This is a genomic window from Clostridium sp. CM028, assembly GCF_030585565.1.
In the GTDB taxonomy this organism is placed as follows: Bacteria; Bacillota; Clostridia; order Clostridiales; family Clostridiaceae; genus Clostridium_AD; species Clostridium_AD estertheticum_B.
Window position 1 is genome coordinate 1,153,429 of record NZ_CP077766.1, and the last position, 57,671, is coordinate 1,211,099.

The 57,671-nt window shown below is 32.0% G+C and carries 48 protein-coding genes, 2 tRNA genes, 1 pseudogene and 1 riboswitch (2 of these 52 only partly in view); of the genes and pseudogenes, 4 read left to right on the forward strand and 47 right to left on the reverse strand.

The window, feature by feature from the left end:
* The 4 genes from KTC94_RS05520 to KTC94_RS05535 form a co-directional block, all read right to left on the reverse strand.
* Positions 1–1,131 carry the 5' portion of a phospholipase C gene (locus KTC94_RS05520; RefSeq protein WP_216303824.1) on the reverse strand. Its footprint begins 63 nt before the window's first position, so the window shows 1,131 of its 1,194 coding nt (coding positions 1–1,131); the start codon lies at positions 1,129–1,131; the stop codon falls past the left edge of the window.
* Positions 1,132–1,367: 236 nt separating this feature from the next.
* Complete coding sequence (locus KTC94_RS05525; protein WP_253198247.1) at positions 1,368–1,964, reverse strand: sensor histidine kinase; 597 nt, start codon at positions 1,962–1,964, stop codon at positions 1,368–1,370.
* 708 nt (positions 1,965–2,672) lie between these two features.
* The gene (locus KTC94_RS05530) at positions 2,673–3,395 is read right to left on the reverse strand and encodes a LytTR family DNA-binding domain-containing protein (RefSeq protein ID WP_216303822.1); all 723 of its coding nucleotides are present in this window, start codon (positions 3,393–3,395) and stop codon (positions 2,673–2,675) included.
* Positions 3,396–3,476: 81 nt separating this feature from the next.
* Positions 3,477–3,848, reverse strand: coding sequence for a GGDEF domain-containing protein (locus KTC94_RS05535; RefSeq protein ID WP_220320253.1), 372 nt, complete (start codon positions 3,846–3,848; stop codon positions 3,477–3,479).
* A 273-nt stretch (positions 3,849–4,121) separates the two neighbouring features.
* Here KTC94_RS05535 and KTC94_RS05540 point away from each other — a divergent pair, with 273 nt between their 5' ends.
* Positions 4,122–6,512, forward strand: coding sequence for a sensor histidine kinase (locus tag KTC94_RS05540; RefSeq protein ID WP_220320228.1), 2,391 nt, complete (start codon positions 4,122–4,124; stop codon positions 6,510–6,512).
* A 110-nt stretch (positions 6,513–6,622) separates the two neighbouring features.
* Here the strand turns inward: KTC94_RS05540 and KTC94_RS05545 are convergent, their stop codons facing one another.
* The 17 genes from KTC94_RS05545 to KTC94_RS05625 form a co-directional block, all read right to left on the reverse strand.
* Positions 6,623–7,552, reverse strand: a complete 930-nt coding sequence (locus tag KTC94_RS05545) for a glycyl-radical enzyme activating protein (RefSeq protein ID WP_220320229.1) — start codon at positions 7,550–7,552, stop codon at positions 6,623–6,625.
* A gap of 15 nt (positions 7,553–7,567) precedes the next feature.
* Positions 7,568–9,973: a glycyl radical protein gene (locus KTC94_RS05550; protein ID WP_165414188.1), complete on the reverse strand. Its 2,406-nt coding sequence runs from the start codon at positions 9,971–9,973 to the stop codon at positions 7,568–7,570.
* A gap of 211 nt (positions 9,974–10,184) precedes the next feature.
* A complete protein-coding gene (locus tag KTC94_RS05555; RefSeq protein WP_165414189.1) occupies positions 10,185–11,342 on the reverse strand; it encodes an iron-containing alcohol dehydrogenase in 1,158 nt (385 codons plus the stop codon).
* A gap of 270 nt (positions 11,343–11,612) precedes the next feature.
* Entirely contained in the window at positions 11,613–12,644 is a 1,032-nt protein-coding gene (locus KTC94_RS05560; protein ID WP_216303831.1) for a PocR ligand-binding domain-containing protein, read from the reverse strand.
* Between the two features lie 452 nt (positions 12,645–13,096).
* Positions 13,097–13,525, reverse strand: a complete 429-nt coding sequence (locus KTC94_RS05565) for a hypothetical protein (protein WP_220320230.1) — start codon at positions 13,523–13,525, stop codon at positions 13,097–13,099.
* Between the two features lie 71 nt (positions 13,526–13,596).
* On the reverse strand, positions 13,597–14,337 hold the full coding sequence (locus KTC94_RS05570) for a hypothetical protein (RefSeq protein ID WP_220320231.1): 741 nt from the start codon (positions 14,335–14,337) through the stop codon (positions 13,597–13,599).
* A gap of 438 nt (positions 14,338–14,775) precedes the next feature.
* Positions 14,776–15,591, reverse strand: coding sequence for an alpha/beta fold hydrolase (locus tag KTC94_RS05575; protein ID WP_216303816.1), 816 nt, complete (start codon positions 15,589–15,591; stop codon positions 14,776–14,778).
* A gap of 104 nt (positions 15,592–15,695) precedes the next feature.
* Positions 15,696–16,853 (reverse strand): glycine/sarcosine/betaine reductase complex component C subunit alpha, encoded by a 1,158-nt coding sequence (gene grdD / locus KTC94_RS05580; protein ID WP_216303815.1) that lies wholly within the window; start codon positions 16,851–16,853, stop codon positions 15,696–15,698.
* A 26-nt stretch (positions 16,854–16,879) separates the two neighbouring features.
* A complete protein-coding gene (gene grdC, locus KTC94_RS05585) occupies positions 16,880–18,415 on the reverse strand; it encodes a glycine/sarcosine/betaine reductase complex component C subunit beta (RefSeq protein WP_220320232.1) in 1,536 nt (511 codons plus the stop codon).
* 76 nt (positions 18,416–18,491) lie between these two features.
* Positions 18,492–19,796: a glycine reductase complex selenoprotein B gene (gene grdB / locus KTC94_RS05590; RefSeq protein WP_220320233.1), complete on the reverse strand. Its 1,305-nt coding sequence runs from the start codon at positions 19,794–19,796 to the stop codon at positions 18,492–18,494.
* 50 nt (positions 19,797–19,846) lie between these two features.
* Complete coding sequence (gene grdA / locus KTC94_RS05595; RefSeq protein ID WP_165413475.1) at positions 19,847–20,311, reverse strand: glycine/sarcosine/betaine reductase complex selenoprotein A; 465 nt, start codon at positions 20,309–20,311, stop codon at positions 19,847–19,849.
* Between the two features lie 25 nt (positions 20,312–20,336).
* Entirely contained in the window at positions 20,337–21,623 is a 1,287-nt protein-coding gene (locus tag KTC94_RS05600) for a glycine/sarcosine/betaine reductase component B subunit (protein ID WP_220320234.1), read from the reverse strand.
* Between the two features lie 32 nt (positions 21,624–21,655).
* Entirely contained in the window at positions 21,656–21,988 is a 333-nt protein-coding gene (locus KTC94_RS05605; protein ID WP_216303811.1) for a co-chaperone YbbN, read from the reverse strand.
* 18 nt (positions 21,989–22,006) lie between these two features.
* A complete protein-coding gene (trxB, locus tag KTC94_RS05610; protein WP_216303810.1) occupies positions 22,007–22,927 on the reverse strand; it encodes a thioredoxin-disulfide reductase in 921 nt (306 codons plus the stop codon).
* A gap of 31 nt (positions 22,928–22,958) precedes the next feature.
* Positions 22,959–23,336, reverse strand: a complete 378-nt coding sequence (locus KTC94_RS05615; RefSeq protein WP_187351433.1) for a GrdX family protein — start codon at positions 23,334–23,336, stop codon at positions 22,959–22,961.
* 82 nt (positions 23,337–23,418) lie between these two features.
* Positions 23,419–23,487: riboswitch (glycine riboswitch) on the reverse strand.
* A gap of 239 nt (positions 23,488–23,726) precedes the next feature.
* On the reverse strand, positions 23,727–24,872 hold the full coding sequence (locus KTC94_RS05620; RefSeq protein WP_216303809.1) for a double-cubane-cluster-containing anaerobic reductase: 1,146 nt from the start codon (positions 24,870–24,872) through the stop codon (positions 23,727–23,729).
* Positions 24,873–24,889: 17 nt separating this feature from the next.
* Complete coding sequence (locus KTC94_RS05625) at positions 24,890–25,669, reverse strand: acyl-CoA dehydratase activase (protein ID WP_216303808.1); 780 nt, start codon at positions 25,667–25,669, stop codon at positions 24,890–24,892.
* Positions 25,670–26,222: 553 nt separating this feature from the next.
* On the opposite strand from KTC94_RS05625, the gene KTC94_RS05630 reads away from it, so the two are divergent.
* Genes KTC94_RS05630 through KTC94_RS05640 form a run of 3 tightly spaced genes read left to right on the forward strand, consistent with a single transcriptional unit; the run spans position 26,223 to position 27,815 of the window.
* Positions 26,223–26,483: a hypothetical protein gene (locus KTC94_RS05630; RefSeq protein ID WP_216303807.1), complete on the forward strand. Its 261-nt coding sequence runs from the start codon at positions 26,223–26,225 to the stop codon at positions 26,481–26,483.
* A 55-nt stretch (positions 26,484–26,538) separates the two neighbouring features.
* Complete coding sequence (locus KTC94_RS05635; protein ID WP_258876440.1) at positions 26,539–27,660, forward strand: FAD-dependent oxidoreductase; 1,122 nt, start codon at positions 26,539–26,541, stop codon at positions 27,658–27,660.
* Positions 27,661–27,692: 32 nt separating this feature from the next.
* Positions 27,693–27,815, forward strand: a complete 123-nt coding sequence (locus KTC94_RS05640) for a hypothetical protein (RefSeq protein ID WP_258280721.1) — start codon at positions 27,693–27,695, stop codon at positions 27,813–27,815.
* A gap of 171 nt (positions 27,816–27,986) precedes the next feature.
* Here KTC94_RS05640 and KTC94_RS05645 read toward each other — a convergent pair whose 3' ends face one another.
* The 26 genes and pseudogenes from KTC94_RS05645 to hcp form a co-directional block, all read right to left on the reverse strand.
* The gene (locus KTC94_RS05645) at positions 27,987–28,493 is read right to left on the reverse strand and encodes a GNAT family N-acetyltransferase (protein WP_220286625.1); all 507 of its coding nucleotides are present in this window, start codon (positions 28,491–28,493) and stop codon (positions 27,987–27,989) included.
* A gap of 461 nt (positions 28,494–28,954) precedes the next feature.
* Complete coding sequence (gene bla / locus KTC94_RS05650) at positions 28,955–29,887, reverse strand: class A beta-lactamase (RefSeq protein ID WP_216303805.1); 933 nt, start codon at positions 29,885–29,887, stop codon at positions 28,955–28,957.
* A 36-nt stretch (positions 29,888–29,923) separates the two neighbouring features.
* Entirely contained in the window at positions 29,924–31,702 is a 1,779-nt protein-coding gene (locus KTC94_RS05655) for a BlaR1 family beta-lactam sensor/signal transducer (protein WP_220320236.1), read from the reverse strand.
* Positions 31,703–31,709: 7 nt separating this feature from the next.
* Complete coding sequence (locus KTC94_RS05660; RefSeq protein WP_216303803.1) at positions 31,710–32,087, reverse strand: BlaI/MecI/CopY family transcriptional regulator; 378 nt, start codon at positions 32,085–32,087, stop codon at positions 31,710–31,712.
* A 91-nt stretch (positions 32,088–32,178) separates the two neighbouring features.
* Entirely contained in the window at positions 32,179–34,251 is a 2,073-nt protein-coding gene (locus KTC94_RS05665) for a penicillin-binding transpeptidase domain-containing protein (protein ID WP_220320237.1), read from the reverse strand.
* Positions 34,252–35,142: 891 nt separating this feature from the next.
* Positions 35,143–35,219 (reverse strand) — tRNA-OTHER (locus tag KTC94_RS05670).
* A gap of 383 nt (positions 35,220–35,602) precedes the next feature.
* Positions 35,603–36,646, reverse strand: a complete 1,044-nt coding sequence (locus tag KTC94_RS05675) for a PTS sugar transporter subunit IIC (RefSeq protein ID WP_216303800.1) — start codon at positions 36,644–36,646, stop codon at positions 35,603–35,605.
* Between the two features lie 27 nt (positions 36,647–36,673).
* Complete coding sequence (gene sdaAA / locus KTC94_RS05680; protein WP_216303799.1) at positions 36,674–37,552, reverse strand: L-serine ammonia-lyase, iron-sulfur-dependent, subunit alpha; 879 nt, start codon at positions 37,550–37,552, stop codon at positions 36,674–36,676.
* On the reverse strand, positions 37,533–38,234 hold the full coding sequence (gene sdaAB / locus KTC94_RS05685) for an L-serine ammonia-lyase, iron-sulfur-dependent subunit beta (protein ID WP_216303798.1): 702 nt from the start codon (positions 38,232–38,234) through the stop codon (positions 37,533–37,535). Before sdaAB ends, sdaAA begins: the two co-directional genes overlap by 20 nt.
* 842 nt (positions 38,235–39,076) lie before the next feature.
* Positions 39,077–39,173: transfer RNA gene (locus KTC94_RS05690), tRNA-Sec, on the reverse strand.
* Between the two features lie 82 nt (positions 39,174–39,255).
* On the reverse strand, positions 39,256–41,163 hold the full coding sequence (gene selB / locus KTC94_RS05695) for a selenocysteine-specific translation elongation factor (protein ID WP_220320238.1): 1,908 nt from the start codon (positions 41,161–41,163) through the stop codon (positions 39,256–39,258).
* A 25-nt stretch (positions 41,164–41,188) separates the two neighbouring features.
* Positions 41,189–42,580 (reverse strand): L-seryl-tRNA(Sec) selenium transferase, encoded by a 1,392-nt coding sequence (gene selA / locus KTC94_RS05700; protein WP_220320239.1) that lies wholly within the window; start codon positions 42,578–42,580, stop codon positions 41,189–41,191.
* Between the two features lie 20 nt (positions 42,581–42,600).
* Positions 42,601–43,608, reverse strand: coding sequence for a selenide, water dikinase SelD (gene selD / locus KTC94_RS05705; RefSeq protein WP_258876006.1), 1,008 nt, complete (start codon positions 43,606–43,608; stop codon positions 42,601–42,603).
* Positions 43,609–44,165: 557 nt separating this feature from the next.
* The gene (locus KTC94_RS05710) at positions 44,166–45,590 is read right to left on the reverse strand and encodes a YfcC family protein (RefSeq protein WP_216303509.1); all 1,425 of its coding nucleotides are present in this window, start codon (positions 45,588–45,590) and stop codon (positions 44,166–44,168) included.
* A gap of 498 nt (positions 45,591–46,088) precedes the next feature.
* Positions 46,089–46,523: a hypothetical protein gene (locus KTC94_RS05715; RefSeq protein ID WP_216303510.1), complete on the reverse strand. Its 435-nt coding sequence runs from the start codon at positions 46,521–46,523 to the stop codon at positions 46,089–46,091.
* Between the two features lie 196 nt (positions 46,524–46,719).
* Complete coding sequence (locus KTC94_RS05720; protein WP_220320240.1) at positions 46,720–47,556, reverse strand: YjjW family glycine radical enzyme activase; 837 nt, start codon at positions 47,554–47,556, stop codon at positions 46,720–46,722.
* Positions 47,549–49,042, reverse strand: a complete 1,494-nt coding sequence (locus KTC94_RS05725; protein WP_220320241.1) for a YjjI family glycine radical enzyme — start codon at positions 49,040–49,042, stop codon at positions 47,549–47,551. Before KTC94_RS05725 ends, KTC94_RS05720 begins: the two co-directional genes overlap by 8 nt.
* A 330-nt stretch (positions 49,043–49,372) precedes the next feature.
* A complete protein-coding gene (locus KTC94_RS05730; protein ID WP_216303513.1) occupies positions 49,373–49,561 on the reverse strand; it encodes a ferredoxin in 189 nt (62 codons plus the stop codon).
* 67 nt (positions 49,562–49,628) lie between these two features.
* Positions 49,629–49,790: a rubredoxin gene (rd, locus tag KTC94_RS05735; RefSeq protein WP_165414173.1), complete on the reverse strand. Its 162-nt coding sequence runs from the start codon at positions 49,788–49,790 to the stop codon at positions 49,629–49,631.
* Between the two features lie 67 nt (positions 49,791–49,857).
* Positions 49,858–51,066 carry an NAD(P)/FAD-dependent oxidoreductase gene (locus KTC94_RS05740; protein WP_220286618.1) on the reverse strand — a complete coding sequence of 403 codons (1,209 nt, stop codon included), beginning with the start codon at positions 51,064–51,066 and terminating at the stop codon, positions 49,858–49,860.
* Positions 51,067–51,247: 181 nt separating this feature from the next.
* Entirely contained in the window at positions 51,248–53,809 is a 2,562-nt protein-coding gene (locus tag KTC94_RS05745; RefSeq protein ID WP_220320242.1) for a RyR domain-containing protein, read from the reverse strand.
* A 36-nt stretch (positions 53,810–53,845) separates the two neighbouring features.
* Complete coding sequence (ric, locus tag KTC94_RS05750) at positions 53,846–54,571, reverse strand: iron-sulfur cluster repair di-iron protein (RefSeq protein ID WP_220320243.1); 726 nt, start codon at positions 54,569–54,571, stop codon at positions 53,846–53,848.
* Between the two features lie 20 nt (positions 54,572–54,591).
* On the reverse strand, positions 54,592–55,824 hold the full coding sequence (locus KTC94_RS05755; RefSeq protein ID WP_220320244.1) for an FprA family A-type flavoprotein: 1,233 nt from the start codon (positions 55,822–55,824) through the stop codon (positions 54,592–54,594).
* Positions 55,825–56,089: 265 nt separating this feature from the next.
* Positions 56,090–56,278, reverse strand: a pseudogene (locus KTC94_RS05760) (anaerobic nitric oxide reductase flavorubredoxin); the annotation flags it as partial.
* Positions 56,279–56,356: 78 nt separating this feature from the next.
* On the reverse strand, positions 56,357–56,575 hold the full coding sequence (locus KTC94_RS05765) for a DUF1450 domain-containing protein (protein ID WP_220320245.1): 219 nt from the start codon (positions 56,573–56,575) through the stop codon (positions 56,357–56,359).
* Between the two features lie 377 nt (positions 56,576–56,952).
* A protein-coding gene (hcp, locus tag KTC94_RS05770; protein ID WP_216303519.1) for a hydroxylamine reductase crosses the window boundary here: on the reverse strand, positions 56,953–57,671 show its 3' end. 928 nt of this gene lie beyond the right edge of the window; only the last 719 of its 1,647 coding nucleotides appear in the window; its start codon lies beyond the right edge, outside the window; its stop codon occupies positions 56,953–56,955.

A 57,671-nucleotide genomic window follows, 5' to 3' on the forward strand; every position in this document is an offset into this window, starting at 1 on the left:
ATCTTGTCTTACCTCTCCGCAAATGATTACCTTTATATTTTCAGGCTTCCAATCATCTCCCGGAGCGGTATATATAGCTTTTCTTAACCATGTATTTGTAATAGTATCTGCATTAATAGTTTTAGGTAAAGTCAAATTATAGCTGTCTGTTTGATTTCTTTTAAAATCATTCCCCGGATTGTCCAAGGGCAATTCAAATTTCTGCCCATCCTGTGTTTCAATGCCAAAGTAAACATAATCGTCTGTACTTGCATAATCAAAGTCTGCTGTTTTAATAACAACTTGTAATTGATTAAAGTTAAGTGATGCTGCTGGTACAGTATTCGCCGCTTCATTTATAAACCTATATAGGAACATTGCTATACTTTTTTGAGAATTTGGTAGTGCTTCTCCTAGCGAATAATCCCAATCTGCATATGAGTTAGACATAGTAGATTTGGAAAAATATAATGATTTTGAAAGCTTTCCCCAGTAAGTATTGTTTTTTGTAATCCAATTTGAAAAATCAGCCGTTGTAATAACGTTTGCATATACTGGCTCCTTAGTTGTTCCATTCATTGTATTAAGAAGGTATTTCCCTATGTTATTATCAGCATATGTCTCATATTTGACATGTCCTGCGCTATCTACCGCCGTTATATTCGCAGCATGATAAGGGCAGTTGATATCTTCTAAGTAGTGAATAGCTTGTCCAAGTAGATTTGAAGCATTTTGGTAATTCCCCTTTTTCCATTCATTTAAAGCCAATGCTGAAAATTTTCTACTTTGACTGTCTGCTGTTTCTGTAACCGTATAACTAGTATACCATGGCGCCGTATGAGTAAAATTATATCCTGTATCTGGATCCCAGAAGTGGTCTTGATACAAATCATATCCATTTGGATCAAAATCTGGGTAAGTAGACCCAACTTTCAAGTCATTAATATATTGATTTAAAAGTTCTACATTTTCTTTTACTTTCTGTGGTTCACCTGGATCTAAGTCGTTATTTAACATTTCCATTGCTTGATCCGTAATCACTGCATGAGTTCCTGTTCCATCCTTATTACCATTCCAACCGTAAGCTGTACCTGTCATAAAAAATGTTGCAACTGTAAAGATTAATATAATCAAAGGTTTTGTTTTCTTCATAATTACATTTCCCCCTTTTCTACTTTCATTATTTTTATAAGTAAATCTACTAAATTATCTTTGATTTACATATTTTCTTTTGGAAAGTTTAATAAATTGTTTGATTCGAAATTAAATATTGCCTCTTTTATTACAATTATACATATTTATGTAAAGGTTTAAATAGAGTTTGCATGATTGGTTGTTGAAATGTCATAATCGAATATTTCTTTGTAAATTTATGGGTAATCTGTCTGTCATTTTATTAATAGGGCAATATTCAGTATAAATAAATTTTCTTCTTCTTCTATTTGTATTAAACCATCATATTTGTTTACTATGTAATTTATATTTTCAAGTCCGAACCCATGGTTTTCCTTATCGGGATGTGTTGTTTTATGTTCCCCTGTCCCCTCCTGTGTTGCTTTGTTTGTGCTATTGGTAATTTTAATGATTAGATGTACTTTTTCTATATACATTTTGATTCGAATAAACTTATTTCCATTTGCTATATTTTCACAAGCTTCTATGGCATTATCTAGTGCATTTCCTAAAAGTATAGAGATATTCACAGGATCTATTTTAATACTTTTAGGTAAATTTATATCTATATACAATTCAATTTTTCTTTCTTTTGCGATAGATAACTTGAAATTTAACAGCGCTGCAATAATAGGAATATCTATATTTAGAATAGTATTAATTTCTGATGTTTGATTTGCTAGTTTTTCAGAATATTCTTTTGCGACATTTATTTCTCCTGTCTTTAAAAGCCCGTAGATACAACTGATATGGTTGTTAAAGTCATGTCTCTGTGCTCTTAATGTATGAATTAACTCTTGTATATTGTTCATATAAAAGATCTGCTTTTTATATTCTATTTCTTGTAGAGACCATTCTACCTCTTTTTTTGAATAGATTAAAATTTGCTGGATAATTTTCATGATAACAAAACTGAAAAGTATTATACAGAGGGTAATGAATCCTATAAAAAAATTAGTTTTAAAAAAAGATTTCCCCTCATATATATTAAAAAAAATAGAATTGAAAAATATATTTATCATTAAAACAATAGTAATTTGGTAAATAAGAATTTTTCTAATATAAGAAGTACTCACTTTAAATTGTATAAAAAATAACATGACTATTCGGGTGGTCACTGCACTGATTACTCTATAAATGTTTTTTTGCACAAGAAGACCTGGAGAAACGTGAAATACCATACTTGTAATAATAACACCGAGAAAATCAAAGGTTGCCAGACATCCCATAAACAGAATCATTACAAAAAATAGATTTCTTAAGTTGCAATTAAGGGTTATAAAATAAATTACAATAGTAACACATAAAATAAGGATAACCCCTAAAAAGTTTGCATGCCCTAACCCTTTATTTATAAGTTGAAGAAGGATGCTTTGAAATAGAATAATGAAAACAACCGTATACTTATTTTTAATTTTTTTTTGAAGAACTAGAGTAAGAAAAAAATACAATATGTAATATTCTAGTAGATTAATTGAGAATTCATAAGCTCCCCATAAAAAGCACATGCATCCCACCTCCTAACGGAATAAATTATGACAGGAAATTCTCCTAACTTCATTCACGCATGCTCTGCTTACAGGAACATATAGATTTATTTTCTCCACACAAATTTGTTGATTTTTGTAAAATGAAATCTTCTTATTATTTACAATAAATCCTTGATGACATTGGGTAAAACAGGTCATATCTAAATGATCCTTTAAGTTCTTAAAACTTTCATTAAATTCTAAATTTTTTCCCTTGCACACAGCAATGATTTTCCTCAAATGTTTTTCAAAATAGTAGATGGAATCGTATTTAATGTTGTAGATACCTTCTTTAGTTTTGATAGTTAGGTCTTTTTCCTCTTCTGCATAAGGATAGGTACTTTTCAGCTTTTCGGATATTTCTTGAAATAAATTTTTAAATCTCTCCTCCGTAATCGGTTTGATAATGTAGTCAAAAGCCTTTATGCCAAAAGCATGCAATGCATAATCTTTAAATCCTGTAATAAATATAATGATTGCATTTTTATTAAGTTCTCTAATTTTTTTTCCTATTTCCAGTCCATTCATTCCTTTCATTTGGATATCTAAAAAGCAAATGTGTGCAGGCTTGTATTGTATTTGGGAAAGTAATTGTTCACCACTGTTAGAACAAATGATATGAAATTTTTTTTCTTTGTTGAATGATTCCATATATTTTTCAATAACTCTTACTTGAACAGGTTCATCATCACAGATTGCAATTGTATATTTCATAAAAATCAACTCCTTTTATACGTTACCATACAATGTAACATCGTACTTGTTATTAGGTTTCCCGCTGGTTCCTATTGAATATCAAACATTTCTTTTAGCAATATAAAGCGGGGTATCACCTTTTTCTATGAATTCATTTATTGAAACATTTTTGCTGGGAATTACAAAAGAGATCCCAATTGATAGCGTAACTCTACTTGAAATTTTCGAGAATTTATGTGAAATATTTATCTCTACCATTTTATTTCTTTTGTTTTCCCCAAATCTAATTGCATGCTCAATTGAACACTTTGGTAACACAATTACAAATTCATCACCACCATACCTTGCAGCAAAATAATGTCCATCACTCAATTTTTTCAAAGTTTTAGCAACACTAACTAAACATTTATCCCCTTCTAAATGGCCAAAGTTATCGTTATATTCTTTATTCAGGCCTCCAAAATATTCTATTTAGCATAATTCAACATACATTCGCAATTATCCTGCGGAATTTGTATAAAAAATAAAAATAATTATCTCAAGTGTATTTGCAAAGGAAGACCGCCTGAACTTGCTAAAAGAGTGTTCCTAAAATTGTGTAAAACACAGAAAAAAAAGGAAATTTATATTTTATGTAGAATACATATACATAACTTGTAATATAAAGTAGAAGAATATATAAAAAGTAATTAACATTGAAGTAATCAATGTATATAATTTTTTTCAGGAGGATTTAATTCTTATATGACAATTAATAAATATACAAAATATTATATTTTCTTAATATCTTTTATAATCTTTTTTCTTTTTCTTCAAACTTCTGTTCATGCCGAAAATACAGTTCAGAAAAATGTACTGATTTTAAATTCATATGGTAATGATAGTAGTATTGCCGCTGGAAATCAATCCATAAATTGGACTGGACAAATTACATCTGCAATAAATTCAGAGTTTGTAAATAGTAAAAAAAATATAGATGTTAAAATTCAATACTTGGACTCAGGTTATAATTTTGAAGAAGAGTATTCGCAGATAGTTTATAAATTATTTAAATATAAATTTAGAAGCACAAAATTTGATGTTGTAATTACTTTAGATGATAATGCATTTGAATTCTTACAGAAATATGGAGATACCTTGTTTCCTAAAACTCCAGTTGTATTTTGTGGAGTCTATAACTTTAATAAGTCTATGATTAACGCCAATCCTCTTTTTACAGGGCTTTCAAAGAGTCCGGATATTCAAAGTACCATTGATGTTGGTTTAAAGCTTCATCCAAGTACTAAGCAAATATTTATAATTACAAATAAAAACCCAAGGGGAATAATTACTAAAAATCTTATAGAAGGTTTAATACCTTTATATAAAGACAAAGTTAAATTTTTATTTTCTGATGAGGAAAATGTTACAAAACTTAAAGAAAGAGTAAAAAGCTTACCTAAAGATACTATTATTTATTTTGATTCTAATGGAACAACTAAAAATAATAAGGGTAAGGATATTTCAATTGGGGAAACTGTAAATGTACTTTTCAAAGATACATTTATACCCATATATTCTACAGGTTATATCCAGACTAACAAAGAAAGTGTTGGAGGCGTGGTTACATATGGTAATGACTTAGGAAACGAAGTAGGTAAACTAGCCTTGAAAATATTGAATGGTGAAAAAGTTTCTGATATACCTGTTACTGAGGATTCATCTCATAGATACGTATTTAATTATGATAAATTAAAACAATTTACTATTGATATGAAAGATTTGCCTAAAGGATCAGAGATAGTTAATGAACCTCATAAATCTTATAATATGTCTAAAAAACAAATTTTATATGCCTCATCTATTGTTATATTTATAATTATAGGAGCAACGATTTTTGTCATTATTAATATAAACAAACGTAGGCGTGCTGAAAGATTATTATCTGAAAGTGAAAATTTGTTAAATACATTAATAAATTCTACTACTAATATAATTTATTTTAAAAGTGCTAAAGGTAAGTTTCTTGATATAAATAATGTACTTTTAACATTACTAAATATCGATGAAAAAGATTGTAAGGATAAAAATATCGGGGAATTAACTAATATATCAACTCGGGCAAAATATGTATTAGAAAATTGGTCAAATAAGGATGAGGAAGCATTGAAAACAGGCACTGTATATAGAAGTGAGGAAGTAGTGCAAGATGAAAGAGAGAACATTAATAAAATTTATGATACATTGAGAATACCTCTATTTAGTGATGATGGAACTTATAAAGGGTTGATTTTGTTAGGGTTTAATATAACAGATTTTAAGAATAATCAGCAAAATGAAAAGATGATTATAGAACTTATGAATTATGATAAATTGAAAACAAACTTTTTTTCAAATATTTCTCATGAACTCAGAACACCTCTAAATTTAATTTTTAGTGCTCTTCAGGTTATAGAATTAAAAAATAGTGAAATTAAGCAAGAAGATAAAAACATAGAAAAATATACAGATATAATGAAACAAAATTGCTATAGGTTACTTAGAATTATTGGTAATCTTATAGATATAACAAAGATTGATGCAGGTCATTTTTTTATACAAATGCAAAACAATGACATAGTAAATGTAGTAGAAAATATTGTATCATCAATTGTTGATTATGTAGAAAACAAAAATATTTCTATTGTTTTTGATACAGAAATAGAAGAAAGATTTATGGCTTTTGATGCAGATGCAATGGAAAGAATAATACTGAATTTGTTATCAAATGCTATAAAATTTACTCTTAGTGGTGGGAAAATAGAAGTTAATATATATAATAAGCTAAATAGTGTAGTTATATCTGTTAAAGATACAGGAATAGGAATACCTATTGAAAAACAATCTTCTATATTTGAAAAATTTGTTCAAGTAGACAAGTCTCTATCTAGAAACAGAGAAGGAAGTGGAATAGGGCTTTCATTAGTTAAGGAGTTAGTAGTTATACATAATGGAACTATTGAATTAGAAAGTACTCTAGATAATGGCAGTGAATTTAGAGTAGAGATTCCTGTAAAATTGCTCCCTAAAGATGAAAAATTTAATGAAAATAGTATTTATACAAAAGAAACTAAAGTAGAACGGATTAAAATAGAGTTATCTGATATATATGATTAAAAACAAAAAACAATGGATAGGCATTAAATGCCTATCCATCATAATCAACAATTACTTCTTTTATTCTTTGCAATATAATATGCTGAATGCTTGAAATACTGTAAGCATCTTCAGCCTCCAATAGAACATTCCAATCCATATTCCTCTACTATTTTTTTAAAGCTATTCATAGTATCCTCATCTGGCGTTTTAATTTCCTGTCCCATTATATAATCTAATCCTAGGTTCTCATACTTATTGGCCCCAAGCTTATGATATGGTAATAAATCTAAGTGCTTTACTATCCCTAAACTTTTTGCAAACTTAGCAATATCAGATATGCTGTTTTTATCACAATTAAATTGTGGAATAACAGGTACTCTTATAATAAGCTCTGTGCCAAAAGCAGCAATTTTTTTAGCATTTCTTATTATTATTTCATTACTTACATAAACATGTTTTTTATGTTTTTCATCATCTAAATGTTTTATATCTAAAAGCACTAAATCAACTAAAGGAATTATCTTATCTATTGTCTCTTCACTAGCATAGCCTGTAGTTTCTATTGCAGTATGCCATCCCATTGACTTGCAAGCTTTTAAAAGTTCAATTGCAAATTCTGGTTGCATAAGCATTTCTCCTCCAGATAATGTAACTCCACCTCCAGAACGTCTGAACTGAATAGTTTCTTTCTTTAGTTCAGTCATTACCTTCTCTACAGTAGTTTCTTCCCCAGATTTCACAATACCTCCTGGATAACAATTTTCAGCGCAAAGTCCACAACTTGTGCATTTTTCTCTATCTATTCTTCCAGGTCTTAGCATATCAATTGCGCCTGCTGGACAATTTTTTTCGCATTTTTTACACTCAATACAATTTTTTTCATTATACATAATTTGAACTAATGGATCCTGTGATTCTGGATTACTACACCAATCACATTTTAAAGGACAACCTTTAAAAAACACTATTGTCCTAATCCCAGGTCCATCATGAATAGAAAAGCGTTGCATATTAAAAATTTTGCCTTTTTGCTTATAATTAATTCTTCTTATCGGCATCTGCTTTTCCTCCTTTTAGAAAGTTTGTTCAGTTCTCTTTATAATATCATCTTGAATTGCTTTATCTAATGTTATAAATTGCGCACTATAACCGGCAACACGTACTACTAAATCTCTATATTTGCTTGGATTCTTTTGTGCTTCAACAAGAGTTTCCTTATCTATTATATTGAATTGTACATGCATACCCTTTTGATCGAAAAAGCTTCTAACAAGTGACGCTAAATTATTTAATCCAGTACTTCCTTGAATTGAACCTGGATGGAATTTTTGATTTAATAAAGTACCATTAGATGCAATAAAATGATCTAATTTAGCTACTGAATTTATAGCGGCAGTTGGTCCATTACTATCTGCGCCTCTAACTGGAGATACACCATCTGCTAATGCTTCATGTGCTTTCCTACCATCTGGAGTTGCTCCTATAAGATCACCAAATAGGATGTTAATTGCTGCTGGATATAATCCCGCATGGAAATTACCGCCTCTTGGATTTTTATGTTTTGCAACTTCTTTGCAGTAAATATATGCTCCTTGACTTGCTAATTCATCAACCTCATCAATATCATTACCAAACTTAGGTGCTCTATGAATTAACATTTGTCTTAAGTCCTCAAAATCTATCTTTGAAGTTGAATCTTCTTGACCAAAGTTAGTATCTAAAGCTTCTTTTAAATCTTTTAAAGTTATCATTTTAGTATCAAATACAAGCTTTTTAATAGCTGCAAAAGAATCTCCTACATTCGCAACACCAACACCTTGTGGTCCTGTAAAGTTATAATGTGCTCCGCCTTCTTGAAGTGATTTACCATCTGTTATACAGTCATCAACCATACAAGATAGGAAAGGTAATGGAGCTCTTTCTGCATGAGCAATATCAATAGAATTGTCTGCCACTGATAATTGATAAACAAAGTATTCCATTTGTTTCGTATAAGCTTCAATAATTTCTTCAATAGACTTGAACTGTGTAAATTCTCCAGTCTTAGGTCCAATTTGTTTTCCATTACTCATACCATTATTTATAGTGACTTCTAATAGTCTTGCTAGATTAAAGAAACCTGAATCATGCCATCCCTCTGTTTTACCTGGTTTTTGTGGTTCAACGCAACCAATAATTCCATATTCTCTAGCATCTTCAATTGTTAATCCATTACTAACTAATGCAGTAATTACAACTTCATCATTATAAAATGCTGGCATACCAAGGCCTAATCTGCTTAACTCACAACATCTTAATAAGAATTCATCTGGAGTTTTGTTCCATATTCTTACTGAGAATGAAGGTGCTGCTAATCTTACATGAGCTGTAGCGTCTATGCACATGTATGATAAATCATTTGTAGAATCTTTGCCTTCTCTAGTTTGTCCACCTACACATAGGTTTTGAAACAGTGGATATCCACCAAATGCTCTTGTTGATACTTCATCCCGAACTTTGTTAATATCATTCAATTTAACCCATACACAATCAATAAGTTCTTGAATTGCATCTATGTCAAAATTTCCTGAATTTAATTCTATTTCATAATATGGATACATATATTGATCAAATCTTGTTGGAGAAATAGAATGTCCATTTGATTCTATATTTATAACTGCATGTACAAACCAGAATGATTGGCAAGCTTCATAAAAATTAGTTGCTCCATTTTCAGGTACTGTTTCACAGTTTTTAGCTATTTGTAATAATTCTTTAGCGCGCACGTCATTAGATTCTTTTGAAGCCATTTCTCTAGCAAGCTTTGCATATCTATGTGCATAATTTATTATGGCTTTGCAAGAACATATGATAGATTCCCAAAATAGTTTTTGCTTAATATATTCAGGATTTTCTTTATCAGCAGATGCAATTGCACATTCAACTTCTTCAATAATTCCTTTATATCCTTTAGCTAAAACCTTAGCGTAATCTACAGATACATGTCCTACTCCATTAAGATAATAGTTTGCAACTGTAAATACATTTTCATTAATTGCATCAATAGTTTCTGGATACATATATGAAGTAGCAAGTTCATTAGTAGTTTTGCCTTCCCAATAATTGAAGACTTCTGTAAGTTGTCCTTTTGCCTTTTCAGTAATTTGGAATGAATCACCTTTTCTCTTTCCTATGGTTTCAAATTCATCTTTAATCCATTTATTTGAGAATTCAGGAAAAATTTGAGCTGATCTTGCTTCCTGAGTAAGACTTCCAACTACTAGCTCTTCATCTCTTATAATAATAGGAATTTCATTTAATATCTTTTCAAGTGCTCTAGCCCTACGAACTACTGCAGGTTGTCCTTCTGTCTCTTTAAATGATTCTGTTATTAATAACGCTCTATCAACTTCAATACATGGAACTGCTAAAAGTATTTGTTCCTTTAATGCTACTATCCTCTTTGTTGGTTTACTAAATCCATCTTGTAGAATATACATATTAAAACTTCCTCTCTTAATATAATTTTTTTATTTAACTACTGTTTACAATTTATTAAAACATCTTCTAAAACGTAAGATTTTGTTAAATTTATAACTATCAAAGACATATATAATTTATAATATGTCCTCGATGATTGCATCAAGGACATATTATAATTGTTTTAATTTATATTAAATTATCTTCTTCGAAAATGTCGTTAAAGAGAATTTATAATGCTGACTTAAATAATTCAACAATATCTTTCTTGTTTCCTTTTCTTGGGTTACTGAATGCATTACCATCTTTTAATGCCCATTCAGCCATATATTCGAGGTCTTCTTCTTTAACTCCTTGTGATCTTAAGTTAGTTGGAATTCCAACATCATTTGCAAGTCTAAACATAGCATCGATAGATTTCTGAGCTGCATCTAGTACTGAAAGTCCTTGTATATTTTCACCCATGAATTCTGCTATATCAGCAAATTTCTGTGGATTTGAAATAACGTTCCATTTTTCAACGAATGGAAGTAATATAGCGTTAGCTACTCCATGAGGCATATCATAAAGTCCACCTAATTGGTGAGCCATTGCATGTACATAACCTAAGTTAGCATTATTGAATGCCATACCAGCAAGCAGTGAAGCATAACACATATTTTCTCTAGCCACTAAGTTTTCTCCTAGTGCATAAGCTTGTCGTAAGTTGTTTGATATTAATTTAATAGCTTGGATAGCAGCAGCATCTGTAACAGGATTAGCATCCTTTGAAACGTATGCTTCTATAGCATGAGTCAAAGCATCCATACCAGTTGCAGCTGTAAGTCCTGCAGGTTTTCCAACCATTGTTAGTGGGTCATTGATTGAAACTGATGGTAAGTTTCTCCAACTAACTATAACAAATTTAATATTAGTTTTAGTATTTGTAATAACGCAGTGACGAGTAACTTCACTAGCTGTTCCAGCTGTTGTATTAACAGCAATGATTGGAGGAAGTGGATTTGCAAGAGTTTCTATACCTGCATAGTCAACTAATTCTCCTGGATGAGTTGCCAATATACCGATTCCCTTACCGCAGTCATGTGAGCTTCCGCCACCAACTGTAATAATCATGTCACATTTTTCATCTTTAAATATTTTTACGCCTGCAATTGCGTTTCTATCCTTAGGATTTGGTTCAACATCATCATAGAATACAAAACTAATTCCTGCTTCCTTTAATGAAAGTTCAACTTGTGCTACTGCACCGCCCGGAAGACTACGAAGAAACTTATCAGTCACTATTAACGCTTTTTTTCCACCTAAAATTTTAGCTCTTTCGCCTACTACTTTTACAGCTCCTGCTCCCATAAAATTAACCGCTGGTGCTAAATAATCATACATTCTCATATATTATTCCTCCTTAGTTCTTTTAAACATTGTAATTTGTTGAATTGTAACCTGAACTCTATTTTAAGGTGATATTAACATTTTCTTCACTGTTAACACAGCCCTTGTTAATTTACTAACTATCTAAAGTATAAGCTTGTATAAATAAATTTTCATTGAAAAATATTGCATTCTTGTAGAAAAACATTGCTCACTTTATGTAAATTTCCACAGTAATTTGTCGCATTTAGTGTTTTACATGAAAAAAATAGCACTAGTTTTAGCCTAGTGCTATTTTTCTACATTATATTCATCTCTATAAACCGCCGGGGTTACCCCTTCAATCCTTTTAAATACTTTTATAAAGTAACCACAATCCTCAAACCCTAAATCCAATGCTAAATTGCTTATTGGGACATCAGACGCCTCAAGCAACTCTTTAGCTTTTTTTATTCTCACTTTATTTATATAACTCGAGAAATTATCTCCAATACATTTTTTAAAAAGCTTACTAAAATAACTAGGACTAATGTTACACAAGGATGCCATACCATTAAGGGTAATTGCGTACCTATAATTCTTTTGTATATAATCTAATGCTGGTTTTAAAATAATATCGCATTTATTCTCACATTTTATATTATTTTTATCTTCACTAAAATCTAAGTTAACATTATTCTTTAAATTTTCTTCCACTGTTTTCACTTTATTAGCCTTTTTAAATTGTAAATTTGTCGTCTTAAATGAACCCACAGTTAAAATTTTATCATTATGTTTATTTGAAGTTATTTTTAATAAGGCTTCTTCTACAATATAGTTACTAATATGAAAAATCATGTTAGCGACAGATTTAACCTTGTCCAAAGTCATCATAGGTAACTTTTCATATAAAACTTTAAGTTCGCCTTCTTTTTCTAATTCCATATTAAAATATTTATTGTTAACTATTTGTTCTAAATCTTCCTTTTCTTCATCTTTAATAATAACTTGCCCTGCCATTACCGCACCAAAGTATTGCCCATCTATTACAATAGGAATTGCAAGGTCTATTACACCTACATGACATATATATAGATATGGTTGTTGTAATCTAGCAGCCTCGAGTCCTCCTCTAGCGTCACATTTCTCACAAAGGTGACCCACGTCTAGATGCAATCTTACAAATTTACAAAATTCACTACACTTACTATGTGTAGTAATCCTTTTACCTTTATAATCAACCGTCACCATAGCAATGCCGGTTACCTCCGCTATATTATCCTGGATTTTTTGAAAATTATCTACATTAATAATATTATCTAGATGCAAGAAACCATTCCGCAAAATACTTCCTCCATTCATTTATAAAGGTATTATAATTAAATCATCTCTAAATTTCACATTATACGTTTTGGATCTTAGAAAAAGTCGAAATAGAAATATTTTGTGCTTTTTTTACGACTATTTTTCTATATAAGTATATTACCATCAAAAACAAAAAAATAGAAGCTAATTTTTATTAATTATCTATATCAGTGTGTATTTCTACTATAACATCACCACACTATTCACCGTTCTTAACGCAGTTTTTTAATATTAGTTATTTTAATGAAAATCCCTCCCCAAATTTAATATAATAAAAAACCCATAAAGAACATAACTAAAAGTATGCCCTTATTGGGTTTCATTTACTCTAAAATAATATAATCCATTATATAAACTTATATATATCACATGATAGAAAGTACCTTGTATTAGAACTTACATTTAAAGAAAATTGTGATACACCAATTTTTTTATGTTAGTTTAATTTTAATATGACCTTTAGACTTTTTTCCTGTAATTTCAATCTTTACATTTTTACTATCACCATTTGAAATTGTTATAGTTTTATTCATAGTTCCATTTTTTTCAAATAATATTTTTTTATCGTTATAAATCTTAATTTTTAATTCCCCATTCTCAGCAGTAGAATCAATTTTCATAGCATAAGTAGATTTTTCAGAAGTTATCTCTTTTAAATCTGTTCCATCAAATATTTGAAATTTAATATCATAAATGTTATTTTGAGTATTATCAGTCCAAATTTTTGTGTCGCCATTCCAACTTACTTGACTTATCTTAAAGTTATTCTTTTGATTATTATTTACATACTTATAAGCTCCAATGATACAAACTAAACAAATTAGTATACATCCAATTATAATTTTTTTCTTTCTTCCCATTGTTATCAACCTCCTTTTTTTACGTTAATATTTCTTGAAAATATTTAAGTTCCACGCCCATACGTGTTATATCATTTTATTAATTTTAAGAGATTTCGCTCTTCTAATTCACCTTTTATTATATTAGAAATAGCATTATTATTTCCTATACTATTAATATATTTAATAAACTTTCTATTTGCATTAGATAGGTTGATATTGAATATTTCAAAAAAACTCACTTTAAAATCCTCTTCTTTTAGTGAGCAATAGAATAGCTTGAATTTGTCGATACCAAAAAGTGAAATAAGATAATCTACAAATGCCCCAGCAATAGGATAAGTTATTAAATTACTATACTTATAAAAATTTTCATCAATTACTAAATCTTCTATATTTGCATACAAATCATTATCAATAAAAAATTTTACCCAACTGTAATTAGGTATACCCAAGGAAACTTTGTCAAAACACATTGCCAGTCCCTCTCTTATAAATGTTTGAGGAGGCATTGATATATTATATGAAATTATATGTGCATCTTCATGAAATCCTACACACTTAACTTTTTTATTATATACAGCATATATTTCATTTGGTTTACGGGCAAATCCATTGCATGGTTCATTGTCTCCATACAATTTGCCAACTTCTATAGAAGACTCACATAAGTAGTATTTAATTTTAGTTCCCATTTTAATAGTTAAACAGTTACAAATAAAATCATAACAAGTTTCCTGTATGTCAATTATTTCTTCTATGTCCTTTTCTGCAATAGAACCAACATGATAATTAAATATATAATTATCACTTTCTATTTTAATCCATTCCATAATTTATCCCCCTCATGCAACACAATTTTACCTTTTTACAAACTTGGAAACCTTTATAATCAAGTTAGAGTCCTTTAACATCTTAATTAAATTATAATCACCACTTACATAATCTTTAATTTGTCCTTTTCTATGAGGAACCATAAGAAAGGGTAATGCCTTCAATTTAAACCACTTTATTATTAGGTATGGATTCAATCTTCCATATGTTTCAAATGCACTTGTAGATATTAATATTATTAACTATAGTTTCTACATATGTATCTACACTCCTTCTAAATTCTGATTTTTTTCTAATAGATATACTTCCTTATTTCACCCATAAAGTTTTAAAGGAAATGTGTATTATAAGAAAGAAGTATCTTAGTTAATTAAGATACTTCTTATCGTATTAAAAAGCCTATCCATCATACTCAACCATTGCCTCTTTTAAATTTCTTACTCCTCAATAAATAAAGCCAATTCTTTGTTAAATCTATCTTTCTCATCATAGAATAATGCGTGGCCACTGAATTCAAATGGTACAAGTTTAGAATTTTTAATGCCTTGTCTTTGTGCCTGTCCTAATGGGAAGAGACAGACTTTGTCATGAATACCATGAAGAATTAAAGTTGGAACACTTATTTTAGAAAGATCAAAAAATAAACGTTCCTCGCCTAACCAACTGGTTGAAGTTGCCGCAGTGGCCCAACCTGCTGCTTGTAGTCCTAATTGAAAAATCCAATCTGAAAATGCCTGGGTTATATGCTGAAAGAAAAATATGTCTCCAAATCCCCTTAACATTTTAGGTCGATCATTATATGTTTCCTTAATCATATCTTTGACAACTTCCGCTTGCAATCCATAAGGGAAATATGGGCGCTGGATAAGGCTGGGTGCTGCTGCTGCAAAAAGAGCTAGTTTGGATACCCCGTATTCATTGTGCCTGGACATGTATCTAATAGCAATTGCTCCTCCTGTTGAATGTCCCGCTAGTGTAAAATTCTTTAATTTAAGTGCATCTACTACCCCTCGAACATCGTCTGATAACCTATCATAGTCATAGCCCTCGAACGGCTTATCGGATTCACCGAATCCCCTCTGATCTATACCGATACACCTGTAGCCCATCTTTGGAAGTTCATTAAACTGATATTCAAACAACTTATGGCTTCCGGGCCAACCGTGAAGAAACACTATTGTCTTTTCACCCTTAGGGTTAATATCTTCTACATAGATTTTTACATTTTCTTCTACTCTAATATAATATCCCACTAAATACCTCCAATAATAATCTTACATTCATATATTATTCTATTGGAGACAATTATGTTAATTAATTATTTGCTACACCTCTTTCTTCTCTATAACCAATATTTTTATTTATAACCACATTTTACAAGTATCTTTGTGCTATTCTCAGAATTTTTCTCGTTTATCATTAATACAGGTCCAGTACAACCCATTCCACTTTCGCAGTATATGCCTTCCTTCCAAAGAGCAGCACATGCATCATCGAGTTCTAAAATGTCTATACCCGGTATAGCAAAAGTAACTACTTCCTTTGAAGGCATCGCAACTTTTTCTTCTGATGATTTTCCACTTTTGCTTAGTATCCCATCAATTAACTTTTTAATTCCAGCTTTTTCTGCGGCTTTATATTCATTCCCCGCTACTATCATAAGGTTATTTTGTGCACACTCAAAGCAATATTTAAGTGCTTCACAAATAAGAGGTGCACCAGATGCCCTTGATATTATGTTAATAATCTTATCATAGTTTTCTCCAACTCCTGGACCATATCCATAACCTGAAGTTTCATAATCTCCACCAGTTGTATAAGATGAAAGCATTTTAATAAGAAGGTTTCCAGTAAGTGAATCGCAAATTAGTACATCTGGAGTTCCTGCAAGTACATCATTCCCTCTCATCATTGGTCCACCATCTGCTCTTAATGAATCGGCGAATTCAAAATTATAACCAGACTTTTTTAATTCACCTAAGTTTCTTTCAACTTCTCTTGCTCCATCAATATTTAAAATTCCTACTTTAGGATTTTTTATTCCTGTAGCTTTTGCAACTGCAATTCCACCTATAGCATTTTTAATCATGGCTTCTACCCTATTAGTTGAAGTCGCCCCTGTAGTTGTAGCTATTATCATGTCGCGTCCTTTTGCCGGAGTAACTGCCATCCCCACTGTAGAAACTCCTATTGGAAAATTAAAATGTTGGGTAACACAACCTTGGATTTTCCCTTCCTCCAAAAGTTTTAACATTTTATTGTGCCCGTCCTCTGCAGAAGCTACTTCAACTACTTCAAATTCACAGTCAACCTTTTCACCTATCAGTACAATATCAAAGCTGCCATACTTTTTTGATGCTAGTATGCATGCTTTTAACATTTCAGAAATACCATGCTCCGAGCCATATGTTGTTAGGCCTATTTTAATTCTCTTTTTAAAGCTTCCACTTTTAATACCATCTGCTATTTCATTAAAAGCCTCAGCTATAGCCTTTTTTGTTTTTATGTTTCCCATAAAATCACTCTCCCTACAATCATCAATTATTCGTTCATTAGCATTTCCGCAAATTTTTTCATGCTGCCGGCTATCATAAGCTTTAGTTCTTCATTTGAAACTTCAGCTCCATCATCTTGCTTTCCGGAATTCTTTTGCACAAGTACTGAAACTCCATCAAATAAATTAGTCATTCTTCCAAGGAACAAGCTTCCTTTGCCAATTAACATAAAATTATTCATTCTTCCTTCCAATATTGCACTAATTCCATGTCCAACTATTGGTACTGCTGATGGAATATGTCCTTGTGTTGGAGCAAATCCGGGATAGCCATGCTTTTTCACAAAGCTTGGAAGTTCTTTTCTGTCTAATTGTCCGTTTTTAACAGCAAGAGCACCGATCATTTTATAGTTTTGAGTTGGTACATCTCCGGCTCCAGCAGGCTCCGTTATATCGGGAGTTTGAAGCTCTGGAGCGTATTTATCAACATCAGTTATTTTCATTCCAGCATTAGTTAACGGTTTTAATACTAAAGCTTCAAGTACAGCTTGAGGTGCTGAGCCATCTCCAATTGTATGTTTTCCAATGATATCTGTTCTTATTTCAGGGCTTATGCCATCATTTTCTGTTATAAGTAGTGCGAATCCTCCAAGGCAATCCTCAAGGATTGGAAGTCCTTTTTTTACATGGTCTCGTCCATTCATTCCAAGCTTTGAAGTACATCCGCCTGCAAAAACTATAACATTTTTGAAAATTCCTGATTTTACTAGAGCAGAAGCATTTATTATTGCATGAACAGGTGCAGCGCAAAAACCTCTCATGTCAATACCAGTTGCTCCTTTAATACCAGCAATTTCGCCACATGCTTTGGCAAGATTGCCTCCCCCTCTTTGATTCATATCTCCTACTGCTTCTTCAGAGCATTCAATTAAGTAATCAACTTCGCTTACATCAATTCCGGTAATCTTAACTAACTGCATTAATGCAAGAACACCTGAAGCCTTAACAGCAAGGTTTTCAAGCATAACATGTGCTGAAAGATTTATATCTACATCATGGGCTTTTTTTACACACCCAATTAGATCATCACAAAGATACAACCCCTCTGCATCTTGAGTATCGACTAATTCTTTTATGTTGACTATATCCTCGCCGATGCCAAGTGCTTCAACTTTTACATTAAGCAATTCATGATTCGCAAATTTTTCTATAACCCTTTGCGTAAAACCTTTTTCTAAGACTACTAAATCGAATACATCTGAAACCTTAAGCAATCCGTAAAATTCATCCTGAGGCATTATTTCTCCGAATTTTCCTGTTTTTTGAGCACCTTCAATTTTTGAATTGTTCCAAGGTCTTTTAATTTCTAAAAGCTGCTCTGGAATTATGTTACCTATATAAGTTTGATTAGGAGGATATGCTACTACATCCTCAAAAGTTCTTAAATGATTTTTTGCCTCTTTTAAGAATTCTGAATCCGGATTGTTTTTTCTCTCAACTGCAGCTGTTGTTCCGCAATGCATTACCATATCTGGAGTGTTAATAAGAATATAAGATGCTTTTTTTACTACTGGAAAGCTCATTATTTCATTCCTCCTTTATTTAAATTAACAAAAGTGAAGATAAACACCTTCACTTTTGCATTTTTTAATAATAGTTTTATTCTTCAAAAACCTTTTGCCCATCAACTTGGGTTTCTAATGCTTTAAGTGCTTTAGCTACCAGTTTATATCTAAGCTTCATTTCAGCTTCCTTCTCTAAACTAGGGTTTCCTAGTGGATGTGGGATAGCTATTGTCGGTACTATTCTATTTGCTCCAACTGTAAGTGAAATTGGAACTACTGTGCACATGTGGACTACTGGAAGTCCTCCACGCTCTATTTCTTTAACGAGTGTTGCACCGCAACGTGTACAAGTTCCTCATGTTGACGTTAATATAACAGCATCCACACCATCAGCTAACAATTCCTTTACAATTTGTGCTCCAAATTTCTTTGAATTGGCAACGGATGTACCATTTCCAACCGTAGAATAAAAATATCTGTGAAGCGAACCTATTTTTTCTTCTTTTTCCATTTGTCTTAATACATCTACTGGAAGAACCCTATCACAATCAGAATTGGCATAAGTTGGATCAAATCCACCATGTGCAGTTTCATATGTCGCCTCTGTTAAATCGTCAACACCGAAAATGTCATATTTACCAAACTTTGAAGCGCTTGAGGATTCAATATGGTCAGGGTTACCTTTTGGAACTATTCCACCTGATGTAACTAATGCAATTTTAGCTTTGGTTATGTCTTTTATAGCTGCATTTGGCTCTACCCTATCAAATACAGGCATTACAAACTCAGTTGCAAATTCCTCTCCTTTAAGCTTCTTAACGAGCATATTAACTGCTCTTTTTGAACCTCTAACTGTATCAAAATAATTCTTTCTTATTCCTCTTTCAATATAACCTTCCTCTGCAGGTGATCCTATTTCTTCACCGTGAACAAGTTTTAAACCAAGCTTTACCATAGCGGGAAGTGCTTGCCTCATACCAACCGCACTATTTCTAGTCTCAATAATATATGCGTCCTTTTTATATATGTCAGCACCAGGATTTTCAATATACATTGCTGTAAGCACAGGAACATTTAATTTTTCTTTAACTTCTTTTGCAACAGCGCCACATGCCATTCCGTATCTTCCTGCATTGAAAGCTGGGCCTGCAATTACTAAATCAGGGTTGTAACTTTTTATCATTTCAATTACTTCAGCTTTTGCTTCCTCTAGGTTTTCATTAAAATATGAATCTCCGCAAATAACAGTAGCAACTATTTCAGCTTCACCTTTAAAAATTTTGTTTAGCCCCATTCCAGGACCAACGAAACCTTCTCTTACTTCTGGTTTATAATTTGCCTCTTCTTCTCCGCCTATACCAGCATAAAACTGATTTATATAATGAACTACCTTAATCAATTGGGTTTCCCCCTTTTCTCATATTTTGAATTTACTTTTTAAACTTAAAATTAATATTTTGAAAACTCATCTCTTATTGTCTTTACTTCCTTAATTATATCGTCAACGTCTAGAACCATTTCCATCATTCCACACTGCTCATCATAAACCGTCGCATCACATTCATCTTTTATTTCTGGCTCGATCATGTGATAAACAGCAAGACCAAGTTCAATTCCTGCAAGTGGGCCTGCAAATGTAGGGTCTCCTGCAGCTACTGTTTCAGCTGAAAGTCCTGAAGCTTCTGCTTCTGCTCCACCAAGTATAACTACAATGTTTTCTGCACCATTCTTGTCTGCTAATTCTTTAACTCTTTTTTGGATCTCCAGATCCATAGCACCAGCGGCAGTTCAGACAAAGCATTCTGTTGAAGCAAATATTACTTCTGCTCCTGCAGTTTTTACGCTTTCTTCGATTGCTTGACCTGGTATTCCATCTCTATCACCTATAGCAATTACTTTTTTACCTTTTAACATTTATATCATCCTTTCTATAAAAAAATTAGTACCCTCTTGTACTTAAAGTATTATAACCAACTTCGCTTGTTGCTCCAGTAATTACCTGGATTTCAGCTTCAATTGAGCCGTCCTCTCTCAAACTTCCAAAATGTCCTCCAGCAATAACATTTGCATTTTCTGGATGACCGATAATTTTCTTCATTGTGGGAAGTACAATAACTTCATTTGCATTTCCAGCAGTTACTACTGCATCGCCCTTAGGAGTTGAATCTGCAAGTGATTGTGAAGCTCCATCTTGACCAGCATATTCATCGGTTATTAGTACTGTTTTAATTCCTAGTGCTGAAATCTTGTTACAATTCATAACTAAATCTGCGTCTGGATTACCAAAACCCTCCTCAGAAATTATTACTGCATCTGCACCTAAATATTCAACTAATTTTGCAGTGTAGCTTGAAGATCTTTCTTTATCTGCAAGGTATACAGTTTCGTTAGTTAATACGCATCCAAGGAAATTGTAGTCAATACCATGTCTCTCATACAAATCCTCAATTACAGGATGATTCATATGAACATACGATGGGTTCTTATCACAAGCTGAAACACAGTTTCCTGAAACAATAGCACCATCAAATATTTCCGTTGGGTATATGAATGTAGGTATTATTTTCTTTGCATCAACTCCATATACATAAGTGTCATGAAGAAGCCCCTGACTTTGAAGCATATATACATATATTACTTTAGGAAGATCAGGATACTGTTTTACCTGTTCTAAAAGAGGAAGTGTTTCGAAAGTCTTAATTTCATCAGCCTCAAGTTCTCTTGCACATTCACCAAGATATGTTGCAGCCTTAAATCCAACCATTCTAACAGCTTCTTCGTGATCATGTGGAAGTACGCTTTTCTTTGTTTCACATGTTATTACAACGTTGTTTAATTTTGAAAATGGTGTATATTTAGCACCAATTCCACTCATGTCAATGATTCCTTCCTGGAACCCAACAATATTTCCAGTAGTTACAACAGCTGCGCCTTTCAAAACATTTGTTCTTCCATTTCCAACTGTATCAACCTTGCTTATAAATCCTGGAAATATCCCACCGCTACCTGATATCTTTACCCTTGGCTCAATAACGTCTTTAACTGGAATTATTCTTGTCTCATCTCCGGGTCTTGCAATTTCAATGCTAATACTTTCAATTCTTTCATCTCCGCCTATATGTGCAAGCAGTTCTTCTTTATTTACAAAAAGAACTCCCTTTTCAACCTTTGTGCAAGTGCCAAATTGAACATCATTAATTTTAATTTCACCAAGTTCTAAACGCAAAGTTTCCACCTCCGAAATAGTTTAGCCATTTATTACAATGTTTCATAAACGCTTTTAATAAAATTCTCTACATCATCAATTGTTTCGATGTTTTCAGGGGTAATAGTGCTTATTTTCTCGTTATTTTTATAAATTATCATCGTTGGGAGTCCAAGTACTCTTTGAGATATAGCGAGTCTTCTAGAACCACCGATATTAAGACTTGCAAATTTGATTTTATCGCTATATTTGTTTTCTAGTTCGTGTACTCCAGGCATAAGTTCCTTACATACTTCACATTTGTCACCCCAGAAATCAACAAATACTGCTTTTTCAGAATAAGATACTACTTCCTCATCAAAATTTTCCTTTGTCAAACTAATCATTTTAAATACCCCCTAATTCTATTTATTTGCTATATATACTTCTGCAGAAGTTGCTGCTATTGCGCCATCAGCTGCTGCAGTTATAACCTGTCTCAAATTCTTGACCCTAATATCTCCAGCTGCGAAAACGCCTGGAATGTTGGTTACCATATCATCATTCGTCATTACATAACCACTTTCATCCATATTGACCTTACCTTTGAAAATTTCTGAAATAGGAATGTATCCGACAAATACAAAGCATCCATCAACCTTCACTTTTTGAACTTCGCCTGTTTTAACATTTCTGACCTTAAGGCCTTCAAGTATTTCATCGCCTTCTGCCTCATCTATAACTGAGTCGTATATAAACTTGATTTTTGGATTAGCAAAAGCTTTTTCTTGAATTGATTTACAAGCTCTTAATTCATCTCTTCTATGAATTACTGTTACACTATCTGCAAACTTTGTGAGATAAATTGCTTCAGTTATGGCGGAATCTCCACCGCCATTTACGGCTACATCGAGCTCCGTAAAGAAATCAGCATCACAGGTAGCGCAATATGAAATTCCCTTGCCCCGTAGCTCATTTTCATTTTTAAAACCTGCTAATCTGGGATAAGCGCCTGTTGCAATTACAATAGTTTTAGCCTTATATGTTTCTTTTTTGCATTTAACAGTTTTTATTTCACCTTCAAGTAAAATATTTTCTACAGTATCTTTTGCAAACTTTGTACCAAATTCCTCGGCTTGAGTTCTCATTCTTTTAATCAATTTTGGACCAGTGCACTCTTCAATTGAGCCAGGATAATTTGCAAGTTCATCTGTTATTGCGGCCTGTCCTCCAAATTTTCCTCGTTCAATTATTATAGAATCAAGTTTTGACCTTGATGCGTAAAGCCCTGCCGATAGCCCAGCTGGGCCACCTCCTATAATTATAGTGTCATAGATATGTTCCATTTTAAGCCCTCCCAGTATATTGCATTTATTTTCAATTTAGACCATGACTTATAATATCGTAATCTATTAACATGAAATCATTTCGCACCGCATCTGACCATGCTGGTGTTCCCCTATCTTTAATGAATTTTTCAGTTGTGTGTATTGATTCTTCAATAAAATTAACTGACTGTAAATCTATTACTTCTTTTTTTGATTTTGTTATTATTACAGTTTTGTAGGGCGTTTCATTTGGCTTTATGCTACTAGAAAGCGGATGTGTGAGCAAAAGGTGTCCCTTATGAATATGATTTCTTACAGCTTTTAGTACATTCATTATTCCAGTACTTAAAAATTCGACTTTATATTTTTCACCAAATTTGTCTAGACATAATGGGTTATTAGTTACAATCAATACTTCTTCTATCAATTAATCCCCCCCTTACAAATACATTAATTCAATTTATTTCCGCTTGCGCATAAAAAAAGACAAAGATAAGAAGCTCATTTAAGCCTTTATCTCTGTCTTTTTACCTGAGAGAATTACTCCTTCGGTGCAATTGCTTTCCAGAGGTATATCAATCTTCGGTCCTTTTGCCTGAGATATTCATATTACAGCGCATGTAATACTTGGCCCTTCGGCTATCCATTTAAGGATGTTATATTAAATAACTAAGCTTAAGCTTAATCTCCCGAAAACATCATCTATCAATATTTAAAAGTTATTACAACTTTATTATAATCTTTTTTTTAACAATGTAAAGCTTTTAATTCAAATACTATCTATAAATTGAAATAATATCCACTTAAATCATTTATATTATAACATCTCTATAAATGCTGACATTCTTGTATTAATTTGTCCTATATCTGCTTGAGAATAATCTGTTTCAATGCTCATATATGGAATATTTTTCTTGTTGAAAACTCTTTTTAATCTAAGAGTTTCTACATTATACGTATGACAAGCTTGAAGTATTACATCTATTACTCCGTCAGCTTTATATTCTTTACATAACTTTTCTAACAAATCTATTCTGTTATCATTTGGAGTCATACAAGAGCATCCAATATTTAAATATTTTTCTGTTAAAGCGTAAAGAGGATCCTTGTTTTCATCAACCAATGTCTCTGTTGTTTTAGCTCCACCGCAGTTTTCATAGCATACCACTACTCCACCATTCTCTTCTATTGCCTTAATTATTTTTTCAGTTCCTTGTCCTAGAGGACATCCTGTAATAAGTATTCTCTTTGCATCACTCGAAACTTTTCGTTCCCCACTATTATACCTATCTAATGACTCACTTGTTATGCTTTCAAGATCTTTTATCAATACTTCTTTATCCAATTTAAATCCTGCTCCAGATAGAACCTTATGCATTTCGTAGCCTGTAATTGCTGGTGGCTCTAGCTGGCCTAGCTCATAAAACTTTCTTAGAGCTACTCTTTCCCTATTTTTAAGCTTAATCGCTATTTTAAGCTTTTCATCCGTAATTTCAACACCATAAAAATTTTCTAGACATTTCTTTAGCTTTACTAATTCATTGCTCCATAGTTTATAAGAATCCTCATCATTACAGTTTTGAGGAAGCTGCATAATATGAGTCTTCTTAATATCTGCTAAATATTCATACATCTTCTTCTTTCCATCACATGTAGTTTCTCCAACAATCATATCGGAAAAATAAAAAAATGGACATTTATCTGTAATTGCAAAGCCATAAGATGCTTTAATTAATGGGCATAGATTTCTTGGTAAATCCCTTTCGGCATCAGCTATAGGTTCCTCAGTCATACTGCATAATGAAACTGCAATAGCATCTGCGGCCATTATTATTTCTGTTGGCGTGAAAGTACAAAATACACCCACAACCTTCTTGCCTTCATCTTTTAAATTCTTGATGCTTAAAAAAGCATTTCTTCTTGCCTCACTAAAATCTTCAAATTTTTCTGGTAAGTTATTCATTAATATATCCCCCTCCGTTATAACGTTTTATTAGAACTTTTTTCAATTCTGCTTGCCATTATAGCCGCTCCAATAGCACCTGCATATCTTGCCATTTTTTGAGTAGCTACAGGTGAACCTAATTTTTCTGAAAGTTGATCCATAATAAATGGGCTATCGCAAAGTCCTCCTGTTAAGAAATAATTATGTGAATCGGAATGTTTTTGACACAGAGATTTTACTTTACCAGTAATAGATTCTATTACACCAAATGCAATGTCTTTACGTTTTTTTCCACTACCAATAAGACTAATGACTTCAGATTCTGCAAAAACGGTACACATTGAACTGATAGTTGTTCCACTCCCCTTTGCGGCTTCAGTGCAAAGTTCATCAATATCGAATCCTAGTGTTCCAGCCATTAATTCTAAAAATTTACCAGTGCCAGCTGCACACTTATCATTCATAGAGAAATTTGTAACCTTACCACTTTCAACAGTTATGACTTTTGTATCTTGTCCACCTATATCAATAACTGTACAATCTTCATGTAATAAGTAATACGCTCCAACTGCATGGCAAGTTATTTCAGTTATTGTTTTATCTGCATAGGGTACAGAAACCCTTCCATACCCTGTTGCAACTATTTTACTATTACTAGAGGTCATTCCTAGCTTTTCTATTGCTTGTTTTATTTCCTCAGCTGTTTTGACACTACTCCAACCTGTTGGGTAAATAAAAGTATTTTTAATTTTATCATGTTCAAGAATACATACCTTAGAAGCAGTTGATCCAATGTCAATTCCTATGTATAGCATGTCCTTCACCTTCACTTTCTTATTGTAAATAATTAAAAAAATAATAAACCTCTAAACTAATCACACATTTTTGCAATTCATTTTCATTCCCTCCATAATATATAAAACATAATATTATTTTACTATATTTACAGTTTATTCACAATGAACATTATGCATTATATTGGAATTATAACTGTTTTTCAGGTATAGATTTCTGAATCAGAGTGTGTTACTGTTATTTAACTTTTTATAACCTTCTAATGTTGCAAGTTTCATTTTGTATGTATTTTTTTCTTTTATATCAGATTCGTTTTCATCGATTACTTTATTAACTTGTTGTTCACTTCTGTAAGCAATGATAGTCCATAAATTACAATTAAATTTGCAGCGTAAATTTAATTGTAATTTATGGTTTTAAATCATATTGTTTACATGTTTTTATCATTGTTATAGAATATATTTACATAACGCATTCGGTGAATATGTTATGTAAATATTCTCTATGGGGTATGTTGTTAAAACAATTAGAATTGATTATGAGCTCTAGCATTGTTCCAGAAGCTAAAGCATTATGGGAAAGGCAACTCCACATATTCATTATGGAGATGAAATGTATTTAATCTTAGGAGAAGAAAATGCAGCTACTATCGCAGTAACTTTAGGTGATGACTATTACGAAATTAAAACTCCAGGTGCTGTTTATATTCCAGCAGGTGTTCCTCATTCAATTAAGATGATTGATGGTGTGGTTGGTAAATTTGGTGGTGCTTGCCCTATATTCTCAGGAACTGAATACATCACTAAGCCTGTACCAGAAAACTGGGATAAATAAAATTCAACCTTGCCCTACTTATAATCCACTATGCTTTAATATGTCAACAGCTCCAATGAATGAAAGAATTCATTCTTATAATGCAAAAATATTTTTACAATTGACAGGTGATTTGGGACGTTCTGCAATGCCTGGACTATATAAAAAGCCAATTGCTCCTTCAAAGGCAGAAAACCGCTTTGACCCAAGATTAACTCATGAAGCAATGACTACTGAAGATATAAAAGTTTTAATAGAAAACTTCATAAAATCAGCAGCAGTGGCAAAACAGTCAGGTTTTGATGGAGTTGAGGTCCATGCTGTACACGAAGGATATCTTTTAGATCAATTCGCAATCGGTTTCTTTAACAAAAGAGTTGATGAATATGGCGGAGACTTAAGAGGCCGTTTGAAAATCGCAACTGATATAGTTAAGGGAATCAAGGCACAATGTGGTGAAGATTTCCCAGTTTCACTACGTTTCAGTGTTAAGAGTATGATGAAGGGACTTCGTCAACGCGCATTACCAGGAGAAAAATTTGATGAAGTTGGTAAGGACACAGAAGAAGGATTGGAAGCAGCTAAAATATTAGTAGAAGCGGGCTATGATATGCTAAATGTTGATGCTGGGACTTATGATTCTTGGTATTGGAATCACCCACCAATGTATTTTAACGATAAGGGAATGTACAGAGAATTCGGTAGACAAGTTAAGCAGGTTGTGGATGTTCCAGTCACTATTTCAGGAATGGATCCATCCTTGGCTGGTAAAGATATTGTAATAATAGGTGCAGGTCTTGTTGGTTGTGAAACCGGTCTTTGGTTGTCAAAAATGAGCAAAAATGTTAGCATAATAGAAATGCTTCCGGTTATTTGCGGTGGTCCTCACAATATGCCATTTATGAACTGGGATATGATGAAGGATTTACTTCCATTCAACAATATTAAAGTAATGACTAGCACAAAGATTGAAAAAATAGATTCGAATGGTGTTAAAGTTTCTAATAAAGATGGAGAAAGTATATTAAACGCAGACACAATAATAGCTGCAACAGGGTACGAGCCTCATAATCCACTACAAAGCATACTTGACAAAAGTAAAAAGGAAACATATAACATTGGGGATTCTAGGGAAGTTAAGAACATTATGAAATCTATTTGGGACGCATTTGAAGTAGCAATTCAAGCAATTTGTTGATACTCATACAAAAATCACAGGATGAGAGTGTTTTGAGAACTGATTATCGAGCAAATCAAATTCGTGATGAATTGCTTCTAATCTCAAGGGGGACGATATACAATTGGTCTCAAAAAGATGGAGAATTTGATCTTACAGATTATATAAAGAAATAGGGGTACATTTTTCTATCCGATGTTAGATTTCAAATAAACTTCCCTCTTTTGTTCTTCAGTAATCCCAATGTATCTTAAAGTCTGTGATTTTGACGAATGATTAAATATATCCATAAGTAATTCTAATGAAGATCCATTAATTAAGATTACTCATGATTTTGTGACTATTTTTTAGTAAAGTGTTTTCTCAAAAGCTATTCTTTTATTTCCATCTTCTAAATAAATTATTCCACAATACTGAAATTTGTTTTTCTTAAGCAGCTTTTGCATAGATAAGTTTTCTTCATGTGTATCCATTTTTATACTGTACACACCTTTATTCAAACAAATCTGCTCTATATTTTTGATAATCTGTGATGCTAATGCTAATCCTTTATAATTGTTGTCAATAGCGATTCTATGAATAACTGCATATTCATTATCACTAATCCATTGCCCCTCATAAATAGAGTCATATGTTTTTTCTCCATCAAAAGAAACTGCTGCCGTAGCAACAATATTATCGTCTTTTAACAGTACATAACCATTTTTATTATCAATATCATTACTTATTATTTCAACATTGGGATAGTTATTCTGCCATTGGTTAATCCCATGTTTTTTTAAGTATGCTTGTGCCTGCATAATAATACTCATTATATCATTAGCATCTGTTTCAACTGCTTTTCTAAATTCCATTTCAATCCTCCTTACAGCTACAAATAGCCCCTGTTTTGCCTATATATAAACTTCTGTATTAGTTACCATATTTCTACTTTGTTAATCTATTACACCCAAATATTACCTTGAATTATTTTGCTTTGCTAACACTGATTTATTTTTTATATCGAGCCAATATTTTTCTATATTTCACTCATTCTTTTTACTAATTCAGTTGCCATTTGCTTTTCTTGTTCACTAAAACCTTTAAATGATATTTTTAACTGTTTAATTTCTTCATCCATTATAAATTCATATAATTTAGTTGAAAGTTCAACTTACTTATTTGCCATTTTAATCTTTCCTTTTAATAATATTGAGTTAAATACATTAAATTTTATTTTCCATTTTTATCATCTGCACTTTTCTTTTCCAGTTCAGCAGTTCCTGTTTTACTTGCTAGAGATTTTCCGCTAATTTAATACATAGGCAAACTTACTTTAATTGTTATTTTCAGTTGTGCTAAAAGAATCAAATATAATTTTAGAAGCTTGAGCAATCAGTTTATCATCGTATTTAGCCTCTTTTTTATCGTGAGTTGACAATATTGCAATAATTATAGGTTTTTTGTTTGGTGGCATTACTATGGCAATATCATTTCTTGTTCCGTAAGAACCAGCTCCACTTTTGTCAGCAACTACCCAGCCATCTGGTGCTCCTGCACGAATTAGTGTATTACCTATTGCATTTCCTGTCATCCAATCAATAAGAATTTTTTTCTTATCGTCTGTTAATATATCTCCAGTTGTGTATGCTTGCAAATCAGTTGCCAATTGTCGTGGTGTGCTAGTGTCCCTAATATCTTCAGGTATGGCTTCGTTTAGATCTGGTTCTATACGTGTAGGTTGCGTAACGTTATCCCCTAATTGATTAAGTGCAGATTTAAAACCATTAGGTCCACCTATATGATCAAATAAAAGATTTGCAGCTGTATTATCACTAAAACGTATTGCTGCATTGCAAAGTTCTTCAATGGTCATGCCTTTATCAACGTTATCTTTTGTAATTGGAGCATGAGAGAGAACATCTTCTTTGTTATATTTAACTACTTGTTTAAGCTGCTCTAATGAATCTTGTTTTAAAACAGCACCAGCGGCTAAAGCTTTGAATGTAGAACAGTAAGCAAACCTATCATCAGCTCGATATACGACTTCTTTATTCGCCTCTGTATCAAAAGCATATACACCAAGTTTAACACCATAATCACTTTCAAGTTTTGAAAATGCCGAATTATATTGTGTGTCAGACTTCGTGTTTACAGGTGGCTGAGTTGCTACCTTTCCACAGCTAGTAAGAGAAAAGATCATAAGCGGCATAAATATAGCAATTTTAAACTTATTTACCTTGAATTTTGATTTTACTAATTTTTTCATATAAATTCTCCTTTGTTATTTAATCAATCTGTTAAGTTATTTTTTCATAACAATACCTAAATTTCTTAATATCTGTAATGTTATTTCCTTGGCTTTTACGCCTGTAGCACCATTTTTTCCTTCAATATTTGTCGCGAAAAAATACATATCATTATTTTCTTCTATATATCCTACAAACCAACCATTAACTTCTTTATTATTTTCAACACCTGAACCGGTCTTGCCATACATTACTCTTTCCCCATCTTCCATTATTTTTATCGAATTTTTTACTATGTCTATATTTTTCTTGGAAAAAGGCAATTCATAATTATACATTTTTTTTAGCATTTCCACCTGTTCTATAGGTGAAATTTTTAAAGAAGCTTGAAGCCAGTAATCAGCTTGTAGAGAATAAATATCCTTGTTACCATAATCCATCTTATCTATATAGTACTTCAATTTATTTTTGCCTATTTCTCTATCTACTTCTTCAAAATACCAATTTACAGAATATTTCATTGCAGAAAATAATGTATTATCTTGATTCCACTCCCTATAAGGATATTTACTCCCATCCCATTTGAAAAGTTCTTTCTCATCTTTAATAACACCTGTTTCTAACCCTATCAAAGCTTCTACTATTTTATAGGTTGAGCAAGGTGATACTCTTTTTTCACTTTTCTCTTTGTTATAAACTATATAGTCTCCTTTATTAACATCAAACAATACAAAGCTTCCTTCAAAGCCCTTATAAAATCTGCTTAAATCTTTATGAACACTATTTTTTTCTAATACTTTTTTATCCTTTACTATGGCATTTCCTTGTGTACTACCTAAAAACATACATGTTAAAATAATAAAAACAACTGTTTTAGTCAACACTATACCTTTTGAATCTTTCTTAAATCCAGCTATCATTTTTATCCTATTTTTTGCATTATTTTTGCTTTTTATAATACCAAGTGTGAAAATATTATTTCTATTATAAGCAATTAACTCTAGAAGTTTAATAATAGTAAGGCCATAGCCTTTTATCTCTTCCTCATTTATTTTTGAAAGAACATGTCCATCACAAGCTATTTCCATATCTTTTTTCATAAGATAAAAACCATAATATATAATAGGATTAAACCAATAAATTAATTGTAGTAGACTTATTAACAAACTTACAGCCATGTCCTTTCTCTTGTAATGAGCTAGTTCATGTAGCAATATATATCTCATCTCATCCTGTGTAATTTTCTCTTCTATTCCATCAGGAATAAGAATATAGGGGTTTATAAATCCAAAAAGTGCTGGACATCTATCACCATCTATTCTTACAATATTTATGCTTCGATTTATATTTAGATCTTTTTTACAGCCTTCCAATAAAACCTTAATATTTTCATCATAAATTTGTGGTTTATCTTTTATTCCTGCCCTAAGCTTAATATTGGTTATAACAATTAAGGCAAAGCCTATAAGAAAAACCATTAACCATAGAATATAAAATATTGAATAATCTCTATTTATAGAAATAGCATAGTCCTTCGTTGAGTTCATTACCATAGATAATTCTTTATGTGAATTATTTGAAACTGTTACATTGGTAATATTCATACTTTTGTGTGCAATATTTGAAAAAAAGCTTATAATTCTATCTATACTTACTGGGCTTTGAGGAAAATAAGGAATTAGCAATTTTAAAATTAGTATAAACCAAATATAATAATTCCATCTTGCCCCCAATTTCTTATTAAATAAAATTTTAATTAACAATATGCCAAATATCACTATGCTACTAGTAATGGAAGAATAAATTAAATGAGAAAAAAACTTAGATATTAACATAATAAATTTACCTATCTTTCTTGCAATCAAGAATTTGTTTAAGGTCTTCTATATCTTCTGTTGATAAATTTTCATCCTCTATAAAATTTAAAAGCATTTCTTTAAAGCCCCCATTATATATCCTATCAAGAAAGGAGTTACGTTCAATTTTTACACATTGTTCTTCAGTAAAAATAGGGTAATATTTATATATTCGTCCTTCCTTTTCATAGGAAATAATATTTTTATTTAGTAACCTGTTAATCAACGTTTTTACAGTCTTAGGTTTCCAACTAACATCACCACTTAATTTTTCTATTACATTATTTGCTGTCACTGGAGCATCAGACCATATAATCTTCATAACCTTCCACTCAGTTTCAGCAATTCTTGGTATTTCTTTCATTCTTCTTAACTCCCCTCATAATTTATATTAATACATCTATATATATTTTTATTAGAAACTTATTAGAGTTCCTTCTAAAATACATCCTCTATTATTTAACAGGATGAAATTTTTCAAATACTTTTCTTACCATTGGCACTACATAATGGCTTCCACCTCTTTCTTTTACATCCTCAGCCATAGCTATTACAAGAAGATCAGGACTATCCGTATTAACTGCCGCAAACCAGCCTAATTCTGTACCATTAACATCATCTTGAGAAAGCTTTATTTCTGCAGTTCCAGTCTTTCCTGCTAAGCTTAGTCCTTTAATATATGCTTGATGTCCAGTACCTCTAGGATTTTCAACAACCTGAGTTAAATCCTTTAAAATTGTGCTTGCCACCTCTTCTGTAAAAACATTAGACTTCCACATTTCTGACTTTGCAGTTCCATTATATTTAATATATGGTTTTATCATACTGCCCTTATTAACAAAGGAACTATAAATAGCTGCTAAATGAAGAGGATTTATCAATACTTCACCTTGTCCATATCCACTATCTGCCAGCTGAACTTCACCTTTTATATCTCCATCCGCATCAAATTGAGATTTAGACAATCCATATTCAAAAGGAATTTTTTCGCCTAAGCCAAATTCTTTTAACTCTGCTTGAAGCGTATCCTTGCCGATATCTAATGCTGCCTGTGCAAAATATATGTTGTCCGAATGAATAAAAGCATTTCTTAGATCTGATGGTTGTCCATAATCTACAACTCTTGTAACAAAATAATTTCCAAAGCTTTTATCCTTCTGCCATCTAAGCCCTAAAATATTCTTAGAAATCTCTGCATCAATCTTCTTTGTTTTAAGTCCTATGGCAGCAATTACTGGCTTAAAAACTGATCCAGGACATAAATTGCTTTGAAATCTGTTATACAAAGGCTTTTTCTTATCTTCATTTAAACTTTTCCATAAATCTTGCGACATTCCCATGACAAAATTATTAGGATCATATGAAGGGGTACTAACAAGAGCGAGTACTTCACCAGTTTTAGGATTCATTGCAACTGAAGTTCCTGCATCTTTACTTAATTCATCATAAAGAAGACTCTGCATATCAGCATCTATGGTTAACTTTAAATCTTCACCATTTTGTACTGCTTTACTAATTAAAGACTTTTTCTTTTTATTATTTTTATCTACTACATATATTTCATATCCATTTTTTCCTCTAAGTGTTTTTTCATATATTTTCTCCAAACCAGTTTTCCCAATTATATCATCCTTTCTATAGCCTTCCCCCTTATTTTTTTCAATTTCCTCCGCACTTATTGCTTGAATATATCCTATTAGATGTGCAGCTTTTTCCTTTAACGGATATACTCTTGCTTTCTTCTCATTTACCATTACTCCTGGTATTTCTAATAGCACACTTATTTTTTCTGTTTCATCCTCAGATATTGTTTTTATAGGAATAAGCATGTCTGGTTTTACATATGTAGCTGACAGCTTTTTATTAATATCTTCTAGGGAGACTTGTAGTATTTTTGAAACATTTCCCTTTGATTTAGCTGCATCATTACCAAGCTTTTCTGGTATAATATCTATTTCAGCTACTGTACCATCCAGTGCCAAGGATTTATCATTTTTATCCTTTATTTCACCTCTTTTAGCATACAAGGTAGCTACACGTATCTTATCTTCATTCTCAAGTTCAGGGAAAATCATCTTGCTGCTCCATAGAATTTTCCATGTTTTATTCTTGCTATCTTTAATTAATTCACCAGTATTATCAAAAGTTAATTTACCTGCTATCGTATCCATTATAACCTCAAACTTAACACTCTCTATGCTTGAATCATATTTCTTTTTTTCTGAATCCTTAATTTTAACATCAATTTCTTTTAATTCAATTCCACTATAAATATTTTTATAACGCTGAACAAAATCTGCTTCACTAATCTTTTTTCTACTTTCCGCATCAATCATATTGTACATTAATGCAAAATCTTTTTTCTTCCATGAATTCACATAACTATCAAAATATTTATTCGCTGAAATGGTTTTAGTTTTATTCCACCATAGGAAATATATACCTGATACTAGCGTAACTATCACTAAAATAACTAAGACTAATTTTTTACATCTATAAAACCTACCATTCAAAAATTTGTTTTTCATTTAATAAATACCTCTCCTTTAATATTGTACTTAATTCAATATAACTTTTACTTTCTTTCTATAGATTACAGTAGTAATCTATAGAAAGATTACTACTGTAATCCATAAATGTCAACTGTTTTTTTATACCTGGACATAGAGACACAACATACTTCCGACATCCTCTTTCAATTACAACAAAAACCGCACTAGATCTCTCCAATACGTTAATATGTATTCGTGGGTTTCATTGGCGGTGGCGAAACTCCGCTCCCCATATTGGGGTAGTGGCAGCAAATAAAACGTTATACAGACTCAAAACATTTACTTTGAATTATTTACCTTAGGGGTAGTAACCGCGAAACGCGGATTTTATAAGTTAAGACATATATTACTAAAATAACGATAACTTCAGGGGGAATATTAAATATACTCGTGTTATTTTAATATTTTTCTCAAAGATCTTAAATTAGCTAATATATATTTTTTATTACCTTTTTAGTTAACATTATCAATACTATACTTCTACTTTAACTAACTTGTTTTGAGCAAAAAAATAATATAAGTACATTTCAAATAAACATTTGTTCTTTATTCCGTTTTTCTGCTTTTTCTAACAATCCTTCTCTCACTGCTTTTTTCTATATTTACTGATAGTAGAAACAGTTATGCCTAATGTTTTGAAATTTACGGAAGAGATTTTCCATGCTTTCGCATAAAGGACAGATAATCATTCAGATAGGAACGTAAAACAGCAGGATATATCAACCCTTTCGAAGAATGCATACGAACATAGGGTTTTTCATCTAAGATATCATTTAAACGATTAATGATTGTCTTTACATAATTGTACCAGCTTGATGACGGATTATTCTGTTGCCTCCACTCTTCAATAAAATGCGAACATATCTCTAAATATGTGTGAATCGAACACACCCAACCTGGTCTTAGCAGGTCAACACAGTTTTGAAGACTGTTTAAATGCTTATCTATAACAAATTTTATTATAATATAAAGCACTCAAAAGTTAGTGTTTTGAGTGCTTTAACGTCTTTTTACATTGTTTTGATACCAGTATGAAATAGTATGGAAATATATGCAGGGTTGTCAAAATGCAGTCAAGAGAGATACCTTAGCAATGCAATCAAATTATATTTTACGAAGAAAAACTGCCAAAATATATATAAATAGTTATCCTCACTGGCTTTCGCCAAACTGTCGCTTTGCTCCCTTTTTTTAGTTTGCTGTCCAGACCCCTTAGGCGGTAACTGAAAGTTACCGCCTTGATAATTTTACAACACCTAAAAAAAGGCTGAGTTTTACATAAAAGTAAACTCAGCCTTTTCTTATATTGTTTAAAAAAAACATATATTTATGATACTTCTTTTAAATCGGGGATAATCTCTCCACGAATTTCTGCAGCAGTATGTATTTTATAATTTTTAAACATAATAGACCCTACGTAACCACTGAAAATACTAACTATAATACAACCTAAGGCTGCTATTAACACTTTAGAAGCTGGATTATATGCAAACATTACTGCGAACCCTGCTATAGGGGTTGCTGTTCCTGGAGAATTATTTACAAGTCCCATTAATGCAATTATTACTCCACATAAAGAACCACCTATAAAATTAGTTACATAAATTGGTATGGGATTTGCTGTGGTTATATCAGCTTGTGTTAGAGGTTCTATAGCTACTGCAATTGTATCTTTTTTACTTCCAAATTTCATTCTTGTAAATAATACGAAATTCATAAATGATGAACCAAATACTGCTAATGCGCCTATAGCCATAGGTGCACCGGTAAGCCCAAGCATTGCGGTTAAAGCCATTGAACTAAGAGGTGCAGTGGCAACAACGGTTATTGTTCCTCCAAGCACTATACCCATTATTATTGGACTAGAACTTGACGCAGAAGTTAAAATTCTACCAATATTTAATAGTGTGCCATCTACTACAGGAGTCATACAGTTTCCTATAAATCTAGTTAATGGAGCTGCAAAAACAATTATAACTATTAAGTCTAAGCCTCCTGGTAATTTCTTTTCTAGATATTTAACTACAAATGACATAAGGTATCCAGCTATAAATCCGGGTAAGATACCAATACCAGAACAAGATAGCCCAATCAATACTGCATATATTGGTGAAACTCCAAGAGCTAGAGGTACAAGTATTGCAGCGGCTACTCCTCCTAAACTACCATTAGATAAACCAACTTCTTTCAAAAAATTTAATTTTAATACATCACCAAAAAATGCAGACTGAAAAGCTTCAACTAGAAAGCTTGCACAGGCAGCACTTGCTAGTGCACCCATCGCTTTCATTCCTTCAGGTGCTTTGCAACTAAAAAGTGTAAATAAAGCTAATACTAATAATAAAAGACCAGTTCCTATTAAAATGTTCATTGTTTTTTTCTCCTTATAATTCCAAATTTATTTTTTTGAAAACACCTTATCTTTAAGTGCTAGACCAGTTTTAGTAACAGCAAGGCCACCAAGAGCTGTTTCTCTTAAGGAAGCTGGTAATTCTATGCCGATTTTATACATTGCAGATAATGTATCATCAAATGGTATTTTTGAAGAAACACCAGCCATAACTAAATCAGCGGTAGAAAGTGCACTAATTGCACCAGCTACATTCCTTTTTGCACAAGGAATTTCAACTAGCCCTGCAACTGGATCACAAACAAGTCCTAATACATTTTTAAATACGATGGCACCAGCATTTAAGCTCATCTCTGGTGTTCCTCCCATCATTTCCACAACTGCAGCTGAGGCCATGGCAGCTGCAGAACCACACTCTGACTGACAACCACCTTCTGCACCTGCAAAGGTTGCATTCATTCCAATAATCATACCAACTGCAGAAGCTGCAAATAATCCTTCAATCATTTCATCAGTACTTTTTCCAAGCTTTTCACCAGCAGTTAATATTACGGCTGGAAGTATCCCACAGGATCCAGCTGTTGGACACGCTACTATTTTACCCATAGAACCATTAACTTCTGAAGAAGATAACGCCATAGCCATAGCTTTTACAGCAGTGTCTCCTAAAAGTGATTTACCAGATTCTAAATATTTTTGCAGTTTATAAGCATCTCCACCTATAAGACCACTTAATGAATAAACTTCTTTTTCTCTTCCAGAAGTAGCACCTTGTCTCATTACATCAAGGATTTCTTTCATATGCAGAAATAATTCTTCTCGTGAAGTATCCTTTTGTTCACTTTCAAGATTTATTGCATATTCACTTAATTTTATATTTTCTGTTTTACATATTTCGATAAGTTCACTAGCTGACTTCGCTATCATTATGTTTCCTCCTTGTTTCTGGATTAATAACTATTACTTTGTTTATTCCAGTAATTTTTTTTATATTTTTTACTAAAGAATCGCTAATAGTACTATCTACTTCAAAAGTCATAGTTGCAGATTTTCCTTTTTCGCCTCTAACAAGTTTTAAAAAAGCAATATTAATTTTATCCTCATAAATAAGGTCTGACACTTTTGCTACTGTTCCTGGGATATCATCATGACAAGTGATAATAGTAGGATATAAACCGGTTATAAGAACACTATTTCCGTTTATTTCATTTATTTCTACATTACCGCCACCAATAGACGAACCCATTATTTCAAAATAATCATTATTAACATCTGTTATTAACAATTTAACTGTATTTGGATGTACTTGTCCAAGATCATACTCAATAAATTTTATTTTTAAGCCTTTACTTTCAGCAATTGAAATAGAATTTCTAAGATCATCATCACTTGGTTCCATTCCAAGTATGCCAGCGACTAGCGCTCTATCAGTTCCATGACCTTTGTAAGTTTTACCAAAGGACCCATGAAGTAAGAATGTAACCTCTTTTATATCAGCTCCAACAATAGTTTTTGCTATTTTACCAAGTCTAGCAGCACCCGCTGTATGAGAAGATGATGGACCGACCATTATAGGACCTATAATATCAAAAACACCAAAATTTTTCATGTTAGGTGTTCCTCCTTTCGTCAATATAATACAATTTTTTTTACATTTTTAATGTTAAACGATTTCAATTTAAAAGTCAAGAAAACTTGATTATTAATTAATAAGGGAGCTGAAAGAAAATAACAAGTCAAAGATTATGTGAATGTTTTGTGCCAGGCAAAGAACATTCACATTTACATAGCTAGGCTATGTAAATGTTGTGGTGATGAAGCATAGTGCAAAATATGGCGGAATATGACTTGTTATTTTTTTGAAACTCCCTTATAAAAATTATTTGCATATAACTGTCTATACTTGTCTATATTTGTTTATTAAAAAACATTAAAACAACTTATACCTTTGTGGAATTTAGAACATATTTTACTTTCTGTACCAATTATATAAATGTTATTTAAACACACATAGCAAAAGAGCCTACGAATTGTATGCTCTTTTGCTATGTTCTTTCCATTGCTATTCTATTTTTTCAACCTATTTATCTCACTTTTTTCTATATTAATTTCGTAGCTAAACATCTATTCGTTACCCCTTTTATTGAACTATCTATATCAAACCATACTGCTAATAATTCTATATTTATGCCTTTAAATTTATCTAATATTCTAAGGTGACTTGTGTTTTTTATTTCTACCAGAGAGCCACTTATAATTCTACTTACATGTGGTTATTTTATACGTACTCTCACGTACTCTCACGTTCTACCAAACATGAAAAAGGAAGCTGTAAAAAAGCTTAATCAGATTTTCGAAAATCAATCTAAAACTTTTGTTCTCAAAGCCAAAATAAAACGCGGCTCAGATAACATAAAAATATGTATCTAAGCCGCGGTCTGCCTATTTAATTGGCGGGAATATGTGTGAATCGAACACACCCAACCTGGTCTTAGCAGGTCAACACAGTTTTGAAGACTGGCAGGCACACCAGCACCTATCTACTCCCATAAAAATTTAACTCTAGTACCATTTTATCACAGATACTCACACTATGATATCTTTTGTAAAATTAAATTTTATTTCACCTGCTATAAAAGTACCCTACTATCTCCCACACGTTTAGTGAATTTTATTCCATCTAAATGTTCTAGTAAAATAAGTCCATATTTTCTATTAGTATTCATCATGTCTTTAAACTGTGCAATAGTAATACTTTCATTTTCATCAATATATTTTTTAACCTTATCTTTTACTTCTTTATAATAGTCATTTAATAAGTAGCATTCTGTGTTTATTTTAAAGAGTATTTCTTCATCAAGTAGTAGTTCAAATACCATAGTAAAAATCTTTTTATCCTTTGAAGTCTCGAGCAACTCCTCATATTTGGGTGGGATATAATGTGCATCTTCAAAGACTTTTATTATTGTGTTTCTTTCTGATTGTTGCTCTTTGGTAAGTACTATTTCATAGCCATATTCACCTATAAACTTGCTTTTAAGATTAATTACTTTTTTTTGCTCAAGCCCAAATAGCAAATCATCATAGGTCTTCTGTTTTATATTTTTTCCAAATACTTTTATTTTAATTTCTTCCTTTGAGATTCCAATCTTGAGCGGATTAATTTTATGATAATCCGAAGCAAGCTTTAAAAGAGTATTTACCTTTTTATTTAAATAGTTTATATGAATATAAACTGGAGAATCTCCACCTTTAAGCTTTAGTAGCTTTTGATTTAAAACTAAAATATTAAGCTTTTCCTGAACATCTCCTTCATTTTTACCTAGTGATTTCAATATGTCAGAAATTCTTGGAAATTCTGAGCTTAATTTTTCTACAGTTTTTTCAATAATACTCTCAGAGTGCCCACTTTCTTTTATTTTAAGATCTTCTATGTAGTCCTCATGAAACCTCTTAGCCTTTGGCGCTGAGGGCTCTATTATCGAGCCTCCACCAATCGTATACATTGGCGAATAATTTCTAATTACAAATCTATCATTTCTTTGAGCTGTAAGAGGCTTTTCAAGCCTAAGCTGTACATACGCTTCCTCTCCAGGATTTATTTCCTCAAGGTCAAGTATTACTACTCTGCAGATAATTTCACTTGTTCCATGGTACAATCTTACCCTTTGTCTATTTATAAGAGGTTTTGAATTGCTCAATAAATAGTAAAGTTTACAATCTACCATAAGAGATGGCCCCATTACGCTTTCTATTGAAATAACATCTCCTCTTTTGATATCTTTGATTTTAACATTTGCAAGATTTATTGCACACCTTTGACCTGCCTCTGCAATTTTAACTGGATTATCATGCACTTGAATTCCTCTTATTTTGGACATTAATTTTGAGGGGTACATCATAACTGTTTGCCCTTCTTCAATTTTACCGCTAATAACAGTACCAGTTACAACAGTTCCAAACCCACTTACCGAAAACACCCTATCAACAGGAAGCCTAAAATGCCCTGTTATATCCTTTGAACGTACCTCCTGCGTCATCGTATCTATCTCACTTGCAAGCCCTACAATTCCTTGCCTAGTTTTAGATGATACGCAATGGACTTGTGCATTCTCTAGGAAACTGTCTTTAAATTGCTCCTTAACGTCATCTTTTACCATTGAAAGCCATTCTTCTTCCACCATGTCAATTTTAGTAAGCACAATAATTCCTTTTTTTACATCAAGTAGTTGAAGTATTTCAAAATGCTCTTTTGTCTGAGGCATAATACCCTCATCAGCAGCAATTACCATTAAAACTATATCAATAGAACTTACACCCGCCAGCATATTTTTAATAAATTTCTCATGACCAGGAACATCTATTATTCCTGCTCTTCTTCCAGATGGGAGATCAAAACAGGCAAACCCTAAATTTATCGATATTCCTCTGTCTTTTTCTTCCTTTAAGGTATCAGTTTCTCTACCTGTAAGTGCTTTTACGAGTGATGTTTTACCATGATCTATATGCCCCGCTGTACCAATTATAATATGTTTCATAGTTATCACCACCCCAAATAAAATTTCAATTTAGATCCATTTTTTTAAAAGCTTCTGATATTACTTCAAAATCATTATCAGCAATGGTCCTTAAATCGAGTATGACCTCATCATTACTTACGCGTACTATAATCGGAACTTTATTTAGCCTAAGCCTCTTTTCAATTTCCTCTGAGGGTAAATTACTACCTTTTACTTTAATTACAAAGGTCGCTATCCGCGCCTCGGGCATTGAACCCCCACCTACCATAGAAAAATCTTCGCAAACTTTAAATGTAAAATTTTCTGAATTTGAATTCAGTTTTCTTTTAAGCCTCAATGCTCTTTTTTTATTAAGCTCCTTAGAGCTTAATATCATATAAAGTGTAGGAATGTTTTCCACAGCTTCATTTTCATCAAAGTAATATTTAAGTGTTCCTTCAAGCGCCGCAAGAGTCATTTTATCAATCCTAAGTGCTCTAGTAAGTTGGTTTTTTTTCATCATATCTATGTATTTCTTTTTACCTACTATAATCCCGGCTTGAGGTCCTCCGAGCATCTTATCTCCGCTAAATGTAATAACATCTACCCCTTTTTTTACACTTTCTTGAACTGTTGGTTCATGAGTAAAACCGTACTTTGAAAAATCAACTAGAGTTCCACTACCAATATCTTCAATTACTGGAATGTCATTCTTAAGTCCTATTTCAACTAATTCCTCATTAGGAACCTCAAGTGTATACCCAAGAATTTTAAAGTTTGAAGTATGTACTTTTAATAATACACCCGTATTTTCATTTATGTTACTCTCATAATCATGAGGGTGGGTTCTGTTAGTTGTTCCAACCTCTATTAGCTTTGCGCCGCTAAATCTCATTACATCTGGTATTCTAAAAGATCCACCAATTTCTACAAGCTGTCCTCTTGATACAATCGCTTCCTTCCCGCTGCACAGTGTATTTAAAGCCAAAAGTACTGCTGCGGCATTATTATTAACAACCAATGCAGCTTCGGCCCCTGTAATTTTCGTAAGGATATCTTCAACATGACTGTATCTAGATCCCCTTTTCCCATCAGCTAAGTTATATTCAAGATTGCTATAATTGTTAGCTATATTTAATACACCTTCTACTGCATTTTTCGAAAGCCTCGACCTTCCCAAATTTGTATGAATAATTACTCCAGTGCAATTGATTATCTTTTTTAAACTTACAGATTTTTTTTCCTCTATATTTCTTTTAAATTGCTCAAGGATATCTTTTGTTTCAAAGTTTTCTAAATCTCCAGATAAAATGTTTTTTCTAAATAGATCAATTGTTTCCCTAAGTGCATCAACAACCTTGACTCTCGATGTGTTTAACAAAACATCAATTACAAAAGCTTCATTTAAAAGACCATCAATTTTTGGTAATTTTCGTAGCAGTAAATTTTTTTCCATTTTTATTCTCCATTCTGTTTTTACTCTACAATAATATATTTATCTCCATATTCAAGAACTTCACCAATAATTTCAGATTTCAATTCAAGTTCTGAAAGTTCTTCAATTAGTTTTTCAGCTTCTCTTTTAGTACATGAAACCAGTAGTCCTCCAGATGTCTGAGGATCAAATATAATATCCTCCAGCCAAGGTTCAATATTTCTAAGCTCGTATTCCTCTTTTATATAATCCCTATTTTTATAAGAACCTGCCGGTACTAAACCCATTTCAGCGTACTCTTTTGCCTCTTTGATATATGGTATTTTATTCTTCCAAAGCTTTAGTGTAACTTTTGAAGCCTTAGCCATTTCAAAGCAGTGCCCCATAATTCCAAATCCAGTTATATCAGTACAGGCGTTTATTTCATGTGATGCTATTATTTCTCCAGCATATTTATTCAAAGTAGTCATAACCTTTACTGCTTGATTATATGCATTAACAGACGCGACGCCTCCTTTTATTGCAGTGTTCACTATACCCGTACCTAAAGGTTTTGTAAGTATCAGTACATCGCAAACCTCACATCCATAATTTTTCAGAATTTTATCCGGATGCACAAAACCAGTGACTGATAAGCCATATTTGGGCTCATTATCATCAACTGAATGTCCTCCTATGACAATTGCTCCTGCTTCAATTACTTTATCTGCTCCACCTCTAAGTATTTCTCCAAGTATATCCATAGAAATGCAGGTCGGAAAACAAACTATATTAAGTGCAAGCGTTGGTTTCCCTCCCATTGCATATATGTCGCTTAAAGAATTCGCCGCTGCAATTTGTCCAAAAGTATATGGATCATCCACTACAGGAGTGAAAAAATCCAAAGTTTGTATCATTGCCATTTCATCATTTATCTTATAAACAGCTGCATCATCGGAAGTTTCAATTCCGACAATCAAATTTTCATCCACCATTTTAGGTAATTGGCTTAATATTTTAGAGAGAGCCTCCGGCCCTATTTTAGCTGCTCAACCAGAGGATCTTGTCATTTCTGTAAGTTTTTTTGTCAAAATGATCCCTCCTTTTTTACTCTATATTTAAAATCTTTATTATGTAAAGTATTATATAGTACTTTACATTATAAAATAATTTGATTCAGTTACTAAATAATCTTTATCCATATAATCGCCTAATAAGAATATATTACCATGCTACTATGCCTAGGTCAATGTTGAATGCTGGTCGTAGTCCACTATGAAAATGAGCTTTTAGACGAATTATAAATAGATACTACTTTTATATTTGTAACTTAACTCTATAAACTAAAAACCTCACATTTTGTGAGGTGGTCCTAGTACATCTTATATTCGAAATCACAAGTCATGAGAGTCAACCACAAACCTTACATCCATAATTTTTTAGAAGGTGAATAGTTTTTAAAATTTCCATATCCTAAGAAAATTCATGACAATAATGTTTAATTATATATAAAAGTACCCTATAGGGTAGGCTTTTCTAGCTGTCTACTCTATAAGGTACATTATACTGTTGCCTAGTGGTCTTCATCATTTTCATATAAATACATCATACTATTAAAATATATTATTTATCTATATACAAACATAGATAATACTAAAAGTACAAGTGTAACAACAAATGTTATTACTATCAACTTCCATATGAATTTAAACCATCTCTCATATGGTACTTTACCCATAACTAATCCAGCCATAATAACCGGACATGTTGGTGAAAATAAGCTTAACAATCCATTTGCAGCTTGATAAGCAGTTATTACTATATGTCTTGGCACAGCAGAAAAGTCGGCTAAAGGTGCCAGAATTGGCATCGTAACAGTTGCAAGCCCTGATGTTGAAGGTATTAAGAATGACATAGGTAAATAGAATAAATAAGTAAATACAGTGAACCCTATTGATCCTTTTCCTTTAAGACAAATTTCGCCCAAATGTAAAACTGTGTCAGAAATATGTCCTGCATCCATTACAACAGTAATACCCCTTGCCAAACCTATTATTATCGCAACTCCTAACAAATCACGTGCACCGTCTATAAAAATAGGAAGGAATTTTTCCTCTTTATACCCTGCTATTATAGCTATAATTATACTAGATACAAGGAATACTCCTGCGAGTTCACCAAACCACCAGCCTAGTGTTGGAATGAATTTAATACCTAAATCACTAAACGGAATAATTCCCATTACCATTACTACGAAAGTTAACCCAAAAACAGTAAGTATAAGTTTTCTTCTACCTGTTAATTCAGGGATATCGTTTTCATTTCTATTTCCAAGAAAATGCTTCTTGTGTCCATGGTGCAAATCATAAATCAATGATTTAGTAGGATCTGCCTTAACCATTTCACCATATTTCATAGTCCAGAATATACCTAAAGCTACAAAAGTAACAAGAAGTACCATTCTTATTCCAATTCCTTCACCAATGGAAATGCCGGCAAATTTACATGCTATACTAATAGCAAATGGGCTAGTTAAAGATGCCATAGCTGCCATTCCTGACCCTAGCTTTATAACGGCAACTGCTGTAAGCGTGTCATACCCAGCTGCAAGAAACACTGGTATTAATATTGGGAAGAATGCTAGTGTTTCTTCATCCATACCGAAAGTTGTTCCCCCTATTGTGAAGAATAGCATTATCAATGGTATAAGCCATCGTTCTTTTCCAGCTAGCTTTTTAACAAGTCTACCTATACCTGCATCTATTGCCCCAGTCTTCATAACTGTTCCTAAGAATCCACCTATTACAATAACGAATAATATAACATCTACTGCGTCATAGAATCCAATTATAGGAGCTAAAACAATATCTTTAAAACCCTGTGGGTTTGAAGGAACTGCGTGATATGTTCCTGGGATAAGCTGTAGTTTATCAGCGTTTGGATCTAGAAAGTTATATTGTCCTGCTGGCACTATCCATGTAAGAATCGCTACCATTACAATTATAATAGCTAAAATAGTATAAGCCGTTGGCATCTTGAATTTCTTTTTCATATGTTAGTCCTCCTATCAATTACTTGCTTTTATTACCTTCTTTCTTTGCTGCTTTCTCTAAACATATTAAAATGTAGAGTTTCTTTAAATTTATTAGTATCAACTGAATAATCTCTTACTTCTGAGTTATTTACCTATGTATTATTTACAGTTATCGTAAGTCTTCCAAGAATATCATCCCTTGTATGAAATACTGGAAGCTCTCTGTCAATTATTGACACAATTATACAATAAATTTAGACCACTAGTACTTATATTATATCGTAAATTAAATAAATTACCACCATTTTTAACCAATTAATTAATTAAAATACTTTTAACTAATTAAATTAGCACCAGATGATGTAATTAATATGATTATTTTACAATAAACCAGAATAGAAATGTTATTATCAGTGCTATAATTAAGAGAAAAAATGAAAATGGATAGAGGCCTAGCACGTGGGAAATAAGATGTTTTGAATAATAAAGAGCATCCAAGCGGATGCTCTTTATTATTTAATTGATTGTTTCTTCATTCATAGTTATTATTTCTTCATTCAATTCAAATAAATCTTCAAAAATTCCATCAATAGTATTTTCATCAATAAATGCTCTCAATTTTGGGTTACGCTCTTCCGTATTAATATACTGAATAAAATAACCTCCTACTTTTTCAGCAATACTTAATTTAATAGATATGTTTTGCTGAATCCTATCTTTGTTAAATAAAATAAAAGTAACATTTTTATCAGAACATTCTATTTTGATTTTTTTATAATACTTTATATCTATATATTCATTTGAATCTGTTGTTGCTCGAATATTCTTTATATTGTATTTGTCTAGATTACTATTAAATACCTCAACAAAGTTTTGCATTGCTCTGCCAATAATGCTTTTATCAATAGTCAAATTTCTTAATTGTAAAACTAATTCTTCTTTCCAATTCATCTTATTCACCGCCCCTATAAGATATTACCTTCTATTAAAGAAGGTAATATCTTATATCGTTAGAAATATAAAGGTACCTACATTATATCTCCTACTATTAAGCTATTCCAGAATCTAAAAAAGATACCAATTTCTCAGTATCCAACAACGGTAGGTAAACTAAAAACCTCACATTTTGTGAGGTTTCTAATAATTACTATACTATAACTACACTTCTGCAACCATTATACGTCGCTATCTCTCCTAATTCCTCCATGAATTCCTCCTTAGGAGTGTAACTGTTTATGATTTCAGATTGTACGCCTATTTGCCTATATTTTATAAGTTTATATCTTATATCTGGATTTAATAGCGCAATAAACTTGCTGATTTTATCTACATTATTGTGATTCTCTAAAACTTCTGGTACAACAACCGTTCTAATCTCATAAATTTTATTTAACTTAGCTAAATATTTTACATTTTCTATAACAATAGTATTTTCCATACCCGTAAGTCTCTTATGTTCCTCGTTATTATAGGATTTTATATCTACCATTGCCATATCCATTACATCCACTAGCTCTTCATGTTCCCATAAAGGTACCGAACCATTGGTATCCACAAAACATGTTAAATTCATTTTTTTAACTTCTCTAAATAAATGTATTAAAAACTCACTTTGAAGGGTGCACTCACCACCTGAGACTGTAATCCCAGAGATAAAAACTTTATTCTTCTCTATCTCGCGTACGACTTCTTCTACAGTCATGCTTTGTGCTCTAGGGGAGCTATTCCTTTTGCAAAATCTTATACATTCATCACATTTACTACAGGCTCTTTTATCCCATACTACATTAGAGGACTTAAATTGTAATGCATTATAATGGCAAGCATCTATGCATTCCCCACAACTATTACAAATATTTATAGTCTCCGGGTTGTGACAATAAGAACAGTTAAAATTACACCCTTGCAAGAATATGGCAGTCCTATTTCCCGGTCCATCCACCGAGCTAAAGGGAATAATTCGGTTAACTAATCCCTTAATCATTTTTTCTTTCCTTTCTTTCCAGTACCTTTTGATTCAGAACTGCCCCAAGTCCTAATGCTACTGTATCCTGTAACACCTGATGCCCCTCTTGCAATTTTTTCATTTCTGATCTTTTAACAAGATATCCAGTAATTCTTATTACATCACAATCAGTAGAATATGCTGAAAAATATCTCATTTGTTTTTTAAAAGCACCCTTGATAATATCAAGCACATACTCCGGATTACTTTTAACCGTGCTATCAAAATTAAATATATCGCCTATTCCTGAGGGAAAGAACTTATGAAATTTAGCAGACTCCACTATATGCTGTGGAAGTTCAGGTTCATCTCCAATTGGAATCCTGCATCCTGGACTTATTCCCATATCAGAATCAATACCCACTTGAGCATGTAACAGATATCTACCTTTCGATATATTGCAATTAGGATCATTATATTTATTAACCTCAGATTCTAACTTTTCAATAATTCTATATCCTAAAGTATTAGCTATTTCACTATGGCCAAACCTATTTTCTAATTTAGAAGAATCAATAAAACAATTTACACATTCAGCAAGTTCAAACATCCCAAACATGCCTGTGAAGTTATCTTTACTTATTAATCCTTCCCTTACTAAGAAATTGGTCTCAAAGAAACCACTTTCCTCCACCAAAAATCTAATTCTTTCACGCATATACCCAGCCATTTTCTCTACTGCATCCGGCAATATAACATTTATAAATTCATCTTGGTTTTTTGCTTTTTTAGCAAGCCTCGCTAAATTTAATCTAGATAAAGTGTAACTTCCCCCACCTATAGTTAATCCATTATAGCAACTAACTATACCGTAATTCCCAGCAAACTCATTTGAGAACATTTCATGATTAGCAAAACTTGGTTTTGCAGTTATTAAGGCAGTGTTAATTGCATCAATAGCAAAATCATCTGGAGTACTTGTACTATATTTTAAAGTTAAGTTAGGAATTGCATTTTGCAGTTCTCTTTCCGCTCTTAATATTAATCTTCCTGCCTTAGTATCTTCTGGCCCTATATTTGCATGACAAAAAGAATCTGTTATGGTTCTGTCTATATGTGTTAAAAATAATTTTATAGCATGAAAAGCTTCTTCTTCATCTAAGACAAACGGTTCCAAGAGATAATCAATATTCCCTATATATACTGGGAATGAAGAAATTGATGGCACATGTTTGTATAATATTAATAAACTATTTGTAGCCTCCCAAATTTCCTTTGGTGGCGTGAGTCCTAAAAATTCACTTCCATTTTTCATGAATTTCTGATAGTTAGGTACTATATACCTAGGTCTATACGGTGCATGGCCTTCAAAAAGATCACATATTATTCCCTCATCGCGAAGCATCTGAGTATCCCTTCTAATATTTAGAACGTCTATACTGTCTTCCGCTGCTCTAGCGAGGGTTAATACCTTTTGCTCGTAGGTTAAGGTTCCGTTTTTAATAATTTCTAAAATGTTGTTCATTATAACACCACTCCATTTAAATTATTTTAACCACATTTTCAAATTGGTTGTTTAACATATAAGTATGTTAATTTGTTATATGCTGTTATTAATATTCTATATTGAATGTCTTTCTTTTGCAAAGGTTTTCTACTCCCTAACCCTTCCATAAATCTTTTGGATATGCATATAACTAGAGCCTTAGGGCTCTTCTTCAGTTTTATTATATTTTAAATGCACTAAAGTCAAGGAGATTTAATCACTTTGTGATTAAATCTCCTTGGCTTTCAATATGATTTTCTTGTTGACAACACAAGTTTTCAGTTTATTATATTTTTTATTATGATATTACTATTCTACAGAAATTGCATCAACAGGGCATTGTTCTTCTGCTTTTTTTGCACTACTTACGAGATTTTCTGCCACTTCATCTGGCGATGCCACAGCTTTTCCGTCATCTTCCATTTGAAAGATTTCTGGACATACCCCTGGGCATAATCCACATCCAATGCATATATCTTTATCAACGTGAGCCTTCATTAATATCACCCCTTCAATATAGTTATTAGAAAAGATTTAATCCGTAACTTTAAAAGTAGACGAAACTTTATTCAACTTTTTCAAAGTCTGATTTTGGAACTCCACATAATGGACAAACCCAATCTTCTGGTATATCCTCAAATTTAGTACCTTGTTTTATTCCACCATCTGAATCTCCTTCTTCTGGATCATAAATGTATCCACACACCAAACAAACGTATTTATCCATAAAAACATCCCCTTTAAATTTACTTAATATTATAGTCTCCCCTATAATTTTCACTATACTCTTACCATTATTTATTGTTCTTCAACTTATCCAACAACTCATCAACAGATAGATCAACATCACCTACCGTTATTCCCTTTTCTATAGCTGATTTAAGAAGTGGCGATCTTTTCATATCACCTATAACAATCGCACCGATTACCTTATTATTTTTTATAAATATTTTTTTATAAATTTTAAGATTAGTATCTTCATCTATTAGTACCTTTGTAGACTCTAATTCATCAATGCACCCCATAGAAAATAACGAAATGCCAAAAGCATTTAATGTTGTAACTGGGATTATTTTTTCATAAACAGTTTCCTTCCCAGCAATGTTGTAACCTGCAACTTTTCCTTGTGCTATAGCAATATTCCATAGTCCATTAACTTCATTATCATATTCAGCAATATCTCCTGCTGCATAAATATTTTCTATGTTGGTTTCCATTTTATTGTTTACTAATATTCCTCTTACTGCTTTAACTTTAGTATACGCGATTAGTTCTTTATTAGGTTTAATTCCTGTGGAATACACAATCATATTACATTTTAATTCCACTTCTTTGTCTATAAGAATGCCTGCTACTTTAGCATCTCCTGTTATTTTAACTACACCAGTATTTGTTAGTATTTCTATCCCATAACCATGCATTATATCCTTTAATATTTCTGATGCTTTATTGTCTAATTGGAGAGGCATAAGCCTTGATTGCAATTCAACAATCGTAACCTTTTTGCCATGCTGATGTAATATCCAAGCCATTTCAATTCCTTGTATTCCACCTCCAATAACTATCACTTGTGCACTTGCATTGAGGCTATCTTTAATATTTAAAGCATCATTAAGGCCTCTTAATGTGTAGACACCTTCTTTACCTATACCATCAATTGGTGGTATATTATTGCTGGATCCAGTTGCTATTAGCAATTTATCATACTTTATTTTACGTCCATCGCATAATATTAATTCAAGGCTATCTGTATTTATATTCAATACCTTTGTATTAATAATTATTTTTACTTTATTTTGCTCATACCACTCTTTTTTTTGAAGAAGTATGTTATTTTCCTCCAGGTCATCAAATATACCCTTCGACAGCCTTATTCGGTTATATGGATAAAATTTTTCTTGTCCGATCAAACATATCTCTGAACCTAAATCTATTTCTCTAATTGCCTTGATTGCTGTTACTGATGCAATACCAGTCCCTACGATTACGATTCTTTTAGCCATTTATATCACCCATCTTATTCTAATATTTATTTTTTATTATTCCCTTTTTCATTTAAAGTTATTTTCTAGTTAAATCATCTCCTGCGGAGCTGCAACATCTTCGCAGAAGATGCATTGACGACTTCAGAAGGAGATTTATACTCCACTTATAGAAGTGGGAGACTTTCCTTCTGAAATGTCGTTAAAGTATAGTCTCACAATGACATAGACTCTTTAGTGGTTCTATCTTAAAATTTGATTTGGCCAATATTTCTGGCCAAATCTTAATCATTTGGCATACCTTATTTTTCTTCTCTTCTGTCAGCTTGCCCCAAGGTACAAGTGCAGGATTAGTTTTTTTCTTATTATCTTCAACTTCACCATATTTAAAGCCAACCTTTTTTCTATGATAATACCAACGCATATGCTCCTTCTTAGCTAAGGCATTTAATTCTTTAATTGTAAATTCTATAAATGCTGGTTTTTCTTTAACAGAAACAACATCATAATTAATTTTAAGTAAGGCATTAGGAATATTTTTTGCTTGATCACGGTTGAAATTTTTAAGCTCTTCACGAAGATCCTGCCATGGCATTATAAAATCCCCATTCATATTTCTGTTATTTTCATAAATAGCAGTTGCAAGACTTTCAATTTTTTCACTATAGAATGCATCATGCATTAAATGGCGTAAAAATTGTTCTTCATCTACATGTAGTTGTAGCTGTTCTTTAGAAGGTAGATGAGATTGTTCCCATTTTTTCGCATTAGTTAGCATGCTCATCTCCAGTATTGCTTCCATAGACCTTGATTCATGCTTATACCTTGGAATTTTAAGAAGCGCCCGTAATACCCCATTATCAATTTGAGCCTCTTTTTTGTTATTTATAAGATGAGGTACCTTACGCTCCAAAAGTGAACGTAATAACATTGCCCTTCGAATTATAAATAAAGAATCCAACTTATTATCGGTTTGATTTGGCCCAAGGATATTTACGTAACCCCTCAAACGACTTAAAAAGTCAGGACCCTTCGCATTTTTAAATTCAAGTAAAAACTGTTTTTGTTCTTTTTCATTTTCAAGGTCTTCTCCACAAAATCCTTTGAGAGTACTGCTTGTTCCCCCAGCAAATACAAAAATAGCTTTTCCAATAGGATGAATAGAATCTCCTTCTCTAAATACACCATCCTGCATAGGTGCTAAGAAATATTTTAACCATCCAAGTTTTCCTTCGATAACAGAATCAAATTCATCAAAAAAAACTAATGGAATTTTTCCTTCCAATGCAATATCACTTACTTTACGAAAAGCAATTGCTAAATCTAATGGTGTACGGAATTGAGATAAATTAAAATCTAATTTTTTAATTAAATTTGACGCAATGCTATTAGCTACTTCCAGTATACCAAAAGATTTTCCAGACCCAGGCGTTCCAAATACTGCAATTGAAAGAGGCCGAACTGTGTTTTTAGTTGAGATATACTCAAGCATAAGATTTTTAATGCTCCTATAGCTTTCTATTTCTGCCTTATCAACTGTTGTTAGCTTTCCAAATCGGGCTATTGGTATAAATTCAAGTGCACTTTTCACTCCATTTTTAACAATGTCATAAGCTATCTCTGCTAAGTTAGTAGCGCTTTTGTCTTTTAAAATATACCAACAAGCACGACAATTAGGATTAGTTGAAGTAGGTACTAATACATCCTGTACATGCTCCGTATGTACAAAATCATTTTCTTTTTCAACAAATATATCTGAACTTAAAAATTGAGATTTTTCAACATTTTCACCAAATCCCTCAATAAAATATTTTTGAGCAGAAACAGTCCCTTTGCGTATTCCTATGCTTATCAATTCAGATAATTCTTCATTATCTTGATTTCCTGAAACAATAGTGCTTGCAAGTCCTGCAACAAAACTGGAGGTAAGTCCGTACATTTTACCTTGGGAGTCTTTAATAAAGCCTCCTTCAAATTCATATGGTAGGAAATACAATTTAATTTCAGGCACACCTTCATTTTTATAATAGATGGCACCTTCAAGACCAAAAGGTACTATAAGATGGCGGCAACTTGCGAGAAAAGCAAGATTTGGATTATTATTAATTTGCCAAACAAAATCTTGCGCTGTCCTTTCCCAAGAAAGACTTTTACTTATATTAACTCCCTTCGAACGCAAATCATCACCATTTATAATTACTATTGTCTTTTCTTTATGAAATTTTTGTAGGCATTTCCAAAGTGCACTAGAATCAATAGGGTTAACCATTTTATATAAGATTATTGGTGATGTTTCGGATGACTTTAAAGCTAAAGGCCAAAATTCTTTATTAGAGTTAAATCCATTATTTTCGTCATCTAATATAATTATATCTGCATTAGCGTCGTCGTTAATAATTGGAAGTAACCTCGGCACACCAGAAACCGGCCCTGTAAAACCCATAAAACGCCTTATTCTATAAACTTTTTCATTATTGTTTTTATCATCAAATTTCGGAAAAAGCTCTAGCTCTGCACTAGCGCTAAGAACCTCTCCTGGTAGAATCAATTCTATATCATGCATCTGTGGTGAAAGTACAGATGCTCCTGTTGCCAAAGATACAAGTTTTGATAGAAGCAAAGCTTGCCCCGGTTTTAAATTACTATGCATATTTAAATTAGTTTGCCAATTCAAACCAGTATTATTCTGAGGGTATGTTATCCTTTGCAACAAATTTACACATATGTCTCCTGATACAACAACTTTTATATTTTTATTTTCCATATTTGAACTCCTATTATAATAATTTTACTCTAAAAATTAATTTATAGAGCAACTCTTTTTCTGCCAAAGCATATTAAACAAAACACTGTTTTCCAGATAAATATGAATAAATAAATCTTTTTCTAAGTCATGAAGTTTTGTATATACAAGTTTGAAAGAAGTGCAAGCCCCTTCTGGAGCATTGAAATCTCTGGTTATCTTCTCTAATTCTTTAATTATATTTCCGGCAGCATCATGCTCATCCTCCGTATCCTTTATTACCTGATATATTTTTGATAAGACACTATCATCCTTTGTTATTTCAAAATTTTCAATAAGGGGAAATAGATTCTCCTCTTCTTTGATAAGGTGCTCTTCTAGCTCTGTTTTCAAGGTTCCAAAATATTTGTGTACCTTTAATAGTTCTTCACTATGAAGCTTAAAATGTACCTTGAGTACTTTTAATAATAAAGTATCTATTTCTTTAAGCTGTTTTTTGGTAAATTCATGATGTGTTTCTACTATGTGTCTTATTAAGGTGGAAGGTTTTTCTTTTCTCCAGTCTTTATACTCTGAATTAGTTTTTATAAACTTCTCGTACTCGTTATTAAGTTCTTCAATAATTTCATCAGCGTCTAAATCTATGACCTCCAAGGCTTCTGCTAACGTGTCGTGTCCACCACAGCAATAATCTATTTTATACCGGTTAAAGGTCTCTGTAGAACCTGGAAAAGTTGAAACTATTTCTCCAAGGCTTTGATTTTTATTTATAATTTTTCCCATAATAAATACCTCCTCATATTTTAAATTGTACTAAGTAATAAATCAGCAGTATAGACAACTGCCCTTTCAATGCTCTTTATGTTATCTTCGCTTGGTGAAAACCTAATCCTTAGTGGGAATTCTATATCGACCATACCAGTCGACTTAATTACATCAGAAGTATTCAAAACTTTAATATCGGTTTCCTTCAAGTAATCCTGAACTACTTCCACAGCTTCTCCACTCCAACCATAAGAACCAAATGCCGCCCCTATCTTATCTTCTAGATTTATTTCATGAAGATTCTTCAATATATCTTCCATATTTCCAATCATATCTGCATATTTGGTAGAGCTGCCAAAGAAAATTGCATCGGCTTCATTGATAGCCTTCATTACTTCTTCTTTTGGTATTTTATTTACATCAATGATTTGGGAAGCTATATTTTGCTCCTCAAATTTTTTCTTAAAAATATCAGCAATTTTTTTTGTCCTACCTGTCATAGTAGAGTATAAAATAAGTGTTTTTTTACCTACCTCTGTATTCTTACTCATATTATCATAAATATCTATAAAACTTTGAACGTTATTTCTAATAATAAATCCATGGGATGGTGCTATTATCTTTATGTCTAAATCTCTAATTTTTTCGATCATATTCTGAACATATCTTCTATGTGGGTGCATTATTAATTTGTAGTAGCCAATATAGTCATCATTGATATCGTCTTTTGCCATATCATTAAAATACTCATAGTTAGCTACGTGGGTACTAAAGATATCGCAAGGGAATAAAATTTTATCATCGATGCAATAAGTTATCATAGTCTCCTGCGTATGAAGATAAGGCGTCTCTATGAATTTTAGGGTCTTGCCGCCTATATCAAGAGTATCCCCATCCCCCACAACTAAAAATTCTCTATTATGAAGATTATACATTTCCTTAAGTTCAGCTACAGCCAGCTTTGTGCACACAATTACTGCATTTTTAGCTCTAGCCGCCAAACTCCCAATGGCACCAGAATGATCAGGTTCAGTGTGATTAATTACAATAAATTTAATTTTATCAAGTTCAATTATATTCTTTAAATTTTCTACAAATTCTCTACCAAAGCTTATATCAACAGTATCAATCACTGTAGGTTTTTCAGTCATTAATAAATAACTATTATAAGTGGTTCCTTTAGTTAAAGTTAGTCTATGGAAAGGTACCTCTCTATCATCAACCTTACCAACCCAAAATATTTTTTCACTTAGCATAATGTTTTTCTTCATAATGTGTCCCTCCAATATTAATTTATTTTCATATGTTCTTGCTTTCCTATGGCTCTATTCTATATTTATTCTAATTATAAAAATATGATTTAAATCAAAAATTAAAAATAATGAAGTTATTTAATAAGTATCATTATGATTGAATGCAATAAAGTCAAGAAGCTCTAATCACTTTGTGATTAGAACTCCTTGACTTTCAATATGATTTTCCTATACTCTTACCAAAATCTTTACACCTGTCTAGCCCTACTTCATCAGGGTTCCACAGTTTTTTTATTCCGACAGCTATTGCCTCTGCCATTATTCTAGTAGAATTCCACATAGTATCATAAATTATTGTAACTTGATTTTCTTTATAATCTTTTGCCCATTCCATATATTTATTTGCAATTTGAAGGGGATTTTCTTTCCAAATAATTCCATGACTTGGGCAAATCATATCTAATGGTAGATTTAAAATCCCTTCTCATATATTTTTTAATAAGGTATTGTTCTTAAAATGAATATCCTAAAATATAGTTTTATCTGTTTCTTACATCATGCTTTTTATTTTCTTATATAATTCATCTGCAGTACCAGCCTGTATCAGTTCGTCATCTACTAAAGCATAAGGTCCCACTGCGCAATCTCCACAATATCCCAGGCATTCCTCAGCTGTTATATCTACACCTGGATAGTTCTCTTTTAATTTTTTCATAGTTTCATCTGTTCCAAAAGTAAAGTTATTCTCACAAAATTTAATATCTGTCATATTTATACCTCCATCATTATTTATTGTTCTTTAATTTATCCAACAACTCATCAACTATCTATATTTTACCTTTGTATTAATAAATATTTTTACTTTATCACCCATTTCATTTTAATATTTACTTTTAATATTCCCTTTTTTAATTAAAGTTATTTACTAATAACTTACATCTTCGACTTCGATTATAAATCACTTGTTTTTATAATGAATTTTTAATTATTGACACTATATTATTTTGATTATACATATTTGTTTTTCATTAGAATATGATTGAAGTCACAAAAAATCTAAAAACGTAAAATAAGCGGCTGCTAAATGTATTCAAATTACATTTAGCAGCCGTTTATTTTAAATTATAATTATAAAATTAATGTTTTTTATCCGAGTATTTGTTTTAAATCATCTTCTGGATTGCTTATAGGTTTAATATCAAAAGTATCAACTAAAAATTGTAATACGTTAGGGCTTAAGAAAGCTGGAAGCGTTGGTCCAAGGTAAATCCCTTTTACACCAAGTGAAAGTAATGCCAATAGGTCAGCAACAGCTTTTTGCTCATACCAACTTAAAACAATTGCCAGTGGTAGATCATTAATGCTGCATTTAAATGCATCAGCTAGTGCTGAGGCAATTTTAACAGCAGAATATGCATCGTTACATTGACCTACATCTAGTAATCTTGGAAGTCCTGCTACCTCACCAAACTCTAACTTATTAAAACGATATTTTCCACAAGCTAAAGTAAGAATAATACAATCTTTAGGCACCTGCTGAGCAAATTCGGTGTAATAGTTTCTTCCTGGTCTTGCACCATCACATCCTCCAATTAAGAAGAAGTGTCTAATTTTTCCTTCTTTAACTGCATTTACGATTGTTTCAGCATGACTTAAAGTTGCTTTATGACCAAATCCTACTAGAATTTCTTTAACTTCTTCATCTTTTTCAAATCCACCGAGTTCTAGTGCTTTATTTATCATTTCAGAGAAGTCTTTATATCCATTCTCATCATTAGATATATGTTTTAGACCATCCCAACCAACAACACTTGTTGAGTATATTCTATCTTTATAAGAATCTCTTGGTTTCATTAAGCAATTTG

Bases quoted from the DNA above. Each gene is read 5' to 3' on its own strand.
- KTC94_RS05530 (WP_216303822.1), bottom strand. From the start codon at position 3,395: ATGAAATATACAATTGCAATCTGTGATGATGAACCTGTTCAAGTAAGA.
- KTC94_RS05525 (WP_253198247.1), bottom strand. From the start codon at position 1,964: ATGAACAATATACAAGAGTTAATTCATACATTAAGAGCACAGAGACAT.
- KTC94_RS05570 (WP_220320231.1), bottom strand. From the start codon at position 14,337: ATGGAATGGATTAAAATAGAAAGTGATAATTATATATTTAATTATCAT.
- KTC94_RS05730 (WP_216303513.1), bottom strand. From the start codon at position 49,561: ATGAAGGCTCACGTTGATAAAGATATATGCATTGGATGTGGATTATGC.
- grdC (WP_220320232.1), bottom strand. From the start codon at position 18,415: ATGAGCTTTCCAGTAGTAAAAAAAGCATCTTATATTCTTATTAACACT.
- KTC94_RS05745 (WP_220320242.1), bottom strand. From the start codon at position 53,809: ATGGAAAATAAAAATATAAAAGTTGTTGTATCAGGAGACATATGTGTA.
- KTC94_RS05655 (WP_220320236.1), bottom strand. From the start codon at position 31,702: ATGTTAATATCTAAGTTTTTTTCTCATTTAATTTATTCTTCCATTACT.
- KTC94_RS05675 (WP_216303800.1), bottom strand. From the start codon at position 36,646: ATGAACATTTTAATAGGAACTGGTCTTTTATTATTAGTATTAGCTTTA.
- KTC94_RS05630 (WP_216303807.1), top strand. From the start codon at position 26,223: ATGGGAAAGGCAACTCCACATATTCATTATGGAGATGAAATGTATTTA.
- KTC94_RS05565 (WP_220320230.1), bottom strand. From the start codon at position 13,525: ATGGGAAGAAAGAAAAAAATTATAATTGGATGTATACTAATTTGTTTA.
- KTC94_RS05665 (WP_220320237.1), bottom strand. From the start codon at position 34,251: ATGAAAAACAAATTTTTGAATGGTAGGTTTTATAGATGTAAAAAATTA.
- KTC94_RS05720 (WP_220320240.1), bottom strand. From the start codon at position 47,556: ATGATTAAGGGATTAGTTAACCGAATTATTCCCTTTAGCTCGGTGGAT.
- KTC94_RS05740 (WP_220286618.1), bottom strand. From the start codon at position 51,066: ATGGCTAAAAGAATCGTAATCGTAGGGACTGGTATTGCATCAGTAACA.
- KTC94_RS05605 (WP_216303811.1), bottom strand. From the start codon at position 21,988: ATGATTAGTTTGACAAAGGAAAATTTTGATGAGGAAGTAGTATCTTAT.
- ric (WP_220320243.1), bottom strand. From the start codon at position 54,571: ATGGGAAAAATTATAAATAAAAATCAAAGCCTTGGAGAAATAGTTTCA.
- selB (WP_220320238.1), bottom strand. From the start codon at position 41,163: ATGAAACATATTATAATTGGTACAGCGGGGCATATAGATCATGGTAAA.
- KTC94_RS05755 (WP_220320244.1), bottom strand. From the start codon at position 55,824: ATGAAGAAAAACATTATGCTAAGTGAAAAAATATTTTGGGTTGGTAAG.
- KTC94_RS05550 (WP_165414188.1), bottom strand. From the start codon at position 9,973: ATGTATATTCTACAAGATGGATTTAGTAAACCAACAAAGAGGATAGTA.
- KTC94_RS05620 (WP_216303809.1), bottom strand. From the start codon at position 24,872: ATGAATAACTTACCAGAAAAATTTGAAGATTTTAGTGAGGCAAGAAGA.
- rd (WP_165414173.1), bottom strand. From the start codon at position 49,790: ATGGATAAATACGTTTGTTTGGTGTGTGGATACATTTATGATCCAGAA.
- KTC94_RS05555 (WP_165414189.1), bottom strand. From the start codon at position 11,342: ATGAGAATGTATGATTATTTAGCACCAGCGGTTAATTTTATGGGAGCA.
- KTC94_RS05540 (WP_220320228.1), top strand. From the start codon at position 4,122: ATGACAATTAATAAATATACAAAATATTATATTTTCTTAATATCTTTT.
- sdaAB (WP_216303798.1), bottom strand. From the start codon at position 38,234: ATGAAAAATTTTGGTGTTTTTGATATTATAGGTCCTATAATGGTCGGT.
- KTC94_RS05725 (WP_220320241.1), bottom strand. From the start codon at position 49,042: ATGAACAACATTTTAGAAATTATTAAAAACGGAACCTTAACCTACGAG.
- grdD (WP_216303815.1), bottom strand. From the start codon at position 16,853: ATGGGAAACATAAAAACAAAAAAGGCTATAGCTGAGGCTTTTAATGAA.
- KTC94_RS05660 (WP_216303803.1), bottom strand. From the start codon at position 32,087: ATGAAAGAAATACCAAGAATTGCTGAAACTGAGTGGAAGGTTATGAAG.
- KTC94_RS05765 (WP_220320245.1), bottom strand. From the start codon at position 56,575: ATGACAGATATTAAATTTTGTGAGAATAACTTTACTTTTGGAACAGAT.
- KTC94_RS05545 (WP_220320229.1), bottom strand. From the start codon at position 7,552: ATGCCGATAAGAAGAATTAATTATAAGCAAAAAGGCAAAATTTTTAAT.
- KTC94_RS05645 (WP_220286625.1), bottom strand. From the start codon at position 28,493: ATGGAATTTAGAAAAGCAGTTGAAACAGATGCTAATGATATAATGAGT.
- bla (WP_216303805.1), bottom strand. From the start codon at position 29,887: ATGAAAAAATTAGTAAAATCAAAATTCAAGGTAAATAAGTTTAAAATT.
- selA (WP_220320239.1), bottom strand. From the start codon at position 42,580: ATGGAAAAAAATTTACTGCTACGAAAATTACCAAAAATTGATGGTCTT.
- trxB (WP_216303810.1), bottom strand. From the start codon at position 22,927: ATGGAACATATCTATGACACTATAATTATAGGAGGTGGCCCAGCTGGG.
- KTC94_RS05715 (WP_216303510.1), bottom strand. From the start codon at position 46,523: ATGAATTGGAAAGAAGAATTAGTTTTACAATTAAGAAATTTGACTATT.
- KTC94_RS05625 (WP_216303808.1), bottom strand. From the start codon at position 25,669: ATGCTATACATAGGAATTGACATTGGATCAACTGCTTCTAAGGTATGT.
- sdaAA (WP_216303799.1), bottom strand. From the start codon at position 37,552: ATGATAGCGAAGTCAGCTAGTGAACTTATCGAAATATGTAAAACAGAA.
- KTC94_RS05710 (WP_216303509.1), bottom strand. From the start codon at position 45,590: ATGAAAAAGAAATTCAAGATGCCAACGGCTTATACTATTTTAGCTATT.
- KTC94_RS05635 (WP_258876440.1), top strand. From the start codon at position 26,539: ATGAATGAAAGAATTCATTCTTATAATGCAAAAATATTTTTACAATTG.